The sequence below is a fragment of the Pseudomonas sp. ABFPK genome (assembly GCF_001586765.1).
Taxonomy (GTDB): Bacteria; Pseudomonadota; Gammaproteobacteria; order Pseudomonadales; family Pseudomonadaceae; genus Aquipseudomonas; species Aquipseudomonas asiatica.
In genome coordinates, this window is record NZ_LQXW01000004.1 from 114954 (window position 1) to 166214 (window position 51261).

Annotated in this window: 66 protein-coding genes, 1 tRNA gene and 1 pseudogene (1 of these 68 cut by a window edge); 11 read left to right on the forward strand and 57 right to left on the reverse strand. The window is 62.2% G+C overall.

The features are described from left to right. Window positions 1-114: 114 nt before the first annotated feature. From WM94_RS04355 to WM94_RS04365, 3 genes are read left to right on the forward strand one after another with little or no spacing between them, the layout of a single operon-like run. On the forward strand, window positions 115-2364 hold the full coding sequence (locus WM94_RS04355; RefSeq protein ID WP_061550529.1) for an ATP-binding protein: 2250 nt from the start codon (window positions 115-117) through the stop codon (window positions 2362-2364). Between the two features lie 15 nt (window positions 2365-2379). Continuing rightward, the gene (locus WM94_RS04360) at window positions 2380-2841 is read left to right on the forward strand and encodes a response regulator (protein ID WP_015269730.1); all 462 of its coding nucleotides are present in this window, start codon (window positions 2380-2382) and stop codon (window positions 2839-2841) included. A 13-nt stretch (window positions 2842-2854) separates the two neighbouring features. Next, the gene (locus WM94_RS04365; RefSeq protein WP_061550530.1) at window positions 2855-5242 is read left to right on the forward strand and encodes a response regulator; all 2388 of its coding nucleotides are present in this window, start codon (window positions 2855-2857) and stop codon (window positions 5240-5242) included. Window positions 5243-5335: 93 nt separating this feature from the next. Here WM94_RS04365 and WM94_RS04370 read toward each other — a convergent pair. Further along, window positions 5336-5410: transfer RNA gene (locus tag WM94_RS04370), tRNA-Gln, on the reverse strand. Window positions 5411-5670: 260 nt separating this feature from the next. Here WM94_RS04370 and WM94_RS04375 point away from each other — a divergent pair. After that, window positions 5671-5913 (forward strand): DUF465 domain-containing protein, encoded by a 243-nt coding sequence (locus tag WM94_RS04375; RefSeq protein WP_013971925.1) that lies wholly within the window; start codon window positions 5671-5673, stop codon window positions 5911-5913. 1 nt (window position 5914) lies between these two features. Here the strand turns inward: WM94_RS04375 and WM94_RS04380 are convergent, their stop codons facing one another. Next, on the reverse strand, window positions 5915-6340 hold the full coding sequence (locus WM94_RS04380; RefSeq protein WP_003256418.1) for a DUF1810 domain-containing protein: 426 nt from the start codon (window positions 6338-6340) through the stop codon (window positions 5915-5917). Between the two features lie 158 nt (window positions 6341-6498). On the opposite strand from WM94_RS04380, the gene zapE reads away from it, so the two are divergent. Then, window positions 6499-7569 carry a cell division protein ZapE gene (gene zapE, locus WM94_RS04385; RefSeq protein ID WP_061550531.1) on the forward strand — a complete coding sequence of 357 codons (1071 nt, stop codon included), beginning with the start codon at window positions 6499-6501 and terminating at the stop codon, window positions 7567-7569. Between the two features lie 112 nt (window positions 7570-7681). Here the strand turns inward: zapE and WM94_RS04390 are convergent, their stop codons facing one another. Further along, window positions 7682-9571 carry a propionyl-CoA synthetase gene (locus WM94_RS04390; protein WP_061550532.1) on the reverse strand — a complete coding sequence of 630 codons (1890 nt, stop codon included), beginning with the start codon at window positions 9569-9571 and terminating at the stop codon, window positions 7682-7684. Window positions 9572-9751: 180 nt separating this feature from the next. Here WM94_RS04390 and WM94_RS04395 point away from each other — a divergent pair, with 180 nt between their 5' ends. Next, on the forward strand, window positions 9752-10618 hold the full coding sequence (locus WM94_RS04395) for a LysR family transcriptional regulator (protein ID WP_047932629.1): 867 nt from the start codon (window positions 9752-9754) through the stop codon (window positions 10616-10618). On the opposite strand, the gene WM94_RS04400 is transcribed toward WM94_RS04395, so the two are convergent. From WM94_RS04400 to WM94_RS04420, 5 genes are all read right to left on the reverse strand, one after another. Continuing rightward, window positions 10592-11746, reverse strand: a complete 1155-nt coding sequence (locus tag WM94_RS04400) for an HPP family protein (RefSeq protein ID WP_061550533.1) — start codon at window positions 11744-11746, stop codon at window positions 10592-10594. The two genes, WM94_RS04395 and WM94_RS04400, sit on opposite strands and share 27 nt — an antisense overlap. 619 nt (window positions 11747-12365) lie before the next feature. Next, the gene (locus WM94_RS04405; RefSeq protein ID WP_013971920.1) at window positions 12366-13685 is read right to left on the reverse strand and encodes a sensor histidine kinase; all 1320 of its coding nucleotides are present in this window, start codon (window positions 13683-13685) and stop codon (window positions 12366-12368) included. After that, a complete protein-coding gene (locus WM94_RS04410; protein WP_013971919.1) occupies window positions 13682-14350 on the reverse strand; it encodes a response regulator transcription factor in 669 nt (222 codons plus the stop codon). The genes WM94_RS04405 and WM94_RS04410 overlap by 4 nt, the downstream gene beginning before the upstream one ends. Next, the gene (locus tag WM94_RS04415) at window positions 14351-14665 is read right to left on the reverse strand and encodes a PepSY domain-containing protein (protein WP_061550534.1); all 315 of its coding nucleotides are present in this window, start codon (window positions 14663-14665) and stop codon (window positions 14351-14353) included. After that, entirely contained in the window at window positions 14665-14976 is a 312-nt protein-coding gene (locus tag WM94_RS04420; RefSeq protein ID WP_003256549.1) for a PepSY domain-containing protein, read from the reverse strand. Before WM94_RS04420 ends, WM94_RS04415 begins: the two co-directional genes overlap by 1 nt. 278 nt (window positions 14977-15254) lie before the next feature. Here WM94_RS04420 and WM94_RS04425 point away from each other — a divergent pair, with 278 nt between their 5' ends. Together WM94_RS04425 and WM94_RS04430 are read left to right on the forward strand one after the other, a co-directional pair. Continuing rightward, window positions 15255-16334: a patatin-like phospholipase family protein gene (locus WM94_RS04425; RefSeq protein ID WP_015269721.1), complete on the forward strand. Its 1080-nt coding sequence runs from the start codon at window positions 15255-15257 to the stop codon at window positions 16332-16334. A gap of 236 nt (window positions 16335-16570) precedes the next feature. Next, window positions 16571-17749: a tyrosine-type recombinase/integrase gene (locus WM94_RS04430; protein WP_061550535.1), complete on the forward strand. Its 1179-nt coding sequence runs from the start codon at window positions 16571-16573 to the stop codon at window positions 17747-17749. 26 nt (window positions 17750-17775) lie between these two features. On the opposite strand, the pseudogene WM94_RS04435 reads toward WM94_RS04430, so the two are convergent. The 4 genes and pseudogenes from WM94_RS04435 to WM94_RS04450 form a co-directional block, all read right to left on the reverse strand. Further along, window positions 17776-17964 (reverse strand): annotated as a pseudogene (locus tag WM94_RS04435) (hypothetical protein); the annotation flags it as partial. Further along, the gene (locus WM94_RS04440; RefSeq protein ID WP_061550537.1) at window positions 17954-18262 is read right to left on the reverse strand and encodes a hypothetical protein; all 309 of its coding nucleotides are present in this window, start codon (window positions 18260-18262) and stop codon (window positions 17954-17956) included. The pseudogene WM94_RS04435 and the gene WM94_RS04440, both read right to left, overlap by 11 nt. A gap of 66 nt (window positions 18263-18328) precedes the next feature. After that, complete coding sequence (locus WM94_RS04445; RefSeq protein WP_061550538.1) at window positions 18329-18865, reverse strand: DUF2514 family protein; 537 nt, start codon at window positions 18863-18865, stop codon at window positions 18329-18331. Further along, window positions 18862-19305, reverse strand: coding sequence for a structural protein P5 (locus WM94_RS04450; protein ID WP_061550539.1), 444 nt, complete (start codon window positions 19303-19305; stop codon window positions 18862-18864). Before WM94_RS04450 ends, WM94_RS04445 begins: the two co-directional genes overlap by 4 nt. A 195-nt stretch (window positions 19306-19500) precedes the next feature. Between WM94_RS04450 and WM94_RS04455 the strand changes: the two genes are divergently transcribed. Beyond that, the gene (locus WM94_RS04455; RefSeq protein ID WP_061550540.1) at window positions 19501-20361 is read left to right on the forward strand and encodes a D-glucuronyl C5-epimerase family protein; all 861 of its coding nucleotides are present in this window, start codon (window positions 19501-19503) and stop codon (window positions 20359-20361) included. A 378-nt stretch (window positions 20362-20739) separates the two neighbouring features. Here WM94_RS04455 and WM94_RS04465 read toward each other — a convergent pair whose 3' ends face one another. The 26 genes from WM94_RS04465 to WM94_RS04580 form a co-directional block, all read right to left on the reverse strand. After that, window positions 20740-22686, reverse strand: a complete 1947-nt coding sequence (locus tag WM94_RS04465) for an SGNH/GDSL hydrolase family protein (protein ID WP_061550542.1) — start codon at window positions 22684-22686, stop codon at window positions 20740-20742. Window positions 22687-22746: 60 nt separating this feature from the next. Then, complete coding sequence (locus WM94_RS04470) at window positions 22747-25797, reverse strand: host specificity factor TipJ family phage tail protein (RefSeq protein WP_061550543.1); 3051 nt, start codon at window positions 25795-25797, stop codon at window positions 22747-22749. Beyond that, window positions 25766-26170, reverse strand: a complete 405-nt coding sequence (locus WM94_RS04475) for a hypothetical protein (protein ID WP_061550544.1) — start codon at window positions 26168-26170, stop codon at window positions 25766-25768. Before WM94_RS04475 ends, WM94_RS04470 begins: the two co-directional genes overlap by 32 nt. 2 nt (window positions 26171-26172) lie before the next feature. Continuing rightward, window positions 26173-26652 carry a DUF1833 family protein gene (locus WM94_RS04480; protein WP_061550545.1) on the reverse strand — a complete coding sequence of 160 codons (480 nt, stop codon included), beginning with the start codon at window positions 26650-26652 and terminating at the stop codon, window positions 26173-26175. Beyond that, the gene (locus WM94_RS04485) at window positions 26649-27101 is read right to left on the reverse strand and encodes a hypothetical protein (RefSeq protein ID WP_061550546.1); all 453 of its coding nucleotides are present in this window, start codon (window positions 27099-27101) and stop codon (window positions 26649-26651) included. Before WM94_RS04485 ends, WM94_RS04480 begins: the two co-directional genes overlap by 4 nt. A gap of 27 nt (window positions 27102-27128) precedes the next feature. Beyond that, window positions 27129-27272, reverse strand: a complete 144-nt coding sequence (locus WM94_RS30380; protein ID WP_177342347.1) for a hypothetical protein — start codon at window positions 27270-27272, stop codon at window positions 27129-27131. Between the two features lie 9 nt (window positions 27273-27281). Further along, window positions 27282-30311 (reverse strand): phage tail length tape measure family protein, encoded by a 3030-nt coding sequence (locus WM94_RS04490; RefSeq protein ID WP_061550547.1) that lies wholly within the window; start codon window positions 30309-30311, stop codon window positions 27282-27284. A 14-nt stretch (window positions 30312-30325) separates the two neighbouring features. Then, window positions 30326-30607, reverse strand: coding sequence for a hypothetical protein (locus tag WM94_RS04495; protein WP_256206994.1), 282 nt, complete (start codon window positions 30605-30607; stop codon window positions 30326-30328). A gap of 80 nt (window positions 30608-30687) precedes the next feature. After that, window positions 30688-31131: a hypothetical protein gene (locus WM94_RS04500; RefSeq protein ID WP_061550548.1), complete on the reverse strand. Its 444-nt coding sequence runs from the start codon at window positions 31129-31131 to the stop codon at window positions 30688-30690. Between the two features lie 57 nt (window positions 31132-31188). After that, window positions 31189-32358, reverse strand: coding sequence for a phage tail tube protein (locus WM94_RS04505; RefSeq protein ID WP_061550549.1), 1170 nt, complete (start codon window positions 32356-32358; stop codon window positions 31189-31191). Between the two features lie 63 nt (window positions 32359-32421). After that, the gene (locus WM94_RS04510; RefSeq protein WP_061550550.1) at window positions 32422-32829 is read right to left on the reverse strand and encodes a phage tail terminator-like protein; all 408 of its coding nucleotides are present in this window, start codon (window positions 32827-32829) and stop codon (window positions 32422-32424) included. Beyond that, window positions 32826-33215 (reverse strand): HK97 gp10 family phage protein, encoded by a 390-nt coding sequence (locus WM94_RS04515; RefSeq protein WP_061550551.1) that lies wholly within the window; start codon window positions 33213-33215, stop codon window positions 32826-32828. Before WM94_RS04515 ends, WM94_RS04510 begins: the two co-directional genes overlap by 4 nt. Window positions 33216-33217: 2 nt before the next feature. Beyond that, window positions 33218-33598 carry a hypothetical protein gene (locus tag WM94_RS04520; RefSeq protein WP_061550552.1) on the reverse strand — a complete coding sequence of 127 codons (381 nt, stop codon included), beginning with the start codon at window positions 33596-33598 and terminating at the stop codon, window positions 33218-33220. Window positions 33599-33600: 2 nt separating this feature from the next. Next, complete coding sequence (locus WM94_RS04525; protein WP_061550553.1) at window positions 33601-33993, reverse strand: hypothetical protein; 393 nt, start codon at window positions 33991-33993, stop codon at window positions 33601-33603. Window positions 33994-34032: 39 nt separating this feature from the next. Further along, window positions 34033-34635, reverse strand: a complete 603-nt coding sequence (locus tag WM94_RS04530) for a hypothetical protein (RefSeq protein ID WP_061550593.1) — start codon at window positions 34633-34635, stop codon at window positions 34033-34035. Between the two features lie 48 nt (window positions 34636-34683). Then, window positions 34684-35652: a major capsid protein gene (locus WM94_RS04535; protein ID WP_061550554.1), complete on the reverse strand. Its 969-nt coding sequence runs from the start codon at window positions 35650-35652 to the stop codon at window positions 34684-34686. Between the two features lie 12 nt (window positions 35653-35664). Beyond that, window positions 35665-36375, reverse strand: coding sequence for a hypothetical protein (locus WM94_RS04540; protein ID WP_015269849.1), 711 nt, complete (start codon window positions 36373-36375; stop codon window positions 35665-35667). An 86-nt stretch (window positions 36376-36461) separates the two neighbouring features. Beyond that, complete coding sequence (locus WM94_RS04545; protein WP_061550555.1) at window positions 36462-36830, reverse strand: Gp49 family protein; 369 nt, start codon at window positions 36828-36830, stop codon at window positions 36462-36464. Between the two features lie 57 nt (window positions 36831-36887). Further along, entirely contained in the window at window positions 36888-37934 is a 1047-nt protein-coding gene (locus WM94_RS04550) for a minor capsid protein (RefSeq protein ID WP_061550556.1), read from the reverse strand. Then, a complete protein-coding gene (locus WM94_RS04555; protein ID WP_061550557.1) occupies window positions 37924-39348 on the reverse strand; it encodes a DUF4055 domain-containing protein in 1425 nt (474 codons plus the stop codon). The genes WM94_RS04550 and WM94_RS04555 overlap by 11 nt, the downstream gene beginning before the upstream one ends. 8 nt (window positions 39349-39356) lie before the next feature. Next, window positions 39357-40844, reverse strand: a complete 1488-nt coding sequence (locus WM94_RS04560) for a hypothetical protein (protein ID WP_061550558.1) — start codon at window positions 40842-40844, stop codon at window positions 39357-39359. 2 nt (window positions 40845-40846) lie between these two features. Next, window positions 40847-41464, reverse strand: a complete 618-nt coding sequence (locus WM94_RS04565) for a hypothetical protein (RefSeq protein ID WP_023661588.1) — start codon at window positions 41462-41464, stop codon at window positions 40847-40849. A gap of 9 nt (window positions 41465-41473) precedes the next feature. After that, window positions 41474-41908: a proteasome subunit beta gene (locus WM94_RS04570; RefSeq protein WP_023661589.1), complete on the reverse strand. Its 435-nt coding sequence runs from the start codon at window positions 41906-41908 to the stop codon at window positions 41474-41476. Continuing rightward, complete coding sequence (locus WM94_RS30385; protein WP_175406167.1) at window positions 41905-42069, reverse strand: hypothetical protein; 165 nt, start codon at window positions 42067-42069, stop codon at window positions 41905-41907. The genes WM94_RS04570 and WM94_RS30385 overlap by 4 nt, the downstream gene beginning before the upstream one ends. 48 nt (window positions 42070-42117) lie before the next feature. Next, a complete protein-coding gene (locus WM94_RS04575; RefSeq protein WP_054572370.1) occupies window positions 42118-42387 on the reverse strand; it encodes a hypothetical protein in 270 nt (89 codons plus the stop codon). After that, a complete protein-coding gene (locus tag WM94_RS04580; RefSeq protein ID WP_061550559.1) occupies window positions 42387-42698 on the reverse strand; it encodes a hypothetical protein in 312 nt (103 codons plus the stop codon). The genes WM94_RS04575 and WM94_RS04580 overlap by 1 nt, the downstream gene beginning before the upstream one ends. Before the next feature lie 124 nt (window positions 42699-42822). On the opposite strand from WM94_RS04580, the gene WM94_RS04585 reads away from it, so the two are divergent. Beyond that, on the forward strand, window positions 42823-43122 hold the full coding sequence (locus WM94_RS04585; protein ID WP_061550560.1) for a hypothetical protein: 300 nt from the start codon (window positions 42823-42825) through the stop codon (window positions 43120-43122). Here WM94_RS04585 and WM94_RS04590 read toward each other — a convergent pair. The 19 genes from WM94_RS04590 to WM94_RS04670 all read right to left on the reverse strand — a co-directional run bounded on the left by WM94_RS04590 (window position 43111) and on the right by WM94_RS04670 (window position 51053). Beyond that, window positions 43111-43326: a hypothetical protein gene (locus tag WM94_RS04590; RefSeq protein WP_061550561.1), complete on the reverse strand. Its 216-nt coding sequence runs from the start codon at window positions 43324-43326 to the stop codon at window positions 43111-43113. The genes WM94_RS04585 and WM94_RS04590 overlap by 12 nt on opposite strands. A gap of 412 nt (window positions 43327-43738) precedes the next feature. After that, on the reverse strand, window positions 43739-44428 hold the full coding sequence (locus tag WM94_RS04595; protein ID WP_061550562.1) for a hypothetical protein: 690 nt from the start codon (window positions 44426-44428) through the stop codon (window positions 43739-43741). Then, window positions 44425-44571 (reverse strand): hypothetical protein, encoded by a 147-nt coding sequence (locus WM94_RS30390; RefSeq protein WP_177342349.1) that lies wholly within the window; start codon window positions 44569-44571, stop codon window positions 44425-44427. Before WM94_RS30390 ends, WM94_RS04595 begins: the two co-directional genes overlap by 4 nt. Next, window positions 44568-45173, reverse strand: coding sequence for a recombination protein NinG (locus WM94_RS04600; RefSeq protein WP_061550563.1), 606 nt, complete (start codon window positions 45171-45173; stop codon window positions 44568-44570). Before WM94_RS04600 ends, WM94_RS30390 begins: the two co-directional genes overlap by 4 nt. Continuing rightward, window positions 45173-45421 (reverse strand): hypothetical protein, encoded by a 249-nt coding sequence (locus WM94_RS04605; protein ID WP_039615284.1) that lies wholly within the window; start codon window positions 45419-45421, stop codon window positions 45173-45175. Before WM94_RS04605 ends, WM94_RS04600 begins: the two co-directional genes overlap by 1 nt. Next, the gene (locus tag WM94_RS04610; RefSeq protein WP_061550564.1) at window positions 45418-45888 is read right to left on the reverse strand and encodes a hypothetical protein; all 471 of its coding nucleotides are present in this window, start codon (window positions 45886-45888) and stop codon (window positions 45418-45420) included. The genes WM94_RS04605 and WM94_RS04610 overlap by 4 nt, the downstream gene beginning before the upstream one ends. After that, window positions 45885-46358, reverse strand: coding sequence for a hypothetical protein (locus WM94_RS04615; protein ID WP_061550565.1), 474 nt, complete (start codon window positions 46356-46358; stop codon window positions 45885-45887). Before WM94_RS04615 ends, WM94_RS04610 begins: the two co-directional genes overlap by 4 nt. Continuing rightward, window positions 46355-46636 carry a hypothetical protein gene (locus WM94_RS04620; protein WP_060498320.1) on the reverse strand — a complete coding sequence of 94 codons (282 nt, stop codon included), beginning with the start codon at window positions 46634-46636 and terminating at the stop codon, window positions 46355-46357. Before WM94_RS04620 ends, WM94_RS04615 begins: the two co-directional genes overlap by 4 nt. Further along, window positions 46636-46995, reverse strand: a complete 360-nt coding sequence (locus WM94_RS04625) for a hypothetical protein (protein WP_061550566.1) — start codon at window positions 46993-46995, stop codon at window positions 46636-46638. The genes WM94_RS04620 and WM94_RS04625 overlap by 1 nt, the downstream gene beginning before the upstream one ends. Further along, window positions 46995-47204 (reverse strand): hypothetical protein, encoded by a 210-nt coding sequence (locus tag WM94_RS04630; protein ID WP_054881785.1) that lies wholly within the window; start codon window positions 47202-47204, stop codon window positions 46995-46997. The genes WM94_RS04625 and WM94_RS04630 overlap by 1 nt, the downstream gene beginning before the upstream one ends. Beyond that, window positions 47204-47395, reverse strand: a complete 192-nt coding sequence (locus WM94_RS04635) for a hypothetical protein (RefSeq protein ID WP_061550567.1) — start codon at window positions 47393-47395, stop codon at window positions 47204-47206. Before WM94_RS04635 ends, WM94_RS04630 begins: the two co-directional genes overlap by 1 nt. Continuing rightward, window positions 47392-47553 carry a hypothetical protein gene (locus WM94_RS30030; RefSeq protein ID WP_156342104.1) on the reverse strand — a complete coding sequence of 54 codons (162 nt, stop codon included), beginning with the start codon at window positions 47551-47553 and terminating at the stop codon, window positions 47392-47394. The genes WM94_RS04635 and WM94_RS30030 overlap by 4 nt, the downstream gene beginning before the upstream one ends. Then, on the reverse strand, window positions 47553-48359 hold the full coding sequence (locus tag WM94_RS04640) for an ATP-binding protein (protein WP_061550568.1): 807 nt from the start codon (window positions 48357-48359) through the stop codon (window positions 47553-47555). Before WM94_RS04640 ends, WM94_RS30030 begins: the two co-directional genes overlap by 1 nt. After that, on the reverse strand, window positions 48349-49158 hold the full coding sequence (locus WM94_RS04645) for a hypothetical protein (protein WP_371264015.1): 810 nt from the start codon (window positions 49156-49158) through the stop codon (window positions 48349-48351). The genes WM94_RS04640 and WM94_RS04645 overlap by 11 nt, the downstream gene beginning before the upstream one ends. Continuing rightward, window positions 49155-49523, reverse strand: a complete 369-nt coding sequence (locus WM94_RS04650; protein WP_150060268.1) for a hypothetical protein — start codon at window positions 49521-49523, stop codon at window positions 49155-49157. The genes WM94_RS04645 and WM94_RS04650 overlap by 4 nt, the downstream gene beginning before the upstream one ends. After that, the gene (locus WM94_RS04655; RefSeq protein WP_177342350.1) at window positions 49520-50332 is read right to left on the reverse strand and encodes a Rha family transcriptional regulator; all 813 of its coding nucleotides are present in this window, start codon (window positions 50330-50332) and stop codon (window positions 49520-49522) included. The genes WM94_RS04650 and WM94_RS04655 overlap by 4 nt, the downstream gene beginning before the upstream one ends. A 92-nt stretch (window positions 50333-50424) precedes the next feature. After that, window positions 50425-50604, reverse strand: coding sequence for a hypothetical protein (locus WM94_RS04660; RefSeq protein WP_044047010.1), 180 nt, complete (start codon window positions 50602-50604; stop codon window positions 50425-50427). An 18-nt stretch (window positions 50605-50622) separates the two neighbouring features. After that, window positions 50623-50811 carry a hypothetical protein gene (locus WM94_RS04665; protein WP_013972395.1) on the reverse strand — a complete coding sequence of 63 codons (189 nt, stop codon included), beginning with the start codon at window positions 50809-50811 and terminating at the stop codon, window positions 50623-50625. 65 nt (window positions 50812-50876) lie between these two features. After that, window positions 50877-51053, reverse strand: coding sequence for a Cro/CI family transcriptional regulator (locus tag WM94_RS04670; protein WP_013972394.1), 177 nt, complete (start codon window positions 51051-51053; stop codon window positions 50877-50879). An 87-nt stretch (window positions 51054-51140) separates the two neighbouring features. On the opposite strand from WM94_RS04670, the gene WM94_RS04675 reads away from it, so the two are divergent. Beyond that, window positions 51141-51261 carry the 5' portion of an XRE family transcriptional regulator gene (locus tag WM94_RS04675; RefSeq protein WP_047595586.1) on the forward strand. It continues 734 nt past the right edge of the window, so the window shows 121 of its 855 coding nt (coding positions 1-121); its start codon is at window positions 51141-51143; its stop codon lies off the right edge, out of view.

Sequence of the window (51261 nt, forward strand, 5' to 3'; positions counted from 1 at the left end):
CTCAAATGGCCAAGGGCCGTTATCCCGGCGGGTATTCTGTTAAGGTGTATTCCCTTCATCCTGCCTAGACTCATGCGGCATGCATGGACGGACACGACAGGAGCGTTTTCATAGATGATTGCAGACAGCACGCTCACCCAAGCCCTCGAGCGCTGCGCCCAGGAGCCGATCCAGCTGCCTGGCAGCATCCAGCCCCACGGCTTCCTTCTAGTGCTGGACGAAACCGACATGCGGGTACTCCAGGCCAGTGAAAATGTCGAGCATTGGCTGGGCATACCGGCCAGTGAACTGATAGGTCGCGAGTTCGCCGAACTGGTCAGCGGTGCCTTCGACTTGCGCCTGCACCTGGCCCGCCTGCCGCAGGACGAGGTCTTTCCGTTCCACATCAGCGATGTGCACCTGCGCCAGGACGCTCCATATCGTGGCAACCTGCACCTGCTGGTCCATCGTCACGACCAAGTGCTGATCGCCGAATTCGAACCCCCTCGCCTGCCGGCCGATCTTGTCGGGCAAGGCGACTACTACCCGCTGGTGCGCAGCTTCGTAGGCCGCCTGCACCAGGCCGGCAGCCTCGAGGAACTGCTGCAGCAAGCAGTGCTGCAGCTCAAGCGCATCACCGGCTTTGGCCGGGTCAAGGCCTATCGCTTCGATGCCGAAGGCAACGGCCAGGTGCTGGCCGAGGTGGCCGACCCGGGCTACCCGAGCTACCTGGGCCTGTGTTTCCCCGCTTCGGACATACCGCGCCAGGCGCGCGAGCTGTACCGAATCAACCGCATCCGCGTGATCGAGGATGCCAACTACCAGGCCTCGCCGTTGCTGCCCGCTGCCAACCCACGCACCGGCAAGCCGCTGGACCTGAGCTTTGCCGCGCTGCGCAGCGTGTCGCCAGTGCACCTGCAGTACATGCGCAACATGGGTACCCTGGCATCGATGTCGCTGTCGATCGTGGTCGACGGGCAACTCTGGGGGCTGGTGTCCTGTCACCACGAACAGCCACGCCCGGTGGACCTGCGCACCCGTACCGCCTGCGAACTGCTGGCCAGTGTGCTGTCGCTGCAGATCGAGTCGCGCGAGTCCCACGCCAACACTCGCCAGTTGCTGGAGCTGCGCCAGCACATCGTGCGCATGATCTCGTCCATGGCCGACCATGACAGTGTCGGCGACGGCCTGCGCGACTTGCCCGAAGTACTGCTGGCCTTCGCCGGCGCCCAAGGTGCCGCGGTCATATCCGCCGAACGTTGCGACCTGATCGGCAAGACCCCTCCGGCCGCGCAGGTAAACGCCCTGGTGCACTGGCTCTCCCAGCGTGGCGAAGACAGCGTGTTCCACAGCGACAACCTGTGCCGCGACATCGATGAACTGCCCGAGCTCGCGGCCCATGCAGGCGGTGTGCTGGCAGTGGCCATTTCGCAGATCCACTCGCACTACCTGCTGTGGTTCCGTCCCGAGCAGGTGCGCACGGTGAACTGGGCCGGGCAGCCGAACAAACAGGTCGGGCCGCAGGGCAACCTCGACCCGCGGCACAGTTTCGAAAGCTGGCAGGAAAAACTGCGCGGCTACTGCGAACCCTGGCACCCGCTGGTCATCGAAGGCGTGCAGGAGCTGCGCACGGCAGTGCTGGGGATTGTCCTGCGCAAGGCCGAGGAACTGGCGCAGCTGGCTGGCGAACTGCGTCGCTCGAACAAGGAGCTCGAAGCGTTTTCCTACAGCGTGTCCCATGACCTGCGCGCACCCCTGCGCCATATTGCCGGCTACTCCGAACTGCTCGGCGAAATCGAAGGCCAGGGCCTCAGCGAGCGCGGCAGGCGCTTTCTGCAGCACATCGAGGAAGCCGCGCATTTTGCCGGAAGCCTGGTCGACAACCTGCTCAACTTCTCGCAAATGGGCCGCTCTGCCCTGCGCCTGTCCGAGGTCGACCTCAACGCCCTGGTCGAGGCCATTCGCAGCGAACTGGCGCCCGACTACCAAAACCGCGAAATTGTCTGGGACATCGCCCAGTTGCCCAAGGTGGTCGGTGACCCGGCGTTCATCAACATGGCCTTGCACAACCTGCTGGCCAACGCCATCAAATACACACGTGGGCGCACCCCGGCGCGCATCGGCATCAGCGCCGTGCAACACCCGGGCGAAACCGAGATCTGCATTCGCGACAACGGCGTGGGCTTCGACATGGCCTACGCCAGCAAACTGTTCGGCGTATTTCAGCGCCTGCACCGCATGGAAGACTTCGAAGGCACAGGGATCGGCCTGGCCAGTGTTCGTCGCATCATCGAACGCCATGACGGTCGGGTCTGGGCCCATGGCAAGGTTGGCCAGGGTGCAACCTTCCACTTCACCCTCCCGCGCCACCCCGCGACTACCTGAGGCACCGCTACCATCATGCTCAAACCCATCCTGCTGGTCGAAGACAACCCACGGGACCTGGAGCTGACGCTCCTGGCGCTGGAGCGCAGCCAGTTGGCCAACGAGGTCATCGTGCTGCGTGACGGTGCCGAGGCACTTGACTACCTGCTACGGCGCAATGCCTATGCCGAACGTGACGATGGCAACCCCGCCGTGCTGCTGCTGGACCTGAAACTGCCAAAGGTCGACGGCCTGGAGGTGCTGAAGGAAGTGCGCGCCACCGCCGAGCTGCGCAGTATCCCGACGGTGATGCTGACGTCCTCGCGCGAGGAGCCCGACCTGCTGCGCGCGTACGAGCTGGGGGTGAACGCGTACGTGGTCAAGCCGGTGGAGTTCAAGGAATTCGTCGCCGCCATTTCCGACCTGGGGGTGTTCTGGGCGGTACTCAACGAACCGCCACCCGGCTCGCTGCGCCTGAACCGGCGTGGCAGCATCTGAGGTGGCCGCGACGATGCAGCCAACGCCGCTGAAACTGCTGATGGTCGAAGACAACTCGATGGACGCCGAGCTGACCCTGATGCGCCTGGAACGTAGCGGGTTGCAGGTGCAGGCGCAGCTGGTGTTCGACCATGCCGGTGTCGAGCAAGCCCTGAGCGAGGCCCACTACGACCTGATCTTGTGCGACTGCGTGCTGCCGGGCTCGTCCGGCACCGATGTGCTGGCCATCGCCCAGCGCCTGGCACCCGACATTCCGTTCATTTTCCTGTCTGGTATCTATGGCGAAGAACATGCGGTGGAAATGATCCGCCTGGGCGCCACCGACTATGTGCTGAAGAAGAACCTGCCGCTACTGCCCAAGGCCGTGCGCCGGGCCCTGACCGAAGTGCAGGAGCGCCAGCGCCGGCGCCGCGCCGAAGAGGCCCTGGCAGACGTCGAGGCACGTGCACGCATTGCCATCGACGCTGCCGGCATGGGCACATGGGACATGCGCCCGCAGGAAGGCCTGTTGTTGTGGGATGACCGCTGCAAAACCCTGTTCGGTCTACCCACCGATACTGAAATGAGCCTCGAGGTGTTTTACGCCGGCATCTACCCCGACGACCTGCCGCAGGTGCGCGAGGCGGTGGAACAGGCCATGTGCCCGGAAGGTGGCGGCCTGTATCGGGTCGAATTCCGCATCGCCCAACCCGACGGCCTGGAACCGCGCTGGTTGCTCAGCAGCGGCCAGAGCCGGTTCGTCAACAACCAGTGCGTGCGCTTTTCCGGGGTGTTGCAGGACATCCACACCCAACGCCTGGCCACCCAGGCACTGCGCCAGCTCAACGAAATGCTGGGGGAAAGGGTCGAGCGCCGCACCCGCGAACGCGACCGTGCCTGGGAGCTGTCGCAAGACTTGCTGGCCGTGCTCAACAAGGACCTGACCCCAGTCGCGCTGAACCCCGCCTGGGAAGCCAGCCTGGGCTTGTCCCGCGAACGCCTGAGCCAGTCGTCCTTGCTGCACCTGCTGCCCGAGCCCGACCAGGAACTGCTGCTCACCGAACTGGCTGCCCTCGCCCATGGTCGCACCAGCGCCCGCTTTGTCGGGCGTATCCTGGATGCCGGTGGTCAGCAGCGCTGGTTATCGTGGGTGGTGGTGCCGGAAGACACCCTGCTGTACGTGGTGGCACGCGACATCACCAGCGAGCGCGAAGCCGCCCTGGGCCTGGCCGAAGCCAACGCCCGCCTGCGCGAGCAGATCGCCGAACGCGAACGCATCGAGGCCGCGCTGCAGCAGATGCAGCGCCTGGAAGCGGTCGGCCAGTTGACCGCCGGTGTGGCTCACGACTTCAACAACCTGCTGACGGTAATCCTCACCGGCGCCAGCTTCCTTGAGCGCGACCTGGCCAAAGCCGACCTGGAAAAGGCCAGTGCGCGGCTCAAGCACATCCGCGAAGCCGGCGAGCGCGGCGCCAAGCTGACCTCGCAGTTGCTGGCTTTCTCCCGCCGCCAGCGCCTGGAGCCGGTAGCGCTGAACCTCAACCGCACCCTGGCGGGGCTGGAAGAGTTGCTGCGCCGCACCTTGGGCGGCAATGTCTCGGTGCGCCTGGACCTGGAACCAACCTTGTGGCAGGCCCTGACCGACCCGACCCAGACCGAAATGATCATTCTCAACCTGGCGATCAATGCCCGCGATGCCATGCCCGACGGTGGCCAGCTGACGCTGTCGACCCGCAACACCCGGATCGACGCACGTCCACAGCGCCCGGAAGACCCGGACCCTGGCGAGTACGTGATGCTGAGTATCCGCGATACCGGCTGCGGCATGAGCGAAGAGGTGTTGGCCAAGGTGTTCGAACCGTTCTTCACCACCAAGGATATCGGCAAGGGTTCGGGCCTGGGCCTGGCCCAGGTATTCGGCTTCGCCAAACAGTCCGGGGGTGGCGTGCGCATCGACACCACGCCGGGGCGTGGTACGCAGGTGGCCGTGTATCTGCCGGCAGTCAAGGGTGAAGCCGTCAACGAACCGATGCCGTCGCTGCTCAGCCACTCGACTAGCGAAAGCGGTTGTAATCGCACCGTGCTGCTGGTGGATGACGACCATCTGGTACGCGACATGCTTGGTGATGTGTTGCGCCAGTACGGCTACCAGGTACGCCAGGCGCACAGTGGCGAACAGGCTTTGGCCTTGCTGGATGAGCAGATCGACCTGCTACTGAGCGATTTCGCCATGCCCGAGTTCAACGGTGCGCAACTGGCCCTGGCGGCGCGCGAGCGCTACCCGCACCTGCCGGTGGTGCTTCTTACCGGTTATGCAGAGTTGCAGGGACTGGAGTTGCCGGGCAGCCTGGTGATCCAGAAGCCGGTACAGGCCGATGAACTGGCCCGCTTGCTGAACGAGATGCTTGGAACGGCCAGGTGACCGAACAGAGCCTTCGGCAAAACCTGCGGAAACGACAAAGCCCAGCGCTTGTCTTTCCAAGCACCGGACCGAGATACGTTTGAAGCAAGAAAATGGCAGGGGCGGCTGGATTCGAACCAACGCATGGCAGGATCAAAACCTGCTGCCTTACCGCTTGGCGACGCCCCTGTATCGGATGCAGCATCTGCTGCTCTGACAATTCCAACTGAGTGACAACTGGGTTGTTGTCTTGGAATGCGCGGCACTTTAACAACAAACTTTCGGTCTGTGAACCCCCTGATGAAAAAAAATTACCAAAAAACAGCGAGTTAGTCATTTTCGTGGTTGGCGAGGCGACCATCCGTCGCTTTCCGCCCGCTTGGCTTCAACACAATCGCATTCCTCCCTTCCAATCAGATGAGCCATCTGCATTGACCAAGGAGGACCCCATGCCTGTCTCCCACGATCTTTACCAGGACTTGCACTACCCGCGCGAAATCGTCCAGCAGCGCCGACAGCAGGACAAGGCACTGGACCGTCTGCTGGACGAATACATGGACATCGACAACCAGGTACTGGCCGCCGAGTCGATTTCGGCGGGCAACTTCGAGGATGAAGACCTGCGCCGCCTGAAAGAACGTCGGCTGGCAGTGAAGTACATGATCGAGCGCCAACTGGAGCAAAAGGCCTGAACTAACCCTGCAACATGGCCAGCGTCAGGGCGTCCGGCTCACCGTCGTAGAACTGCACCAGCGCCAGCTGGAACAACGGGTTGCCGGGCGCGGCCTGGGCGAACAGGGTCAGGCACGAGCGCAGCTTGAGGTAGTCAGGGCTGCCGAGCATTTCACGGGCACTCTTGTCATGGTGCTGCAGCAGCGCAGTCACGCACGCTTGCAGGCGCGGGCCGAGCAGCGGATGAGCCAGGTAGGCACGGGCTTCGTCGATACCGGCCAGCGCATAGCGTTCGGCCATGGCGCTGTGGCCCAGGCCATCGAGCTGGGGAAACACGTACCACATCCAGTGGCTGCGCTTGCGCCCGGCCTGCAGCTCCTGCATCACCTGGTCATACACAGGGTTCTGCGCCTCTACGAAGCGCTGCAGATCAAAGTCGGCGTGCATGCTCGCCCCTCCTCGCACCGGTTCCAGCCTTTACTGTACGCCTGCATGGCGAACCTATCTCGTCAGGCGATGATTGCCGCGCACTTTCTGTATTAGTCAAAATGGCTGCCCTCGGGCAAGCTGCACCCTGCCCTGCCATCGCCCAAGGAGCTTTGCTTTTGCCTGCCTGGATCCCTACCCCGCTACGCCAGCTTGGCCAACGCCTGCGCGGCGCCGCCGCCAACCAGAGCGAACTGCTCGGCTGGTTCGAGGACAAGGCGCACAGCCGCGGTTACCAACTCAGCGACGGCCAACGCCGGGTAATCCACTGCATGGCCGAACAGCTGGCGCAGCTCGAACAGGGCCAGCCACGCAGCCTGTACCTGTACGGTTCGGTGGGCCGTGGCAAGAGTTGGCTGCTCGACGGTTTTTTCCAGGCCGTGCCGGTGCAGGCCAAGCTGCGCCTGCACTTCCATGACTTCTTTGCCCGCCTGCACCAAGGCATGCACCGCCACCGGGCGCTGGATGATGCACTGGCCGCGACCCTCGACGAGCTGGTGGGTGATTGCCAGGTGCTGTGCTTCGACGAATTCCATGTGCACGACATTGGCGATGCCATGCTGCTCACGCGGCTGTTCAATGCGTTGTTCAGTCGTGGCGTATTCCTGCTGGTGACGTCCAATTATGCACCCGAAGGGCTGCTGCCCAACCCGCTGTACCACGAGCGCTTCCTGCCGGTGATCCGCCTGATCAACAGCGCGATGGAAGTGCTGGAAGTGGGGGGCGATACCGATTTCCGCAGCCTGCCGGCCAACCGCGAACATCAGCGCTTTACCCGGGGCCACTATGTCTGGCCGGGCAATGCAGCGCAGCGCCAGGCGCTGAATGTGCCCGAGCCGCAGCCGGTGATGCTGGAAGTGAACAAACGCCCGCTGCGCGCACTGGCGGTGGATGGCCGGCGGGTGGTGCTGGGCTTTGACGACCTGTGCGAAAAGGCCACGGCAGTGATCGACTACCTGGTGCTGGCCGGGCAATACGATGAGTGGATAATCGATGGGCTGGATGACTTGTCGGAATGTTCCCTGGCGGCGCAGCAGCGCTTCGTCAACCTGGTGGATGTGCTGTATGACCAGGACCGGCAGGTGCTGGTGATCGGCAAGCGGCCACTGGAAGAAAGCCTGGGCGGGCCGCTTGCCGACCTGATGCGTACGCGCAGCCGGCTGGGACAGCTGCATCAGGTAGGACCCTAGAACTGTATTGACCAGGCCGGCCTCTCTCCCACAGGTATTGCACAGTTCTCAAGGCCTGTGACATCCCTGTAGGAGCGGATTTACCCGCGAAGAGGCCAGCAAGGTCAAACCCTCAGCCAGCCCTGGGCAAATCCGCCAGCACCGCCTCGATCTCCCCCAGCACCGCCGGGTCATCCAGGGTCGAAGGCGGCACATAGTCCTGCCCGTCGGCAATCTTGCGCAGCACCGCCCGCAGAATCTTCCCGGAGCGGGTCTTGGGCAGTCGCTTCACCAACCGCACCCGGTTGAAACATGCCAACGCGCCAATCTCCTCGCGCACGCTGCCCACCAGGTCCACCAGCAACTGCGCCTCGGCAATGCCCTCGCCGTCCTTGAGCACCACCAGCGCCAACGGCACCTGCCCCTTGATCTCGTCATGCACGCCAATCACCGCGCACTCGGCCACTGCCGGGTGGCGTGCCACCAGGTCTTCCATCTCGCCGGTGGACAGCCGGTGCCCGGACACGTTGATCACGTCATCGGTGCGCCCCATGATGTAGACGAAGCCGTCATCGTCCAGGTAGCCACCGTCACCCGTGTGGTAATACCCCGGGTAAGTCCGCAGGTAAGCCTGCAGGTAACGCTCGTGGTCGCCCCAAAGCGTCTGGCTGCACCCGGGCGGCAATGGCAGGGCGATGACGATCGAACCCTGGTGGTTGGGCCCCAGCAGGTGGCCCTCGTCATCCAGCACGCGCACGTGGTAGCCCGGCACCGCCCGGTTGCTCGATCCCGGCTTCGCTGCGCTGCCCTCCAGCCCTACGCAGGGCGCGGTGACCGGCCAGCCGGTCTCGGTCTGCCACCAATGGTCATGCACCGGCTTGCCACTGACCCGTTCCAGCCATTCGTGGGTGCTGGAATCCAGCTTCTCGCCAGCCAGGAACAACTGGCGCAGCGAGCTCAGGTCGTGCTTGCGGATCAGCTCGCCCTCAGGGTCTTCCTTGCGGATGGCGCGCATGGCCGTAGGGGCGCAGAACAATGCGTTAACCTTGTATTGCTCCACCACCCGCCAGTAGGCCGAGGCATCCGGGGTGCGGATCGGCTTGCCTTCGTAGAACACCGTGGTGCAGCCGCTCATCAGCGGCCCATAGACGATCAGCGAATGGCCAACCACCCAGCCCACGTCGGATATGCCCCACCACACATCGCCGGCCTGCATGCCGTAGATATGGGGCATGGCGTAACACAGCGCGACGGCATTGCCGCCGTTTTCACGCACGATGCCCTTGGGTTTGCCGGTGGTGCCAGAGGTGTACATGATGTACAGCGGATCACCCGCATCCAGTTCTACCGGTGGCACCGGCTCGGCTTTGGCCAATGCCGCCTGCCAGTCCAGGTCGCGGCCTGGCTGCAGCTGGGCACGCGCCTGCGGGCGCTGCAGCACCAGCACGTTGCGCGGCTGGTGGCGGGCCAGTTGCAGGGCACGATCGACCAGCGGCTTGTATTCGATTACCCGGTCGAACTCCAGCCCGCAGGAGGCCGTCAGCAGCAGCGTGGGCCGGGCATCGTCGATGCGCAAGGCCAGCTCGTTGGCGGCAAAGCCACCGAACACCACCGAGTGCACTGCGCCAATCCGCGCGCAGGCCAGCATGGCCATGGCCGCCTGCGGCACCATGGGCATGTAGATGATCACGCCATCGCCCTTGTTCACCCCCAACTGGCGTAACAAACCGGCCAGGCGCGCCACCTCGTCACGCAGTTGGTGGTAGGTGTAGGCCTGTTGCACACCGGTCACCGGCGAGTCGTAAATCAGCGCCAGCTGCTCGCCACGGCCCTGCTCGATCTGGTGATCGAGGGCCAGGTAGCAGCTGTTCAGGCGGCCATCGGCAAACCAGCGGTGGGTACCGTCGGCATTTTCTTGCAGCGTGAGGGCCGGCTTGCGGTGCCAGGCCAGGTGCGCGGCCTGCTCCGCCCAGAAAGCGGCAGGGTCGGAAATGGAATGGGCGTAGCTGTGCTGGTAGCTCATATCGAAAGAAACCCGGTACTTGTTGTTATTGAAGGGCGAAACTTGAGTATGGACCGCTACACCCGCGCCGCCATGGGACTAAAGTCACAACCGACCTGCAAATTTGCAGATAACGCAGAAACGCCCCATAACGGTGCAAAGCCTCTAGAATAGGCCACCCTTTCAGCCACCGAGCAGCTCATGGACATCGATCAGGCCCGTACCTTTCTGGAAATCGTGCGTTGCGGCAGCCTGGTCGCCGCCGCCGAACGCCTGTTCGTGTCACAGACGGCGATCACCGCGCGGGTGCAGCGCCTGGAGCAGCAACTGGGCTGCCAGCTGTTCGTGCGCAGCCGCAACGGCGCCAGCCTGACCAGCGACGGCGAGGCATTCGTCAGTTATGCCAACCAGATGGTGCAAACCTGGGAAGCGGCGCGCCGCGACCTCCCGCTGCCCCAAGGCTGCCAGCAAGTGCTGCACGTGGGCGCTGAGGTGAGCCTGGGCAACCCGATGCTGCTCGACTGGGTCAGTGCCCTGCACCGCGAACTGCCCAGCCATGCCATCCGCAGCGAGGTGAGCGACGGCGAATCGCTGCTGCGCAAGGTCGAGATGGGCCTGCTGGATGCCGCGCTGGTCTACCAGCCGACCTACGGCCCGGGCCTGCAGGTGGAGCAACTGATGGAGGAAAAGCTGATACGTGTGCGCCGGGTCGACCAGCCAGACCCGTACATCTATATCGACTGGGGAGAAGCCTTCCGTCGCCAGCACGATGCCGCCCTGCCCGACTGCGCGCGCCCGGCGCTGAGCTTCAACCTGGGCCCGCTGGCCTTGCAGTTCATACTCGACCAGGGCGGCAGTGGTTACTTCCGCACGCGGGTAGTGCAGGCCTATCTGGACAGCGGGGTGTTCGAGCGGGTACCGCAGGCGCCGGAATTCACCTACCCGACCTTCCTGGTGTACCCGCGCAAACGCGACAGCGAAGCCCTGCAACAGGCCTTCGCCATCCTGCGCCGGCTGGTGGCCGCCGGCGCCAGCGACTGGTCACAACGCTGGGACCCGCTTATCTGAAGCCTCGGCCTCGCTAAGCAACTGGCGCTTGAGGCCGGCGATCAGGTCGGTCTGGGTGATCACCCCCACCAACTGGTCGGCATCGAGCACCGGCAGGCAATGCAGGCCCTGTTCGCACAGCAGTGGCAGCAAGCGCTCCAGCGGGTGCTGGCTGCTGACGCTGATTACCCGGCGGCTCATCACCTGCTCCATGCGCACCGTCTTGCGGCCGAACAACCCACGCCAGCTGAAGCGGCCACGCTGCATGGCCGGGCCGACCAGATCGCTGAGGCTGACTACTCCCACCAGCTTGCCCTGCTGCAGCACCGGCAGGGTTTTCAGGTGGTGGCTGGCCAGCAGTTTCCAGGCCTGCTCCAGGGTGGTGTCGGGCGTGGCGAACTGCACGTCGCGGGACATCACCGAGGCCGCGGTGATGCCGCCGAGGCTGCGCTGCAGGGCGTGTTGCTCGGTGGCCAGGATGATGCGTTCCAGTTCGTCACGGGTGACGTCGACGAACTCGCCCAGTTCTTCCAGGGCCTGGTCCAGATCCTCTCCACGGATGCCAACCCGCTCGCTGGGCAGCGGGTCATGGGTGTGGTGCAGGTCCTTGCGCGGCACCGCGCCTTTCGGGTAGCGCACGCCGGTAAGGCGGTTGTAGAGGATCGCCACCGCTACCAGGATCAACGCGTTGAGCAGCACCGGCTCCAGCAGGTGGTCGCCCATGGCGGTAAGCCCGGGGTCGGCCAGCACCGCGCTCACCGCCACCCCGCCGCCTGGCGGGTGCAGGCAGCGCAGCAGGCACATCACCAGAATCGAGATACCCAGGGCTGCAGCGGCAACCCACAGCTGCGGGCCGAAGCCCTGGCGCATGGCCAGGCCGACCGCACCGGCCAGGGCGTAGCTGCCCAGCACAGGCCAGGGCTGGGCCAACGGGCCGGAGTGCACGGCGAACACCAGCACGGCCGAAGCCGCCAGCGGGCCGAGCAGGTGCAAGGCAATGCTGGGGCCGTAGGCCATGCTGGTCAGCCAGCCGGCGAGGAACAGGCCGAACAACGCGCCGATACCGGCACGCAACCATTCTTTGGGGGGAATATTCAGGGGCGCTGGCAACAGCCGCTGCAAACGACTTTCGAAACGCGAGGCAGGCATGTAGGTAATCGGAATCTGTAGTTTTTTCTGGTTAAAAAGAAAGCCCAGCCGAGGTGGCCTGGGCCTCGTATTGCGGTCGCAATAGCACAAGGGGCTCCGTCCGTGGAGAGATGGAAACCGCAAGGTTTCGTGGGGGAATTTTGCCGGGTGGGGTGAGATTGGGCTAATTCAAAAAAATGCGGCTGTACTGCAATTTTTTTGCAGTGGTGATATGGCCCATGGGGTCATGCTTGTCGGCTCCCACAATGGGGCTGCTTTGCAGCCCATCGCCGGCAAGCCAGCTCCCACAGGGTCCTGCACATGGCTTGAGGTCGATGCGGGTGGCGCGGGAGCAACTGTCTTGCTCAAATTCTAAAAGTTGGCGCGATCCCTGTGGGAGATTACCCAGCCCTTTTGGGCTGCGCTGTCGCGCAGAGAACAAGTATCGCTCGTCTGACGCGTCCTTTGTAGGAGCAGCCTTGTGCTGCGAAGAGGCCGGTACAAGCAAAAGACAGGCTTTGTCAGTACCGGCCTCTTCGCAGCACAAGGCTGCTCCTACAGAACCTCGCCGAACCAATGAGTCATGTGTTGTTCTATGAGAGCTGGCTTGCCGGCGATGGGCTGCAAAGCGACCCCGGTATTACCGAGCCTTGCGCGGCAAGTCTATGCTCACCCGCAGCCCGCCCAACGGGCTATCCAGCAGCGCCAGGCGCCCGCCCCAGGCCTCGACGATATCGCGCACGATGCCCAACCCCAGCCCGTGCCCGTCTACCTGCTCGTCCAGCCGCGAGCCGCGCTCCAGCACCTGCTGCCGCTGGCCCTCGGGGATACCGGGGCCATCATCATCGACCCACACCTGGTAGCCATCGGCACTCGGCGCGATACCCAGCCGCACCTCGCTGTCGGCCCACTTGCAGGCGTTGTCCAGCAGGTTGCCGAGCAGTTCCAGGAAGTCCTCGCGGTCCCACGGCAGCAGCAGCCCGGGCGGCACATCCCTGGCCAGCAGCAGGCCCTCGCCATGGATCATGCCCAGTGTCCCCAGCAGCCCCGGCAGCTCGACGTCGCAGTCGAACTGCGCACCAGGCAGCGCATCCCCCGCCAGCCGCGCACGGTTCAGCTCACGCGCCAGGCGCTGCTGAATCTGCTCCAGTTGCTCGCGCATCTGCGCGCGAACATCCGGCAGGTCTTTCAGGCGCTCGCTGGAGGCCAGGCTCAGCAAAACCGCCAGCGGCGTCTTCAATGCATGGCCCAGGTTGCCCAAGGCATTGCGCGAGCGGCGCAGGCTGTCTTCGGTATGGCTCAGCAGGTGGTTGATCTGCCCCACCAGCGGCGCCAGTTCGCTGGGCACTTCGGCATCCAGCTGCGAGCGCTGGCCCTGCTGCAACTGGGCGATCTGCTGGCGTGCCCGCTCCAGCGGCCGCAGCGAGCGGGTCACGGTGATGCGCTGCAACACCAGCACCAGGATCAGCGCCACCAGGCCCATGCCCAGGCCGATCTGCTGCAGGCGCCGGAAACCTTCGCGTACCGGTGAATAATCCTGTGCCACGCTGATCGAGATGTCCTGGCCCAGGCGCCGGTAGTCGGCACGCAGGGCAAGCAGTTGCTGGCCTTCCGGGCCGAGTTCGTGGCTGTCGGAAAGGCCCGGCGCGGCGGGTTTGGGCATGTCCAGATCCCACAGCGACCGGGAACGCCAGGTGCCTTTATCGAAATCGATGCGGAAGTAATAGCCGGAAAACGGCCGCTGGTAGGCGGCCGAGATACGCCGCTCATCCAGCTGCAGACCCGAAGGCCCGCGCACCAGGGCCACCAGCAGGTTTTCGCTTTCCTTGCGCAGGCCATTCTCCAGGTAGCGCTGCAGGCCGACCTCGAACAACCAAAGGGTCAGCTGCGCCAGCACCAGGCCGACCACCACCAGCACCGCCACCAGGCCCAGGCTCAGGCGCGCCTGGATCGACTTCACGCGGCGCTCCCGGCGTAGATGTAGCCCTGCCCGCGGCGGGTCTCGATGACGCTGCGGCCCAGCTTGCGTCGCAAGTGGTTGACGTGCACTTCCAGCACGTTGGAGTCGCGCTCGGTTTCACCGTCGTAGAGGTGCTCGGCCAGGTGGCTCTTGGACAGGATCTGCTGCGGATGCAGCATGAAGTAGCGCAGCAGGCGGAACTCGGCGGCGGTCAGCTGGATATCCACGCCGTCACGGTTCACGCACTGCCGGCTTTCGTCCAGGTGCAGGCCGGCCGCTTCCAGCGTTGGCTGGTTGGCCAAGCCACGGGCACGGCGCAACAACGCCTGGATGCGCAGCTGCAGTTCTTCGGGGTGGAAGGGTTTGCTCAGGTAGTCATCGGCCCCGGCCTTCAGCCCTTCGATACGCTCGGCCCACGAGCCACGGGCAGTAAGGATCAACACCGGCGTGGCCAGGCCGGCGGCACGCCACTGGGCCAGCACTTCCAGGCCCGGCAGGCCCGGCAGGCCAAGGTCCAGGATGATCAGGTCGTAGGGTTCGCTCTGGCCCTGGTACACCGCGTCGCGGCCATCGGCCAGCCAATCCACGGCGTAGCCCTGGCGCTGCAGGCCTGCGGTAAGTTCATCGGCCAACGGTACATTGTCCTCGACAAGCAACAGGCGCATTCAGTCGTCTTCCTCGTCTTTTAGCAGGGCACCGCTGCTGGCATCGAGTTTGATCTCGCGCACCACGCCTTCAGCTGTCAGCAACTCGACTTCGTATTCGTAGCGATTGTCGTCTTCTTCCAGCTCGGCCTCCAGCAGGCGCGCCCCGGGGTGACGCCCCAGGGCGGTCTCCAACAGATGCTCGAGCGGCAGGATGATCCCCTTCTGGCGCAGTTCCAGGGCTTCGTCCTGGTCAAGGTCACGGGCAACGGCCAGGGAACAGACGGCCAGCAGCGCCAGCGCGAAGTAGCGCGCCGGCCGCAGTAGGTGGAACATCAGTTGTCCCGCTCGTCCTTCAGCACTTCACCGGTCTTGGCGTCCAGCGCCACGTCCCATTCGACGTTCTGCGTGTCGCGCAGCTCGACCTTGTAGACGTAGCGACCGTACTCATCTTCAAGTTCGGAGTCGGTGACGGTGGCTCCTGGGTGCTTGGCCACGGCGGCGGCCTTGAGTTCATCCAGCGACTTGACGGTCTTGGCATTTACCAGCTTGACCACTTCGTCGGGCTGCACATCCTTGGCGATGGCGGAATGGGCGCCCAGGGCAAGGGCGGCGGCTACGGTGAACAGGGCAGTCATGCGTTTCATCGTTCTTCTCTCCTGAGAACTGTGCAAGTTGTCTACGGGGTTAAGATTAACCACCGGTCCTTAATTCAACCTGAAAACAACTGGCGCCATGATAGCGCAGGTCAGGCTGCTGTCTCGCCATCACTGAATCCTGCGCGGTCACTGTGGGAGCGGGCTGGCCCGCGAACACCGGTGCAGCCGGTGCCATACACCACGTTGCATGCTTCGCGGGTGAACCCGCTCCACAGGGTATTCGCATGAAGCCTTATAATGACCGCCTGCTGCCCAAGAGATCCGCCATGAGCGCCATTCACATCAAATACCCCGCCCTCACCTTCAAGGCCGGCCAACGTGCCCTGCGGCAGGTCCGCGAGCGCGGCTTGCAGGCGGCCGATGTCGGTGTGCTACCGGGTGCGGCTGGCGGGCCGAAGCCGCTGGGCATCCAGGGCCTGGACCTGGCGCTGTTCGGTGAGTGGCTGCCGTCGGCGCCACGCCAACGTGCGCTGATCGGCGCCTCGATCGGCGCCTGGCGCTTTGCCAGTGCCTGCCTCGACGACCCGGTCGCAGGCATCCGTCGCCTGGGCGAACTGTACACCGAGCAGGATTTCGCCAAGGGCGTCACCCCGGCCGAAATCAGCCGCAGCTGCCAACACATGCTCGATGACCTGCTGCAAGGCCGCGACAGCCAGCTGCTGGCCAACCCGCACTATCGCCTGAACATCCTGGTGGTGAAGAGCCATGGCCAGCTCGCCCACGACCATCGGGGCCGCCTGGGCCTCGGCCTGGGTTCGGTGATTGCCAGCAACCTGCTCGGCCGCTCGCGCCTGGCACGGCACTTCGAGCGCGTCATCCTGCACGACGGCCGCGCCACGCCGCCGCTCGACGCACTGACCGACTTCCCCTCGCGCTGCCTGCCGCTGGACCTGGCCAACCTGCGCCATGCCCTGCTTGCCTCGGGCTCCATCCCCATGGTCATGGAAGGCGTGAAAGACATCCCTGGTGCAGGTGCAGGCACCTACCGCGACGGCGGCCTGCTCGACTACCACCTCGACCTGCCCTACCGCGGCGACGACCTGGTGCTGTACCCGCACTTCACCGACAAGGTCGTACCCGGCTGGTTCGACAAGGCCCTGCCCTGGCGCAAGGGCGATGCCACCCGCCTGCAGAACGTGCTGCTGATGACGCCCTCGCCGCAGTACCTGGCTGCCCTGCCCTACGGCAAGCTGCCCGACCGCAATGACTTCAAGCGTTTCATGGGCGATGCGCCTGGCCGCAAGCGCTACTGGTACAAGGCCATTGCCGAGAGCCAGCGGCTGGGCGACGAGCTGCTGGAGCTGATTGCCACCGGGCGGTTGCATGAACGCCTGCAAGCCTTGTAGCGGCCATGCTGGTAGACTGCGCGCATTCTTGATTCACATAGAGTTATGACAGCGTGGAAATCTTCAAGGATTCCACAGTGGATTCCCGCCGAAAACCGAGCGATACCATAGACAGCCATGGCGCCCTGAATGCGGCGTCATTGGCGTATCGCCTCGTACCACGCTGTACCTTCCCAATCCCAAAAACGTAGTACATCATCCAGTACATCCAACACACAGCGAGAGGCAATGTACTAGTGGCGCTCACGGACACCGCGGCCAGGCAGGCCAAGCCCCGGGAAAAGGGCTACACCCTTGCGGACTCGCTAGGGCTCACGCTGTACATCGCCGAAACCGGCGTAAAGAGCTGGCATTTCAGGTTCACCTGGCTCGGCAAGCAGGCCAGGATTTCCCTTGGGACGTACCCAGAGATCGGTTTGAAGGAGGCACGTGCGCGAAGGGACGAGGCGCGCGAAGAGGTTGCGCAGGGAATAGACCCACGCGAATCAAGGAGGATGAAGAAGACAGAGCGCCTTGGCGCCCAGGAGAGGACATTCCGCCGCGTCTACGACGAGTGGCTGGAATTCAGGAAGGGAAGCCTGACCGAATCGACGGTCAAGATCATTTCGAATGCGATGGAGCTGGATGTGCTGCCGGCGTTCGGCCTGCGTCAGATCGATTCGATCAAGCGGTCCGATGTGATCACGCTGATTCGCCGCATTGAGCGCCGAGGTTCGGTGACCACGGCCGTAAAGACCAGGCAGTGGATTGGCCAGATTTTTCGGTATGCGATCGCCACCGGAATGATCGAGAACAACCCCACGGCGGAAATGCACACTGTCACCGAGAGGATGGCCCCGCACAAAAACAGGCCGTTCCTCGCCTTCTCGGAAATGCCGACCATCATCAAGGCCATCGAGGAAAGCCAGTCAGGGCTGCAACTGCAGTGGGCCACCAAACTGCTGATCCTCACAGCCTGCCGGCCGGCTGAGGTTCGCAAAGCTGAATGGGCGGAGATCGACCTGGACACAGCGACCTGGTCGATACCGGCCGCCAAGATGAAGATGCGCCGCGACCATGTGGTACCGCTGTCGCGCCAGGCCCTGGAAATCCTACGCTCCATGCTGCCGATCTCCGGCGGGATGAAGTATGTGTTCCCAAACCGGTCTGACGCGGTACGGCCGATCGGCATCAACTACGCGGTAAACCTGCTGGATCGTTGCGGCTATACCGGCCGGCAGTCGCCCCACGGGTTCAGGCACTTATTTTCCACGGAGATGAACAGCCGTGGCTACAACAAGGACTGGATCGAGCGTCAACTTGCCCACGCCGACAGCAGCGCCATCCGTGATGTGTACAACCACGCCACATATATAGAGCAGCGCCGCGACATGATGCAGACCTGGGCCGATATGGTGCTGCCACCAAAGGATTGATTGGTGGTCTATCACTCATTCCCTTGGAGCGCCCATAGCCTTGCCGACTCGACGATCTCCAGCATGTCGACCAGGTCGCCGTCATCGACCTCTCGCCGCCGGCGCGCGGCATAGGCCATCTCATCAAGCACGGCGGCGCGCCCCTCGGGATCGGTAATCAGCGCGAATTGGTCGTTCAGCTCATCAAGCCAGGCCTGCGGCAGGTCAGTTGCCATAATCGCCCACCGCCCGGCACCACCACGACTGGGCATACAGAACGCCATCGATTTCCTCGACACCGTTGATGTTGATCCCGAGCTGGGCCATGCCATTGAGCTTGGCGTCGTGCAGCCGGGGGATGATGTCGGGCCCGGGGGACGGGTTGAACACCCATGCCTGGGTCGAAACCCGGCCCAGCGGCTCACTGTGGTGGTCACCGATGTGGATGTCGGCCCGCATGGGCTGGATCTTCCTGAGCTGATCGGAAGGGATGGCCACGCCATTCACGCGGCGGCGAACGAGGAGGAAGTACATGCTGCACCAATACTGTATATCGATACAGTATCGTATCCACCATAGCGGCTCATGGGCAACTGCCGGTCAGCGGGTCAACTTCATCCTGTCGACCACCGCCTCACAGGCCAGCCCAGCTATTCGGCTTCTCTCAAGCGCTGCTGCGAGGTCTCCCGCCATTCGGTCAGACTCTTCAAGCAATCCCCCGAGCACCACGATGGCAGAGGCTCCTGCCTGGCGCTGCTGGGCAGCGATGGTATCGCAGGTGGCTCGGTGGCCATTCCGCAATCGGGCGATTTCCCCGCGCAGCCCGTCAGCAGCAGACTCAGCGCCAGCGGCACGGCCTTGGGCCAGCTCCAGTTGTTGTCTTGCACTCTCACCCTCCTCGTCCGCCACGGCCTGGCGGCGCTGTTCTTCGGTCCTGGCCTTGGCCGCGGCCCGCCGGTCACGCTCCGCAACCTCCAGGCGGTAGTCGGAGAGGGCCTTGTCGGACTTGGCAGTTTCAGCCCTGGCATCAGCCGCAGCGCCATCGGCAATCACAACCCGATACTGCTGACCGCCGGCCACCAGCACCAGGGCGATCAGCCACCAGCACCAGGCCGGCACCGCGCCGAGCCAAGTCATGCCAGGGCCCTCCGCACGCCTTCGTCGATCACTTGGTCCTTGTACGGGTTGCCACCGTTCTCGTGCACGATGATGCCGAGCACCATGCCGCGCAGCGTGGCCGGGTCCTTGATGTTGATCGGATCAGTGGTGCGCACGCCTAGGCGCTTGGCCACGGCGCCGGCATAGGCCTGGGTGTCGTTCTCGTTGCTCGGCGCCCAGCGGTTGATGGTTTCAAGCACCGTGTCGATGCCCTTCCCGCCCACACCGGGCATGCCGTCCTTGCCCCGGTAGTTGATCAGCAACTTGCCCAGGGCGCGGATACCGTTCTCGGGCGTGTCGAAGATGGCGAAGCGGCCACCAGGTTCCTTGCCGATCTGGCCCTGCCAGTCGTTGCGCGGGTTGAAGTCGATGTTGCCGGGGTTGCGGTTGCGCACGCCCCGGGGTTGGGATTGGGTCATGGGTTTTCTCCAGGCAAAAAAATGCCCGCTACTGGGCGGGCCTTGGGCAGGATTTGATGCAACTACTGCTTGATGATGCGCATTTGATTCTCGTTTAAAATTGGCCTACTTGCCTGATCTGAAATTCAATCACAGTGCATGCAAAGTGCCAGCTCATGTAGAATTCGAGCTTTAGATACCAGCAAAGGAATGGACATGTTTAAGGCAAGAGCCCTTGTGCTAGCTGCACTTTTGGCGTTAGGGGCGTGTGAGAAGCAGGACAATTTCAATACCCTCCCTCCTGGCGAGATGCTAAAGCCCCTTTCATTGCAGGCTCACAGCAACCCTACGTGGGCAGCATCTGCCAATCTGTACGAGCAGGCGCAAAACCCATCACGGTGGTCGCCCTATGTGTGGGCGTCGAACGCTGGGGCGCTCCAGAGCATTGCCAGCGATAAGCCGAGGCTTCAGGCAACCATAAAAGCATTGATGGACGAGATGCATGCAAACTCGATCGTCGATGACGAAGGGAATTATCGTGTCATCTATCGATACCAATACATCTTCGACAAGTATCCGATTTCTGCGCCGTGGTACTCTGCATTCGGAAACGCGGCCATCGCAGTCGGCCTGATGCACATCAGGAATGTGACTGGTGATACATCTAACGATTGGTTGATCAACGACTACCTCGACACGATTGTAAATAATTATTCTTTCAAGACCAAAGAAGGGAATACCTGGTTCGCAGAATATGTGTCTAAAGACCTTCCTGACGGGCATGTTAGCGTAATAAATGGTCACTTCTTCGTTGTAGCGACAATGTACGAATGGAAAGGCATCAGCAAAACAAACAAGTATGACAAGCCTATATCACAAGGGCTTGACACTATGCGTGACGAGCTTCCCAAGTTTATTCAGAACGGGTATTTCTCATACGCTGATGGCTTCCCACACATAAAAGACTACGGGCAACAGCGCGCAGTCAACTTTGCTGTTGCGGCATGCGAACTACGCGATGAGATTTGCCCCATTGCTGTTCGCTACCAGAAACTTTTCAGCTCCTGGAAAAAATGACCAATAGCCATCGAGCAAGCCATACCGTTCAGATACGAAGGGGATCTGATTTTCCCGCGAGTGGAGCGGTGGTGATGCAAATCGTAGACGGTCAATATGTAACAAAAAAACCGCTATAAGCGGTTTTTTTGTATCTGTCAATCTGCTTTACCAGATGGCAGAGCACGGGACCTGCGACTCAACGCACGTCGCGAACTCTTGAGACGACGCAAAACGAGCCTCTGGCTCTCCCGCCAAAAGCGCCACCACTACCACCACCGCGGTTGCCGCGTAGATGAATGGCACTGCGAATGCTTTGATTCCTTTCATGATCGATACTCGCCAGGAGAAAGCCTGCAATCCTGCCACCATATCGCCGCAATTTCAATCATGATCAGCTCAGGCGGACTCCAGCGCGTTTATGATGTTCCTTGCTATCAGTGAGTGTCCGAGTATGTTTGGATGAAGCCCATCACTGGCTACGATTGACGGGTCGAGAGCCGACATTGCAGCGTAGTTATCGATCATGTCCAGCCCACGCTCCTTTGCAACCCTGGTAATCACCCCGCGAACATCCTGCATGTTGAACGAGTAGACGGTAGGGTCCTCGTTGACCGCTGGGTTTGCGCACATCAGAATCTTGGTTGTTGCGGCTGGCGCCGTATCCAGGAATTCTTTCAGGTCATAAACAAACTGATTCATCCCCCCAGGCGCATTGCTCTGGAATATCCGATCGTTGGTACCGAGCTGGCAGATCGCATAGTCACAAGTGCTACCGTACTGATCCGTGAACGCGCCCATGTTGAAGTTGATATACCAGCGCGTAGCCACGCCGATGATCCCCTGATTGATCAGGTTGATGACCTTGTTAAATTTGATGCTCTGCAGATAAATCTCTCGCAGACCTGTCTCGCCGTTCCTGCGCGTTTTGATCTCGATGTCCGCATTTACTACTTTTGCGAAGGTGTGGGTGCGGTAGTTGTTACGCGTGTTGTTTACAAACCCATCGACTCCGGCGTGAGTGCTGAATACACCTTGCGAAACGCCGTTGATCAGGAGTTCATAGTAGCTTGCTGTAGATTCTTGACAGGTGAACCCAAGAACGAACGAGAACCCAGTGAACTTGAACTTGATAGAGTGCGATGACTCAACCCCTGCGTTTCCGTTGCCGAGGATCATTACTGCACGCGTACCCTCGATGCTCGTCGAGTACTGCTCGGTTATCGACATGCTGCCACCAGCTGCCTGCGTTACGGTGAAATCTCCACGGCGGGGAAAAACAAATCGATTATAGGAGAACTGGGCAATGGCCTGCCCGCTCGGGGACCCAGCCCAATTGCTGTTTACCTGCACGGCGCCGAAGGCATATCGCTCGCCGATGTACTTTTTTAGGATGTTGACCCAGCTGTACGACCCTGCATCATCTCGCGCGGCAGTGAGCAGCGCAGTATTCGGCGAAGACGTCGACTCCTCACCGGTACCAACCCCCCAGGTAATCGAATCCCCGATGAATGCAACGCTGGTAATCTGCTCCAGCGGGTTGGAAAGCGAGACCTTTAGCTTAGACAGCTGCCCGCCGAACCGGTGAACGAACGGGGGCTGATACGAAAACGCAGATATGTTCGACGAATTACGGGTGAATCCAGCAATTTTGAATCTGCCGTTGATGTATGCGTTCTTTTTCGGCGCAGAATTGACCAGGTGGGTCCTTCCAGAAAGATCAACGACTCGCCCGGTGACAACAGCCTCGAATGCTGTAAAAGCAGCCGAGTCGTTTGCTACGCCATCACCGACTGCAGAATACGGCTGGTCCCTAGGGCTAGGATTGTCTCTTAGCTTTGCTTCTACTGTCCGACCGGCGAACTCCACCATCTCCGCACCGGATCCGGTGTTGCCCGAGGCCAACTCTTGGCGCAAGGCAGCATCCCCAACGGGAATGAACTTGGAAGATTCCGAGGCCCAGGTACCGGTGGTCGTGTACGGCAATGCCGTGCTTGGGCTGGCACGGTAGAATTGCCCATCTTTCTGGAAAATCTGGTTATATTCACTAACCACCAGTCCCGATGCGTACTCGCCGATGAACTGGTAGGCAGAAGACACGAGAAAGTCATTGAACCGATCTTCCTTGTCTTGTTGAGAGGCATCGAACTCTGCCGCTCGCTCGGCCTGGGCGCTGTCGAACTCACTCTCCATTCCAGAAATCGACTTACGGAGTTGACCGAGTCGATCTGGATAAGCTGGCTCGTCACCGTTGGCAAAGAGGTCAATATTGGCAGAGTTGTCGTGGAGGTCGAACGGACTGCTCGACCCATCGGTTCCAACCGGGTTGCCAGTGTTGTATCGCATAGATTCTCCGGGCATAAAAAAGCCCGCTCGGTGGCGGGCATGCTCGATTAAGGGTTCCGGTCAGGCCGGCTGGAATTGGTCGTCGTAGGTGTAAACGCGGGCGTCGTAGGGCATGCCCTTCATGGCGACGTTGCCGTTGGCTGGGTCGGAACTGGTGATCAGGGTTGGGTATGCCCAGCGCGAGGCCGGGCCGAACAGGATGTGTGGCGGCTCCAGTGGGCCGTCGACCTCCGGCGTGAAGTCGAGGGCATCGACACGCACCGTGTACGGATCCACCCGCACGGCGGTCCATGGGCCTGAAAGCGTGCCGCCCAACCTGCGCAACCCGATCAGGTGCTCGCCACCGGCGCTGAAATCCAATGGCTCTGACGAGATCAGCAGCGTGCCCGCCCCCGTCACCTCGAACGCCAGCAGAATCGCGCTCTGGCACCCCCTCGGCCTGTCGTCGGCAACCGCGGCGAAGCTCAGATAGCCGCTGTTGCTTCCGTCCATCTCCGTTTCCCAGGTGTAAACGTCGGTCCGGAACTTCTGGTGGCCGCGCCGGCGCATGCCGATGCGCCAGGCCCTGGTCCTGTCGCTAATGCCGGGCATCTTGATCTTCTCGACCTTGTTGCCCAGGTCTCCAGGCCAGCGGCACTCGACCGTTTCCCACGCCCAGGTGGTGCGGGAGAAGAACTCTACATCCACGCCGTCGAAGTCGTTGATCGATGGCATGGCGCCGCTGATCTTCAACATCTTGGTCATGTTCTGTGGTGAGTAGGTCTGCGTCTTCGGACCGTAGGTGACATCGAACGCTGCCCGGGCGCTGTCCCGTACCGGACGTAGCAGGCCCCGGAACGTCACCAGTTCGCCGAACCCGCACGCCAGGGCGTTGTTCACCATGTCCTTCACAGTGATCGTCGCGTCCAGCGTCTCGTCGTAGGTATCGCCCCGGGCCACGCAGATCTCGTGGAAAGCCTGCCACTCAGGCAGGTCCAGGTCATCGTCAGTGTATCCGCGCTGCTTCAGCTGGTGGATGCAGTACGGAACGATGTCACGTGTTGGCCCGGTACCGCCCTCCATCAGCGGCAGAATACGGGTAGCCTCGACGCTTACCTGGCTCTCCGATTGCGCTGACAACCGGTCGCCGCCGCGGATGCTGCAGGTGATGACCGTCATCGGATAGCTCGTTGGCGAGTTCTGCATCTTCCCGCGCAGGTCCGTCCAGGTTGCGTCGTCCCGGGCCTCGTCGTTGATTCGCCCCGGGCGGTCCTTGTACAGCTTGCGGACCCTGGCCTCTGCCCGCATTGGGTATGGCAGTATCACCCGGTCGGTGAAGCCCTGGGCATCCAGCGAGCCACCCGTCTTCATCAGCTCAATGACGGTCCAGGCGCCAGCCACATCCATGTCCCTATACTCGAAGGCGTAGTAGGTCGGGATCTCGTAGATCTGCCCTTCCCGTCCGATGCCGCACAGGCCATTGGCGTAGGTGACCGACCACTCGATCATGGTGACCTTCTCGCTCTCCGGACAGCAGGCGAACGGGCCGCGGTAGCCGCCCTGCAGGTTCGATGCGTCCAGGGTGATCAGTCCGTTGACCGTCTGCATGGCGTTGAAGCCTGGCCAGTCGGTGTCGGTAGAGCCGGATGCAGTCAGGCGCTCCACCTCGAGCAGGCTCGTACTGAAGGCCGTGATCCGGTACCGCAGGCCGCGCGGGCCGATGGTTGCCAGGCCCTGACCCAGTGCCAGGCCGACCACCGGCGAGCCGCCGTCATAGTCCAGGGTCATCTCGGCCGGCTGCTCGGGGATAGCGCTGGTGGTGGCGGTGCCGGTGACACCTACCGGCGACGCCCCCAGGATGGTGGAGGCACCGGTAGCGGTGATGGCCTGGCCGGCGAACGGCGTCAGCTCGACGATACGCAGCACACTGCCGCTCACTTGCGCCTGGAACGGCTTGCCGCTGAACTGCGTATTGAGCGCCGATACCAGGCCGGACAGGTTGGTGGTCGCAGTGTTCAGCGTGATCGGGTAGCTGGTCGCGCCACGGAAAAGGGTGAAGCTCAGCGGGGTGACGTTGAAGTCGTACCGGGTTGGCGCCGCCGACCCGGTGAGCGTCGAAGCCGTGCCAGGGTTGGCCGGCACGGCTGGGCTGTATGGCGTGTAGCTGTGCACGACGTACAGGCCAGCATTCGCCCCGGCAACCTCGATGAGCATGCCAGGGGTCGGGTTCAGCATCTCCAGCGGCCCGCGCACGATGTCGCGCCCGGCCCCGCCGTCAATGACGGTGTAGGTGTACGGGGCGAGCACGCGGATGATGATCCCGTTCGACCAGTCGGCCGGGAACTGGCCGGAGCCTGCAGGCACGCTGATCGTGTCGCCATCAAACTGGTACGCCGAAGCGGTGGCCGACCTGGTCAGTTCGGTAGCCATGGTCAGTTCAAGGCCGGCCGAACCGCTGGAACTGGCTCCAACCTCTGGAGCGTTAAACCAGTTGATGTGGGCCGGATCGCCGGACAGGTCGGCGCCAGGCGGGTAGATGGTGAACGTAGCATCCGCGCCCAGCGAGATCAGCGGGGTCTCCCCCACCTTGACCTTGGCCAGCGGCACGTCGTACTCGCCTTCGCCGATGTACAGCAGCATCTCCACGCGCTGGTCCCGCGGCGCCAGGAATGCCCGGCGCGGCTGGGCCAGGTACGACGGATAGACCCGCTGGTGGCCGGCAATCTGCCGAACAGGGTCACCGAGTTTGACCTTGTTGCCCTTGGCGCTGGCGTCCATCAGGGGGTCGCCCTGCTGCGTACCTGCACTGGACGGCATGCCCGGCATCTTGGGCATGATCGCCTTCAGCACCGCCTTGGCGCCCTTGAACAGCGCGAACGTGATGGAAAACGGGTCAGTGCCCTTTGGCTCTCGGTAGATCTGGAGCAGATCGGACGGCTTGAACTTCACCTTGTGCCACAGGTGCTGCTCGATCACCTCATCATTGAGGACAACGCTGATTGGTGGGCTCTCCCGGCGCTCATACGATGGAGCCTGGCTTTTCAACCACGACTCGATGGACATGCGGCGGTCTGTATTCCAGGTGCCGAGCGGCGCAGTATCACTCAGCTTGTTCGGGTAGAACTCGATCACGGTAATACACCACCCTTGGATGCGCGGCTTCGAACTCGCCAGTTGTCCGGAGGCAGGCGCCGCCGGGGTTTGTATCCAGCACCTTCAGGCGCCCTTCGCTTTCCACCACCACGCCGACATGCAGGCACAGCGCGCCGCGGAACACGGCGGCAATGGCCCCCGGCTCCGGGGGGCACTCCTCCATGCCTTGGCGAAGGTCGTGATAAGCGGCGGTATTGGCCCTGAGCTTGTCCTTGCCCACGGCGCCCAGGCTGGGCAGCAACGGCAGGCCAAAAACCTCGTGGCGCACGGCGATACACAGCCCCCAGCAATCGAAGGCAAAAGGCCCCCGCGCACCCTCGCGATACGGGGCGCGTTTGAATTTTTCGATCATGGTCAGATGTACTTCAGGCCGGGTGCCAGGGATGCTGTCAGGATGGTGCGGAGGCCGTTGGTGTTGAGCAGGTCGAAGAAGCCGGCGGTGAGCTTCGCCACGTTGTCCTCATACTCCCGGCTGAGCAGCGTCATGCGGTACCGCTCTTGCGGGAACGACAGGTCTTCGGCCAGGTAGCGGCGGAAGGTGATGATGAAGCGGTCGCCGGCCGCCTTGGCCTCCTCTACGACTTCCTGCACCTCGCCGGTCACGTTGTCCAGGCCGAGCACCAGGTTCTGGAACGCGCTGTTGTCATTCTTGGGAAGGGCAAGGTCCATGGCCATCGCGATGAAGGTCAGCGTGCGGCCGTCCTCGGTGGTGCACACCCGGTCTTCCCAGCCCGAGCAGTACAGGTGGGAGACGGCGCCTCCCTCCTTCCTGGCTTCAATGGTGTCGACCAGCTCGCCCCTGCCCGAGGCGTAACACTCCTCGATAAGGCTCATGCTTCAGGCCACTCCCTGTTCGCCGAAACGTCGATGACGTTCTTGTTGAACCAGTACTCTGGGAACTGCTCCCAGCCTTCGGGAATCAGCGGACGCTGCTTCAATTCGGCGTTGATGGAGTACCGCCAGCGCTTCACCTGGGTCAGTTCAACTTTCCCGTAGATGCCGATGAAGTGGACCTGGTAGGTGGTGAAGCCGGCCGGCAGCTGGAGCGGCATTTCGAACCACTCCAGCCCATCATTCAGCGTTCGCGAATACCACGCCTCGAAGAATGCCGCCTCATCCTCTTCAAACACGAAGTTGAACGTCAGTTCAGACGGAACATAGCTGCGCACCTTCCGGTACCGGCGGCGGCCGGTGACCATCGGCGTAGCGCGCATTGGGTCAACTGTCGTGTAGCCATAGCCATCCTGCAGCGGAAGTGGCAATTCTGCCGGGTATTGAATCATTGCCATTCCTCAGCTGAGGTTTGCGTTTTAGGTGAGCGGGCTGAGGCCCAGCGCTTCCTCGATGCGGGCGAGCCGCCTTTGCAGCAGGAGTTCTTTCTCATCAGCCGGGACAACGGGCTCGGGCACGGCTGCGCCCGCCCCGCTGTCGGCCTCGTCAGTTTCGGTAATCATGGGATCTACCTACGTTGGGTTGCGCGAAAGCCCGTAGGCCGCTTCGATGGCCTGGGCCCGCTCGCCCCCACCCCAGATGTCAGCCACGAAGGCGTCGATCTGCAGTTGGCCGTCGTCACCGGTGCGCTGATCAACAGTGCCGGCACGGGACCGGTCTTCGATCAGGTTCACGGTGACGCTTGGCTGGGCTGCCTGCTGCTGGATCTGGCCGTTTGCCTGCACCTTGTTGAGCGAGATGTTTTCGCCGGCGAAGGAGACCCTCTCGTTCGAGTTGATCGCCTCCAGCAGCTCGCGATTGCGCGCGGTTGCCTTGGCGTTCACTACGAACTCGCCGTTACTCAGACGCGCCGGGATGCTGTCGGAGGTGCCTGAGCCTGGACCTGAGACATAGCCACCCGTGGCGAAGCCCTTGATGAGCGCGAACGCAGCCAGGAGCGCGGTACCACCAACGACAGCTGCAGCACCGAAGGAGCCGATGGAGGCAACGAGTGCCGCTGGCAACCAGGCGCTAGCAGTTGTGGCCGCCGCCGCCGTCTGAGCAGTGGTAGTTGCGGTTGTCGCGGCAATGCTGGATGCAGTGGCCACGCCATCCGCAGCGACCTTGGCAGTGGCCACTGCCGCAGCACCTGATGTCTCTGCGGCTGTTACGGCGCCAACCTGGGCGATCTGCTGCGCGGCGACTGCCGCCGAGGTCTGCCCGAATGCCACCTGCATAGCTTGATTGACCGCCCATTGCGCAGCCATCTGCCCGAGCGAGTTGACCACGCTGCCGACCAGGCTGCGAGTAACATTCGTGACGGATTCGCCGAAAGTTTGACCTTCCAGCGTCATGGCCTGGAACGCGCCGCCGACACTGGACTGGATGCTGCTGAAGGCACCGCTGAAAAGGGCCTGGCTCTGTCCGGCGACGTTAGCCGCGGTTGTCTGGAAGTTGGCCAGCGCCGCGTTCCAGCCGTTGATAGGGCTGGAGATGGCCGCATCGTACTGAGCGAACCCAGACTGCAGCGCCTCCAGCCGCTTGGGCAGATACTCCTGCTCGAGGTCGATCTGGGCCTGCAGTTCCTGCCGCTGCTTCTCCGTCGTGGCGTTGGCCAGTTCGGTGCGCAGCTGCAGAATTCGGTCGTTGGCCTGCTGCTCAAGCTGCACGCGCTGCTGCATGCGCTGGGCTTGCTGATCACCCATGCCCACGCCGGCGGCCGCAATGCTGTACTCTCTGCGCTGCGTGGACAGCTGCTTCTCCAGTTGGGCGCGGTATTGCTCGGCCTGGGTCAGCCCCTGCGCGCCCTTGATGGCTGCTGCGTAGTTCAGCGAGGCCTGGGCCAGCGCCTTACCGTACTCGTCTTGGCTGATCTTGCCCTTGTCCAGAGCCAGCTGGAGTTGGGTTTGCTCCTTGGTGAGAGTGCGTGCAGCCTGGGCTGCAGGGTCGTATTGGTTGTACAGTCGGGAGAAAGTGGTCTCCGCCTCCGATACACCCTTGTTGACTCCCTTCGGCGCGTTCTTCTTCGCTTCGCGAGCTTTGATGTCCGCGATTTCCTGCTCGATGTTCTTGCGGGACTTCGCGTACTTCTCTTCCTCAGCAGCACTAAAGCCGCCAGCGGCAATGGCATCCTTGCGCGCCTTGTCCAGGTCCGTCAGCTCCTTTTGAAGCTTCTGGGTCTGGGTCAAAGACGACTTGTAGGTCGAGTTGATCAGGTCGATGCCTTTCTTGCCGGCATCCTGTGTGGCCTTGTTGCTGGCATCCTGCGCAGCCTTGGCGGCATTGTTTGCCAGGGCCGTTTGCAGCTGCTTGAGTCTTGTTTCGAGCCCGCGCAGGGTCTGGTCGTCATCGCCCGCGAAGAACCCGATGATGCCCCCTTTGCGCTGGGCGATCAGTTTCTCGGTGTTGGCGATTTGGTCCTCGATCGTCTGATCGCGGCCAACGTCGAGCATCGCATCCCAGGCCTTCTTGGCCGCCCCGGTGATGGACTGCCACGCGGACTCCAGCGTGCCCAGGTTGCGCTCGATCTCCCCTGCCCGGCTGTTAATGGCCTCGGCGTACAGGCCGGCCGCCATAGCCGCAGCATCCATCGTCTTGCCCTGCTCCTGCAGGGACTGGATGTTGGCGTACTGTGACGCCGTGAGGATATTCAGCTCGCCGTCGAGCTTTTTGATGGCCTCGACAGGGTTCTTGCCGATCTCGTTGAAGGTCTGGACGACCTCTGTGATATCCCGGCCGGTCTGCTTCGACCAGGCCAGCGAGGCCTGGGTGATCTCCACATACATGGTGCGCAGCGGATTGCCGGCGGCGGCCAGTTGGGTCAGGACGCCAGCAGCCGCACCAACGGTACCGCTCGATGCCGCCACCTGGTTGGCCATATCAGCGAGCTGATTGGCTGAGAGCCCAGCAGCGTTGCCGTTCTCGATCAGCGCATTAGCGAAGCGCTCGGTCTCTTCAGAACCCTGGTAGTAGGCCACCGCCAGCACGCCAGCGGCGGCTGCCGCGGCGGTGAACGGGTTGACCAGGCCAGCGACGTAGCCACCTAAGGCCCTGGCCGCCGGACCTACGCCACCGAACATATCTTTCAGCTGGCCGCCCTGCTGAAGCAGCACCTGCAGAGGTGGCTGCCCGGCCTGTAGGCTGACTACGATGTCGGTAAACTGCGCTGGGATGCCTCGCAGGGACGCCTGGTAGGCTTTGGCCGACATCCCTGCCTTGTTCATACTCGTGGCGGATTCGCCAAGGGCATCGCGCATGGTGTTGATGCGATGGCTGTATTCGTCGAAGGTATCGCTATCGAGGAAATTGTTCCCTTTGAACTTGGCCAGCTTCTCCTGCATATCATCCAATCGGCCAAGTGCTGCCACCGTCGGATTGATCTGGCCTAGCAGTTGAGATAGCTCTCTTCTCTGCTCATCAAGACTCGAGGACAGGCCCTCAGTGCTGGTAGTGGCGCCCTCGCCTGCTCGCTCAACATCCTTCAGGGATTCTGCCAGGTCATCGGCGTTTCGCTTTGCTCCGCGCGAGTCGATCGTTACCGCAAGGCGTGATTCCTGCGCCATGTGATCCTCCGGCGTCAACGCCTATTGGGTTTGTTTTTGGCCTCAGCTGCGGCCTGGGCTTTCTCGTTCTGCTCCTCCCAGTGCTTGCGGAACTGGTCATCGAGGGCAAATACGGCTGCGTCGAACTCTTCGCGGCATATCGCAGATGGGTAGCGGTCGAGGTATTCGGCGATGGCCGAAGGCGGAATTGGCGCCGGCGCGCCAACCATGCCGACGTACTGCCGTGACCTGCTGATGTAGGCGTAGGCCTCAAGGATCTCGGCAGTTACGCCGTCAATCTCGGGCGCATCGGGCACTCCAGAACCCAACCGCTCATGCTTCCAGCGCTTCTTCTCGTTGGCTTCTCCAGCCCAATCGCGCCCCCATAGGTATGCCGCTACTGCTTTTCCGCAGTGGCTGCGGCCTTCTCCTCGACGCGACGGGCGATATCGGTAGCGGTGCGCAGGGCCAGGAAGTAAACGCTTGGCATCTGGTTGATCAGCGCGATGCACAGTTCAGCGCTGTAGGTGGCCGGCTCGCCTGGCTTTTCTTCGACATCGACGCCCTTCCAGTCCTTGATCAGGTGCTTGGCTGCCAGTTCGACGAACAGATCATCGTCGGTCTCAAGCTCAACGTCAGGGATATCCGAAAGGCTGAACTCGGCGGTGCCGACTCGAACCTGCTGGTTGATTGCGGCCAAGTGCCGGTTGATCAGCGCCTGGTGCGACTTGTAGAGCGGGTTGGCGATCGAGCCGACCAGAATCTGGGCGCCCGGGGCGAACTCAACCCAGCGCTCGCCGCTGATGTCCAACTCAGGCTTCTTTGCAATGGTGATGCCCATGGTATTCCTCTGCGGTAAAAGGCCCGACGCGCACCGCAGGGCGCGCCGGGCAAAGGGTTAAGCGGTGACGGTGACAGCGCAGGTGTCGGTCTTGGTGCCGTCTGCGGCGCTGGTCGCGGTGATGGTGGCGGTACCAGCAGCCAGGCCGGTTACCAGGCCGGTGGCGGTTACACTGGCGATCGATGGTGCCGACGAGGTCCAGGTGACCAGCTGGCTGGCACCTACCGGAGTTACCACGGCTTCGAGGTCTGCGGTTTCGTCCACCGCCAGGCTCAGGGTAGCCGGGGTTACTTCCACCGCAGCAACGACAACTGGAGCCGGCAGGCGGGTGATGGTCGGCGGCACGCGGCGGGCGGTGTAGTTCAGTTCCACCTGGACAATGTCGGTGGCTCCGCCGTCCGGCCAGGAGCCGCTGATTTCCATCTCCGGGATTAGGATGTCGTAGGCGCCGTCGGCATTGCCCAGAGTGAATTCGAAGCTGATCGCATCGCCGGTCTGCTGCTTCTTCCACAGCTCGTAGGCCGTCTTCGACCAGCTCAGCGTGATGCTGCCCGACGGCGTGAAGGTGGTCGGGATGATATTGCCGGCAAAGGGGTTTCCGTTGCCGATACAGCGCTGGGTCTGGACGGCATTGTCGAACTGCAGGTTGAAGGTGTCGACGCAAACGTTGTTGTCGCCGACCTGGACCCCGTTGAGCTTGAGGCCGGAGACGTCCTTGAAGCCATAGCGGCGCTGGAATGCTTCGGCCACCGGCGTGAGGATGAAGTTGGTGTTGTCGCCCTTGTCCTGCCAGCCGGTCGCAGCAAAGCTGGTGGTCACCTCGATCTCGCCGTCATTCGGCACTTGGATGTTCATTGTGGCGACCTGGGCGCCGGTGGCCTTGCCGGCGATGCCGACGTCCGCGGCATAGTAGCCCAGGCTAAAGCTGATCCGGTCGTTACCCATGGTCAGGACGTTGTTGTCCCAGTCCTTACCGAAGCAGGAGGCCATGAACTCGTCCAGCGCGCCGAAGCGCATCTTGGTACCGATATCGCCGGCCACATCCACGGTCGTCTGGGAGGTGCCCTGCGACATGCGGTCTTCGCCGATCTCGTTGTTCTCGGCGGTGTTGTAGGTGGGCCCGACCCCGAAGCTGGTCCGCGTCAGCACGCTCCATGGGCCCGGCGGTGTCACGCCAGGCGTGACCTCTCGGATATACGCTGTTGCAACCTTGGCACCACTCGACATGGCGTGTTTCTCCTATCAATAGGCGTAAAAAAACCGCCATGTGGCGGTGCAAGTAGGGGGGGCTCAGTAGGCCCGGTATGGCACGCTGACGTTTACCTGGTACCAGCCGTGGCCGTCATCGCCGATCGTGCTGGCCGAGGCCGCGTAGCACTCAAACGGCCCAGTCGGGTCGCTGTAGAACTCGAAGTGCTGGACCAGCGTGTCGGCGGCCTTGGTGATGGCCAGGGTGCCCTTGTTACTGAGCACGAACAGCTGAACCATGATGATGCCGGTCCGCCGAACGCATGGGCCGATGCCGACCTCTGGCGCGCTGGACAGGCCTGGAACGTCCGCCAGCCTGGCCCAGATGGGTTTGCCGGACGGGTCGAACGGCCCCTGCGGGTTGTTCGGGTAGTCGACAGCTGATGCGGGGATGCCCGCCCACTGCGTCATGCGGCCAGTGACGATGGCCCGGATCTGTTCGAAGGTCATGTCCTGTAGGCCTCGGCGACACCGTTGAATGACACCGCGTAGATGCCGGCGGGCGCCTGCTTGGAATGGCCATCCTCAAGCGGTCCTGCATACGGCAAATTGTTCTGGATGAAGACCTGCGTGTAGGGCTCCAGGCCGGTGACTGCTCGAACACCGGCCTGGATGGTTTCAGCGCCAGTTGGATCGACGTTCACGGTGCTGGTGTACACCGGCGCCCCGACGCTGACGATGTTGTTGCCACGGAAGCGCCCGGTATCAACCGGCGACCGCAGAACGATCTCGTTGAGCATGGCCATGGCGATAACCCTAACGCGCTGGCTCAACTGCTCCTCCACCACCCCAGTGAACATGCTGGGCGGCGTGCTCCAGCCTCTGTTCTTGGCCATGGTCACTTCCTCAGCTGGATTTCGTAGTGCGCCTGGGCTGGATCGATACCCGGGCTGACGATGCGGTATGTCACCGGCAGGCCGGTAATCAGGTCGGCGGCCGTGATCTGGTGCCCAACTGCGGGCTTGTCGGTGACCTCGCTGGCCAAGCAGATCAGCAGCACATCGCCCACCAGGATGTTCAGGCCGTCGATGCGCCGGCTGTCGTAGCTGTCGAGCACCCCGCGCCCGGTGTAGGTCACTGGCTGCGCCGTGGTGGTCTCGTTTACCGGGTCCCAGACGCCGGGCCCCATGTAGGTACCGGTGAACGTCGATACCGCGTCGGCCAGGTCTTCGTCGAAGGCCTCGGCCAGGCCTGCCTGGATTTCGTCGCGGAGCCCCATGGCTATCCTCTTTTCACAGCAAAGGCGAACGGATTGCTGCGCCAGGGCGTCAGCAGGGCCAGTGCCAGCTGCACACAGGCTGGCTGGGCGACAGAGCTGGTCTTGTCTATCGAGCCGAAGGTCTTGCTGGTGGATACCGATCCGGCCTTGACCGTCTTCGCCTCGAGCGAGCCCTCGGTCTGCTGCTGGTAAAGCTTTCCTTGGGAGGCGCACTTGGCCAGCCGCGCGCCTGCCTGCTTCACATCGTCAGGAATGTTGTCCATGTCGATGCCGACCAGGTTGAGCGCAGTCAGGTAGGCATTCGCCTCGAAGACCGCCTCGTCCTTCAGCTCTGGAGCTGCCCACTCAGGCCCAAGAATGGCATCTACGTCGGCCACAGTGATGTAGGTAGCCATCCGGCCTCCGTTTGAATGATTGGGGCCGCAGCCCCGGTGTTACTGCTGGTTGAGCTCGGCGACCTGCTTCTGCAGCGACTCTTTCGAGGCGTTGGAGCGGTAGGAGACGTTCGCGGCGTCGAGCTTGGCCTTGAGCGCTTCGATCTCAGGGTCAGCGTTCGCTGCCTTGAGGGCCTCGACCTGTTTGAGCAGTTCGGCGTTCTGCTTCAGAAGCTCTGCCTTCTCCTGCTCCAGGCCTACTACCTTCTGCACTTCGCCGTCGCGCTCACGCTGCAGGCTGGAAATGCCGGCATTCACTGCTTCCAGCACTTCGAACAGGCGCGATGCGGTTTCGCCCAGGTTACCCGCCGGGCGCTCCAGACTCTGTGCCGCGAACGAATCGACGATCACCCCGATGGAGCTGAGCTCAGCAGTCAAGCGATCGACAACGTCCTGGCTCAAGCTGCCGGCCTCGACGACCACTGCCAGGGCCTGCAGCTCGGGGCGAATGGTTACGTCGGGAACGTCCTTGGCAGCGCCTTTGCGACCCTCCGCCACGTTGGCGTCGACAATGACCAGCCCGTGTTCCCGGGCGAGTTCCTTGACGTTCTCCTGGTACTGGTGGAACGGCCCAGCCAGATACCAGATGTTGTTTTTGCTCATGCGCTTGTCCTCAGCAGGCCAGGCCATCGGCCCAGCCCGCCATCAGGTTTACTTGGAAGCATCACCGATCAAAGCAACACCGGCGGTGTGCTTGATGCTGGTGGCGGTCTTGTCCCAGTTGGTGCCGGTGGCGATCTCGGCATCGGTCGGGGATTTGCCGCCGTTGGCTTGATCCCAGGTGTAGCCCTTGAGGCCCAGGCCGAAGCTGTAGTCAACCTGAATGGTGGTCTCGATGCGCAGGCCGCCGTTGTTGGTCTGGACGTTGCTGATCATGTCCCGACCGTCGTGCACCAGTGCAGCGCCCTGAACCAGGGACAGGATGATTTCCTTGTTCGGGGTTCCGGCCTGCATCAGCGCCGGGGCATCGGTGACCACCGAGACCTTGCCCAGGATGTCGACAACGCGGACGTTGCCAGCCTGGAACAGCTGCTCGGAGTTGGTCAGAGCCTGGCCGATCAGCTTGTGGTAGGTGGTGCCCTGCATCACCTGGGTCACCAGGTTCTGGCTGGCGTCACCGAACTTGGCGTGGGCGTTGTTCAGACCGACCTGAGTGATGCCGGCGGTTGCCGAGACATCGTTGACAGCGGCGGCCTGGGCAGTGATCGCTGCAACCAACGCGGCGATTGCGGTGTTCAGCTGGTCCTTCAGCAGGATCTCAGCGAACGCCCGGGATGCCACCTCGACGCCTTGGGCGGTGGGGCGCTCCAGCCAGGTCATCTGCGACGGCTCGTAGCGAACAGGGCCGAAGCCGCCGGCGACCTTCACCGAGGTGTTTTTCAGCTCGGTCAGGTCGGTGATCGGGGCGGCGCCGTTGGCGGCGTAGCGATCGACGCGGCGCTGGGCAGCAGCCAGGGTCTGGAAGAACGACTCTTGGAGGAAGTCCCCGGTGAAGCCGTCCGGGGACAGCACGATGGCGCCGCGGCTGGCGGCGTTGAACGCAACGAGCATCTGATCCAGCGTCTCGATGGTCGCCGGCATGATGTACTCGTTGAAAACCTGCATTTGCGACAGGGACATAGGTGTTTTTCCTTACGATTGAGGGAGGTCTGGGAACCGGCTGGCGATTGCCGCCGTGCGTTCCGCTTTGTTACCGCCGAAATTGCCTTTTGCGGCCCCGCCGCCCTTTCCAGCACCCCCGGCCCCGCCGCCAGATGCCTTGCTACCAGCGATCAGCGGGCCGAAGGCCGGATCGTTGGTGAATTCTGCTTTCAGCTCATCCAGCGTTGCCGCCGAGAGCTTGCCGGCAGCGTCCAGCACGACAACGGTTGGTTTACCGTCGCGCTGCTCGACGCTCAGCCGGCGTTCGATGTGGGGAAGCAATGCCTTGGCGCTGCCTGGCACGGCCAGAGCAGTCGCGATCTCAGTGGCGGTGCGGCCTACGGTCAGATCCCGAATCTGGCCTTGCAGGGTGGCGCGCTCGCTTTCGAGGGTGCCGGTCAGCTCAGCTTCGCGGCGGTTGTACTTCTCGGACCAGGACTTTTCGAGCTCCTCGACGTTGCCAGACTTGCGGGCGGCCTCCTCGGCCTCGGCGCGCGCCTTTTCTTCGGCCTCGCGGCGGGCTTTCTCTGCGGCCTTCTTCTCGCCCAGGAGCTCCTCCACCTTGGCCTTCAGGCCGGTGACATCCTCCTGCTGCGGCAGACCATCGATGCCAAGGACGAACTTGCCGTCCTTCTCGACGTACAGGGCTGCTACCGATTCTTCGACGCCTTCGAGGCTGTCCAGTTGGAATTTCAAGGTCATTGCTGTCTCCCAGAGACGTTGAGCAGGCCCTGCCTGCGGGTACAAAAAAGCCCCGGCTCAGCCAGGGCTTGGAAATCGTGCTGCTGTCAGTTGGCGTCGCGCAGGCGCTGCTTCAGTTCGTAGCCCATCAAGGGCCAGATCTTCTGCTCAGCGTTCTGCCGAGCAATCTTGCGACCGATCTCTTCGTCGAAATTCTCAGGGCTGGCACATGCCGACTCGCCAGTGACGGTGAACCCGTTCTTGAGCACCAGAACGCAGAAGGTGAGCAGAGCCAACTCGCCGTGCGCACCGGTGAGGCGCGTCAGTTCATCCTGCTTATGCAGAGCAGCCTGCACGCCTTCAGATGCGGTGAAGTAGTACTCGCCGACGATGTTCGCCTGTACGTCAGCAGGTGTGACCCTCGCAGCGGTCTTGCCCTTCGCAAGGATTTCTTGCTCGATATCTTTGTCGCTCATGGTGCTCTCCAATAATGGCGCGCCACGAAAGCGCGATGATGTGTTTTGTGGCGCGGATCAGTTCAGGCCGGCCCGCTCGAATGCCATCGGCTCACGCTCGCGCAGCTGCTTGAGGGTCAGGGTGCGGCCGTCATCGTCGACAAACCGGTCGATGGTGAGCTCGCCCTTGCTGAACAGCTTGTAGCGAGCTGGGCCGAGCACATCCTCTTGGAACGCTGCCGACTGGCGTGCAAGCCATTCGCCGTAGGTGGTCTTGCTGCTGACCTGCTCGGCACCGTCCGGGCCTACCGCTGGGCGAGTTGAGCCAGGGATATCTCGGGCAAACTCATCCTTGAGGACTGGGATCTCGGTGGTCCGGCAGTTCCAGTGGAACGGCGGCGACGGCGCTGTCATGCGCACCACCGTGCCATCCAGCGCACGGCAGAGCGGCGTGGTCCTGCCGTCCAGCGTGGCGACCCGGCGCTTACCCTTCAGGATGTCGTCGTTGTCGGCCATGACCTGCGACCTCGCCGAACTGGCGATGTGGTTGGTCATGGTCCGCACCAGTGCTCCGGCCTGGTCGCGCTGCTGCACGCCGAGCGAGGTGAGCCTGCGGCTGATCTGGTCGGTCGTCTCGCCAAGCGCCGAGCCCATGCGAATCTCGCTGATGATCTCGGCGCTTTTCTTGGTGCCGTATTGGTCGAGCGCACCTGCGATGCTTATGCGCTGCCGGCCCTTGCCGACCTCCAGGTCGAGCGGATCGGCCAGCGCTGCGGCGGCGACCTGCTCAATGCTCGGCTTGTTCAGCTGCACGACCGTCTTCACGACCTTGCCAAACAGGGTCATGTTGAACTCAGCCTCGTACCCGGCGAACTCCGTCAGGTCGAGCACGGCCTGCTGCTTCATCTCGCCGTATACGCCCGCCAACTCGCCCTGTAGCTCCTGAATCTGCTTCTCGTACCGTTGGGTGCCATAACGGCTCAATCCCTCTGATACGCGGGATTTCGCGGTGCTGATGGCCTTGGTGATGAACTTGGCCAGGCGCTTTAGGCTTCCGCCGGCGTAGCGCTGCACGTGCACCTGGTGGCGAGTAGCTGCGTCCGAAAGGTAGCCGTCACTGCTCATCCTCGCCGCCTCCGGTGTCGTTGCCGGTCACCGGCGGCTGCTGGGCCAGTTCATCGTCAATCAACTCGTCGGTGCGGTCAGCCTCAAGCACGCCGCCCTGGCGCAGATTGGTGCGCAGGTCGGACTTGGCGATGATGCCTTGCTGCCAAAGCTGGACCTGGGCCAGGATGTCCTGGGCGGTCATCGTCTCGTCGAAGAATGACTGGTTGAGCCAGAAGACCGTACCGTCCTCGTCCGGCTCGCCCATCATGAAGCGCTCGGCGTCGAGGATGGCCCGCTTCAAGGCCTCTGACACGTTGCCGGCGATGGTGCCCAGCACGCTGTTGTCCGAGCTGTAGCGGATGCGCACCGCCTCGGCCGTCTCGGCGCCGCCCGCTTTCTGCACGATGCGGGCGCCGATCATCAGCATCTGCTCTTCCTTGTCCTTCAGCAGCGTGCGAGCCAGCTGGCTTTCGGCTGCCTGGACGAGTGTCGCGGTACCGCTCTTGCCGAGGTTGTAGCCGCGGGTCGAGCCGATGTGCATGCCGTTCGGGTTCACCTTGGCGAATTCGTCGGCACTGATGTCGGTCGTGATGAAAAGCGTGGGCTGGCTGCTGATGAAGCCGCTCTCCTCCACCGTAGCGCTGTTGCCGTAGTGCAGGATGTTCACGTCGGCCAGGTCTTCCAGAGGCGACTTGTCGACGCTGGCGTCGTTGTTCTGGGCGCCGTAAAAGCTGAACAGGATGTGATCGAACGGGCGGCCATTCTTGTCGACCGGCGCGACCTCGGTGTAGGTGTTGCCGTCTTCGGCGTAGACGCGCTGGACGTATCGGCCATTCACCAGCAGCAACACACGGTATTGGGTGCTCGTTGTGCGCTCCAGGCTGTCCGGGCTGAACACGGAGACGCACTCCAGCAGGCAGACATAGACCAGGCGCTTCACGCCATCGACCACCTGCTCGTCCCAGTCGATGATCGACTCGGCGCCGTAGTGATGGATCAGGGCACGCCGACCCTGCATGTCCGCCATCGAGGACACACCCTCAACCGCAGGGAAGTCCACGAGGAAGCCGCCCCGGCCAGCGTCCAGGCATTCGCCCACGCCGTCCTTGGACAGCTGCTCCAGGCTCGTACCGTCGCCGCTGGCGTTCTCCTTGAGGTACTCGACCCCGGCGGGCAACTCCAGCTCCGCAGTCTTGCGGAACACGGCGCCCAGCAGGCCGGTGCGCGTGCGCCCAGTGATGTTCAGGAACATCGCCCGCTTCTTGTACTGCTTGTACCGCGCCTGGTTCTCGGGAGACTTGTTCTCCGGGTCCGGCATCGGCAGGTAGATATCGTGCTTGCGCACCTCGCGGGCGCCCGCCACGCAGCGCTTGACCAGCTGCCAGCCGGGCAAGGCCTCCGAGTACTCTGCCCGGGGTTGGAAGTTCGGCATGTGAGGCCTCAGAAAGTGAACGATATTGGAACGTGCTTGACCACGGAGCGCTTGGTCTTGGCCACGGCGAAGTAGCGGAAGGCATCGGCCGGGTGGGATGACCAGTCATGGAGCGGCTTGTCCTTCCAGCAGCCGCGCTTGTCGTCCCACTCCTTGCGGTAGCTCTCCAGGGCGGTGATGCCCTCCTCGCACTTAGCCTCGTCGAAGGCGCAGTTCGGGAGGATTTCCCGGGCCTGCTCAATGCCTTCGTCCACGCCGAGCTTTGGCACCACCTGGAATGTCAGCGAATAACACTGGCCGTCGATCTCGTAGCCCTCTCGCGCGAGTTCGCGCCGAGTCTTGCCGTCGCTACCAAATTCCCGGTTGTCGATGTCGTGTGGCCCCCAGTGCTCGCCGTACTCGTAGCCGCGATCCTTGAGCAACTTCATGTAGTGCCTCAGGCCTTCGCCGCTGTTCTGGTAGAAGTCGATGACGTGGAATTCCTCGCCCACGATCCGTACGAACCAGATGGCCGTGGAGTCGCCCACGCCGATGTCCCAGAAGGTGTGCACCGGCAGGTGGCTGTTATCGGGCAGCTTGCCGATGCGCTGGGCGGCGTAGAGCTTGGTGAACTGCTTGGCGTAGTAAGCGCCCTCGATCGTCTGCTGGAATGCCTCGGCAGGGATCGACGGGTATTCCCGCTTCATGTCGTCGCCGAGGGTCTTTTCCTTGGCGGTGTACCAGGCGCGTTGGCCGGGGTTGGTGACGATGCCGTGCTTGGCGGCCAGGTCGTCGAAGTACTTGGTCAAGCGGTCCGAGATCAGGACGTCGGTCGGGTCAAGCCAGTAGAGCGGGTTCCGCCACCAGCTGAAGAAGAAGAACTTCCAGTCCAGCAGGCCCAGGGGCACACCAGCCAGCTGCTGCTTCTCTGCGCTCTGCGAGTAATCGAAGAAATAGCCAGCCCGCCCCTCCGCCGTCGACTCGATCGTAACGAAACACTCTGCGGCGACAGCCTCAAAGGCGCCGGTGACGATCTCTCGGGCTTTGTGCGGAAACTTGGCACAGATCTTCCCGAACTCGGATACGTGCAGATACCGTAGAGTCCCGCCCCGAAAGGATGTGGACACGTAGAGCGATCCGCCTTTGCTGAACACAAGCTCGCCAGCAGCATCGTTGCGAGCAGGGTTAGCAGCGCGTATCTCCTTGGGAAGGTTGTCATACGCATACTTGACCTTCTCTCGGAATAGCCGCTTGGCGTCGTTCAGTGTGTGGGCGATCAGGGCGCACTTGGCAGCCTCAAACAGCGCGGCATCCAGCTGGACGATGCAGACCAGGGTCGTGAAGCCCAGCTGCCTGGCCTTGAGGATGATGTTACGGGTGTGCATCCCCTGGAAGTAATCGATCTGCTCCTGCGTCATGCGGAAGCGGACCTTCTTGCCCTGCTTGTCCGTGATGAAATACAGGTTGTTCAGCCGCCAGAACCGGTCCCGGAGCAGTTTCAGGTGCTCGGGCTTCATGGTCAGGCGTCCTTCGATAGTTCATCCATCAGCTTGGATAGAGTGTCTTCCTCGCTACCACCCTGTTTGACGTCGAGGTCATAAGCCTGGCGCTCCAGGGCAACAAGCGTCTTCAGCGTCTCGGCCAATTCCTTCATGGTCTTGGTCCGGGCAGGCAGCGCGCTCATCTTCTTGGCCAGAGCAAGCACATCGGCCATCGCCTCGCCGTCTTCGTGGTCGCCATCCTTCAGCTGATCGATCAGTTCCTTGATGGTGCCCTGCTCATCCGTCAGCGATTCCAGCTCATCCAGCAGCTTGTTTGTCAGCCGGCGGCTCCGGGAAATATCACCCCGGTGCGCCATCCTGATGTTGGCGATGACCTCAGCATTGAGCTCGATGATCTCCCTTTCGGTTTCCGCCTGTTTGCTGGAAACCTCTGTGGAAACCTCTCGCCTGGAAACCAGTGCATCGGCCTTGGCCTTGATCTTCGCCTTCAGGTCTCGGTCCCAGCCATCGCGCTTGGCGCGCTTGTTGATGGCGGTATGGGAAACCTCGTGGGCGGCTGCGATCTCTCGCACGGAAAGCACGCCGGCCCGGTAGGCTCGTTCGATCGCCTCCCAGTCGGGTTGCTTGGTACTCATGTCGAATCCTTATTGATCTCGGTCGATACGAAGCGTGCGGACCTTGCCACCAGTGCTTGTATCGCGCCTTGCCGCCATCTCGACGGCCTTCTCGGCAGATGCGCCCATGTCCATCGCAGCGAATGCGTATGGCGTTCCGCTGCCAATGGCGTACGGCCGGTCTGCCTTGAGTGGCGACTTCCACAGGCCGGTATCGTCGTCTACGGCAACCATCATCAGATTGCCGTCGTGAAGGACGATTGCAGAAGCGTCGACCTTCCCCGATGGGGATGTGCCGAAATAGGCCCCCACCAGAGCGTCATAGTCACAGACGGCGCCTGTCAGGAAGAACTTCACGCCATCGCGCTCAATGCACTTGTCGCAATCATCGTCGGTGATGAGGTCGCCTCGGGTGACTCGGGAGTCGTAGGCGATTACGCCGTCCTTGTAGGCGATGGTGGTCATTCAGGGTGAACCTCGATCTCGATGCCGCGCCCCACCCAGTAGCTGAAACGCTCAGGGCATGGCTCTCGGCCAGTCAGCCTGGCCATGACGAGGACGCCGGCCAGGTAGTACTTGAGCCACCACTTATGGCGGCAAGCGATGCGCACGGTTACCGATGCCATTTGCCTGTCCTCGCGCCACGAACCGGCGCATCTCGAATTTGTGGCGCCCTACCCCGGCTGGAACACATGGCCGCGCCGGGCGACCGCATACAGGACGATCCCCAGCTTGAGGATCACGCCATACAGGGTGGGCACATGGCCGTTCATGGCCAAAACAAAGGCGCCGAACGCGCCGATGGCCACCAGGTAGAACGCGACGGCCAGCAGTGGCGCATCCATTGGCCTGATCCGGCGCAGGTAGTCGCACGCGGCGATCACCACCAGCACGCTCAGGAAGGCATTGGCGCCGATCAGGACTGAAATCAGGGTCGAGCTCATCAGGTAGCTCCCTTGGCTCCGAACTGACCCAAGAGCGACTTCAGCACCGGGATGATGTTCATTGCCAGAAGGCCTATCAGAAAGGCCACGCCGTATTGGGTTTCTCCGCTTGTGCCAAGGCTGAAGTAGCTGATGGCGAGCGGGGTGCAGAAGACTGCCGATGCGAAGCCGGTGAAGAAGGCGGCGACCGCCTGGCCCCGGGTGAGGCCGCGCAGGAAGGTCAGCGAGAGGATCGCCCCCGCGAAGCCGCCAATGATCACGCCGTACTTCACCAGCAGGACGCCGGCAGTCGTGCTTGCTGGTTCGGCCATGAGTGGTTCCTAGAAGAAAAGGCCCGGTGAGCCCCTATTGAGGGACCGGGCAAGCGCGAGGAGAAGAAAAAGATGGCTCCGTGCTATCGTCGCAATCCCTACAACCGCGACACAGGATGGAACCATGTCAAATTTCATCATCACCTTTGAGTTCAAGTCCGACGAAACCCGAAAGGCTCGATATGACTCATTCGTGAAGAAAATAAACGAGCTAACTGAGTACAGGCACTGGGACGAGACCACATCCTTCTACTGCGTCCAACTGGACACAACAGCAGATGATCTGTGCTCATCTCTGTACTACGGCAGCGAGTTCAATGCCAACAAAGACAAGATGGTGGTGATAGATGTAAGCAATAGGGTGAAAGCGGTGAAGGGGCCGCTAGAGTACCCTGGCCTGCTGGATAAATACCTAGGCTTCTGATTTTGTGAGGTGGCCTGTAGCCATCTGCGACTCAATCTCAGAAACCCGGCCTTCATATCGAGCCAGCGTTTCCTGATTGAGCCGAAGCGCATCTGCAAGCTGCTTCTCGCGTGCAGCAGCTTCAGAGTGGAGCTTAGCCACCTCAGCCAGCTTGGCCTCTTGGGCGATAACCGATTCAACGGCTTGGCGGTACAAGCTTTTCATGCTGATCTCCGAAGACAACAAAGCCCAGGCCCATGCCTGGGCCCTAGAATGATTTGCGTGTCTTCCCACGCCGCCCGCCGAAGACCATCGCAGCGCTGGCACCCCAATGCACCAGTCTCGCCGATCCGGTCACGCGCCACCCACAGCACAGTGAGGGATGGGTGCGCGGGCTGCCGGTGTTTTTCCGTACACCACACTACCGGCTAGCAGTGTCCAGGCTGTCCCGTTAGGGCCTGCCCTGGCTGCAGTTGCGTTTCTTGCTGGAACAAAAAACCCGGCGCTTGGCCGGGACTCTTGAGGCCCTCTTCGGGCAATAAAAAACCCGGCTCTTTGGCCGGGTTTCTTTTCGTCACTCCTCAACACGCGCAGGAATGACAGGATGCAAGAATTTTGTTGCACCGTTGCACGGATGTCAAGCGGCATCTGCCATCAAAACGCCTTCTTCCTGAAGTATCTTGCCAGACGCGACCAGAGCCTCTGCCACCATATCGTCCAGCACCTTCTCGATTCCCTTCTTCCAGCGCCAGTACGTGGTCCGGTTCAGGCCCTGCCCGTCCCAGGTGTTGATGTCGTAGAACTCGGCAGGCAGAACGATCATGTCTGTGGAGCGCTTCACGTACTGCTCGCGGCGAGCCTGGCCGGCGTCCTCCGGCATTACACCGCCAGCGAGGTGCTTGCCCACGCCAGCGGTGAGCGAATCGAACTCTGCGCGCTCGCGCGCTGCCCGGCTGGCCACCTCATGCCCCGACTGGGCTTGCGCGCCCTTCACCGGCGGAATGGCCCAGGCGGTGACCGCCTTGTACCGGAACAGGTTCGGCGCCTGGGTCGCAATCAGCGGTACCAGCTTGCCGATCGCATCCACCTTCTTGGCCTTGTGGGTCGAGAACCTGGCCGTCAGCGCATTCCAGTGCCGTGGGATCAGCTTGCTGTGCAGGCGGGCGTGTACCCAGCAGTCCACCAGCATCGCCGCATCCTTTCCGGTGATCTCCCCCTTCAGCTTCGAGGCCTGGACCTTCGGCTCGAAGTCGCCGCCGCCAACGCCGCTCATGGTCTCTGCCGCGAGGGCACGCACTACCGCTGCCAAAACGCTCTGATACTTCATTGCTTGCCCCCTGCCCGCTTGGCCTTGCTCAAAATGAATTCTTCGTAGTACCGCTTGCGGCGCACCGCCCCAGCCCAGGACAACGCCACACCACCCACCACCATGAGGGTGGCCAAAATCAGGAATCCCCGTGCTGGTGTCATGCTGCCGCCCTCCTCAGGTCTTTGAGCTTCTGCCTGTACAGGGCCTTGATGGCCTGCAGGTCTTCGATGGTCAGGCGCTGGGGCTTATGAGGCCCTTCGAGGAACTCCACTGCTTCGGCACCGATGCGCTTCACCAGTCGGATGCGGTACTCGACCGCGTTCCCCGACAGGTTCCGGTTGCACTTAACGCACTGGCGGTGGACGTTCAGCGGCTCGAAGCGCAGCTCCGGGCAGGCGCCAACCGACCGGTAATGTCCGGCGTCCCAGCGACTGCCAGTGATGAGGTCGTGGTCGCTTGGCAGCGAGTCGCAGCTGATGCACGGCAGGCCGGCGTCACGCTCGCGGATGTATGCGTTGAACGCGACCTGCGCCTCGGCCATGTGCTCGCGGCGGGTCTTCAGCTTCTCCCGGCGCTCCTGCAGGTCCTGACGGGCCTGCCTGGTGATGGCCTTCGCCGCGATCTTCTGCAGCTTCGGGTCCTTGGCCATGGCCTTGGCGCAGGCGATGCTGCATACCTTCTGCGTGGTCATGGACGGTTTGAAGTACTTGCCGCAACCTGGCGCCTTGCACTTTTTCGGCTTGATCTCCTTGATCTCAGTCATCAGCGATCCTCCCGCTTCTGCCGCTGGTAGAAGCTCGTGACTACCTCGGCCAGGAACCGGCAGCCCATCTCACTAAGCCCGCTGGCAAAGTCCGCCGCGGCACCGGCACGCCCGGCGTACTCTTGATCCAGTCGCTGAGCCACTGCGGAACAGAAGGAGCCAATATCCTCGGCGTCCATCTCTTTCACGACCTTCTCGGCCGAGAGGAACACTGTGGTTTGCGTTGTGATTCCAAGTCCGTCGCTCATGCCGCCTCCTCGCTCAGCAGATCACTGAACACCACACCCTGCGGGGCGAACTCGGCCACGATACGGTCCGTGTACTGGCAGCCCTGGGCCCGATCGAACAGCCGGGTCACAGGGAAGCCATCCGGCCCGAACATGGCGCACGGCCCCATCAGTCGCAGCTTCACCTCATACGGCAGGTGGATGAACGACTCCGCCCAACCGGAGCGGAACTCATCGCAGCCGGCCCGCATGATCGGCACGCCGAAGTGCAGCTTGCAGTGCCGGCGAACATCCTCGATGTCGCCCATCTCTGTGCTTTTGGCGATACGGTCGTACATGGCGAACCACAGCGCGTTTTGATCCAGAGTGCGGTCCTTGCCCGGGCGCATGGTGACCACGACGAACTTCTTGTCCCGGAACATGCGGGTGAGCATGGTCACGGCCTCGGACAGCTTGGCCTGGCTGTTGACGCTGATCTTCTCTGTCATGCCGCCTCTCCCTTGCCCAGCTTGAATGCGTAACGCTCCAGCAGGTATGCGCGGTCAACAAATGCGTCAATGACGAAGCCGTTCAGCTTTACCTCACTGACTGCCCCCTCTCGAACAGCTGCCACGTAGTACTTGCAGCCAGGCCGCCCCATGGCCGGGTCGTGCACAACCATCATTCCGTCGAGGCATTCGACGATGATCTGGTGCATGCCACCCTCCCAGTTCAGTGAAGGCACGCCGACCAAGTAAGCGCCATCGCGGTCAAACGCGGGCAAGTCAGCAGTGTCGAAGGACTCGAATGGAATCGCCTGCTGTTCCAGCGCCTCACGGGTGCTCATATCCCCGGCGAAGTAGCGCTCGTGCAGCTGAGCAACCACTACGCCAGCTGGCTCGGCTTTGATCATCGCCAGGCAGGTCGAGAAACAGGTGTTGTGCGTCGGCTGGGTTTGATGAGAGATCAGGTAGCTCATGGCGCCACCTTCAGGCCTTGAGCCTTGATTGCGGCGACAACCTGCGAAGCGAACATTTCTGGCGCTTCATCTCCTTCAAACTCGTAGTGAGGCTTTGGCAGCTCAACCACAACTGTTTCGCGGGAGGCCTGCCACACCTCCCACCGATCCTGGATTTTGTCGAGACCGTAGGTGTTCGACCCCGCGTCGTAAATGAGCCACATTGGGTCGGTCTGCGGGCCCTGGGGAGCATCACACTCCCACTGCTCGAACTGCTCGCGCATCTTGTTGGTGCCCATCAGTGCTTCTCCTGCATGGCTTTGCCGATCTTTGCGGCGGCTACAGTGATTGCTCGCCGAAGCGATCCAGACCTTCCACGCTCATCAACCCATCCGATAATCTCGCCAATCCCGAACCGGCAGGCCTGAACAAACTTCTGCCCAGGGAACCATTCGATGCTTATGCAGAGATCCGCAGCGAGGCGCAGCGCATCGCCGTCGTTTTCAAGAGGGCTCCAAGGCTCGAACCCGGATGGGTTGCCGGGCTCCACCTCAATCCCGAAGGTCGGACCGTAAGCCAGGCTGTCGTCATACCAGCGCACAACGTAGCCAGCAGCCTTTGCGGCCAGTTCCAGCATTTCTCGATCTGTCATGGTCATCACTTGCGCCCCTCAATCCGGTTCAGCACCCAGGTGACCGGGATCGCCGCAAGCAGCACCACTGGCGTGATGTAGATCCCGAAGCGCACAGGCTTTGGCAGGTCCAGCGATATGGCGAACTCGCACCACAGATAGGCCATTACGGAACCCAGAACGATCACCGACGGAGCCAGGACGATCATCAGCACCGCTTTCAGATAGGTGCGCATCACACCCCCTCCCCGGCCGGCTGCCCGGCGCGCTCAAACTCAACGTGATACCCGCGCTTCTGGCTGCCATCAGCCATCACGACGCGGCGGTCAGCACCCTTGGTCATGCGGACGATCTCCCGGCCTTCCACGACCTGGGCGAAGCCCTGGCTCTTGAGCTGGGCGACTGTGATTTCTTGTGCAGGGGTCATTTGCACTCCTCCAGCGCCGCTTCCAGTCCGCGCTGCTCGCCAACGATCCGCACGCAGACCAGGGCAAAGGTTCGGCCCATATCCGTTGCGAACCAGTAGCCAGCCAGAAGAGCCGAGACCATGGCCGCCGCCCAGATGAACTCCTTGAGAGCGCGCATCAGATAGCCTCCTTGCCACGGTGCGATTCCCACTCGAACGGCACGACGATCATTCCGCCCTCGCGCAACCGGTCCACGCAGCGCTCGCCCATGGCCACCGGCAGCTGCTCGGGGCCAAGGTTCGAGATCACCACCGTGGGCTTCACCTGCTCGTACCGGCCGTTGATGATCGCGAACAGGGTCGTCAGCTCGAAGTCGCTCGGCTGCTCCTTGCTCACACCCACCTCGTCCAGCACCAACAGTGACGGCTCGATCAGGCTGGCCAGAATGCTCGCCTCGGTCGCCTCGCTGGAGCGGTCGTAGGTGGCGCGGATGGCCTGCAGGATCGAACCTACCGTGCGGTACACGGCCGAATGCGAGGTGGTGCGCATCAGGTCGTTGGCCATGCCCGCGCCCAGGTGGGTCTTGCCGGTGCCAGGCTTGCCCAGCAGCACCATGCAGCGCCCGTTCTCGGCGATCTGGTCGAAGGTCTTCACATAGTAGCGGCAGAAGCGCAGGGCCTCAGCCTGGCCCTTGTGCTCGGCCTTGTAGTTCGCCAGCGAGCGATCAGCGAACCGCTTCGGGATCAGCGAGTCGCCCAGCTTGCGGGAGATCGCCAGGCGCACGTTCAGGGCCTGCTCGGCCTCTGCGCGGGCTTCGCGCTCCTCCTTGGCGATTCGGGCGCACTCAGGGCAGTGGCTTCGCAGTGCCTTGCCCAGCAGCATGGTGACCTTCTGCTCGAAGGCGCCGTGCTTCTCGCACTCGGCTGGCTGGATGCGATCAACAAGGGATGACTGGTTGATCGGGGTGACTTTCTCAGAGCGCATAGCTGCCGTCCTCCCGCTTCTTCAGGCCTGCCGTGTAGTCGCGCTCAGCAAAGCCGTGGTGACGGCTGGTGGGCAGGTGGTGCACGTTGTCAGCAGGAAGCTCGACCTCATCCTCCCAGCGTTTCCCGTTGAGCCAGGTGGCCGCGTGCGGGATGAACTGGCCGTTGTCCTTGATCCAGCCTGGCAACTGGCGATGCCTGGCCAAGGCGGTGACGATGGTTTCGAACAGGTCGGCGGTCAGCTTGAGCTTTGCCCATGCCTTCTCGGCTTTGTCCTTCCCGACCTTGCGCGGATACAGCTTCCAGAACCGCGCGAACAGCTCGGCGGAATCCACCGGCGCGGGCGACGGGTTGAGGGAATCAGGAATCAGGAATCCGGAATCAAGAGAGAGGGAATCAGCCGGGAAAGAACTGTGCGAGTCTGGTGCTTGCACGGTGCTTTCCTCATGCTTTCCCCGGCGGGCCTCTACTACGGGCATTTCAGGGATGGTGCTCTTGGCTTCCTTGACGTGTGGGTTCTGGTGCTTCGACCAGTTGATTACCTGAATGGCCTTCACATCGCCCACGGTGTAGCGCTTGATGAACCCCAAATGATCCAGGTCATCGAGCATGCGATCGATGTCGACATTGTCAGCCGGGAACAGGGCCATTTTCAGGCGGCGCGGGCGATCTTCCAGGCGCCCTTCCCTGTCAGCTTCGGTCCAGAGGCCGATAAACAGGAGGCGAGTGGCAAAGTCCAGCTCTGCCAGGTGCTCATTCGAGAAGAACCCTGGCTTGATGTTTCTTGAACGGGCCATCATTGGGCCTCCTTGGTGTTCATTGCGGCATCCCAGTACGACTCGAAGGCATCCTTCAGCCGACCGCTCAGCTCCAAGGCGGCTTCGTGATGAGCCTCGGAAACGCAAGCGTCGACATCCTCGATCTCGTCCTGTAAATAACCTTCGACGTAGGCCTTGGCCTTGTCGCGAAGCTCGCGCAGAGCCAGAAGCTCTCGGTAGAAACCAGCCGGAATGCGCGCCTTCTGCAGCCACTCGTTCTCGGCCTTGAGCTGGTCGAAGTCCACGAGCAGCGCCTGCGCCCTGGCATGGAATTGCGCCCGGCTGAGGCTGCTGGCCATGGCCAGGTCTAGCGGCATGCCGATGACGCCTCGGGTTATTTCGCTCATGCTGCACCCCGCACGGCCTTGTCGTGGGTGTGCAGGCCGTCCCAGTTCTTCTTCATGGGCAGCTCGCCCGCCAGGTACAGCTCGTACAGGCGCACGGCGCCCTTGCGCAGAAGGATGGGCGTGTAGCTGATGAACGCCTCTTTGCCGTGCGGAGTGATCTCCTGCTGGTGCTCGGTCATGTACTTGTCGCGGGCGTAGGAGGCCACGCGGTAGCGGGTACCGGACTTGCTCTCGTTGTAAAGCCAGTTACGACGCTCAAGGAAATGGCCAACCTGCATCACGTTGACCCCATTGAGGCCCTTGCAGAACTGGACGTGGCTCATGCCTTCCTTGAACAGGCTCTCCAGGTGGTCGATCTTCTTGGCCTGGTCCTGGACTTCGACGGTCAGCAGCAAGCGCGCTTGTTCGGCAGCCTGCTTCTGCTCGACCTGGTCGGCCCAGGCTCGCGCGGCAGCGGCCGGATTGGTGAAGTCGGGCAGCGCTACGGCTACCTGGCCTTCCAATTCCTGCCACCGGTCGATGACCTTGGCCCGGTGTTCGTCGCTGTAGCCAGCCACAACCAGGTGGGTGTCACGCTCAATCAGGTCGTAGACATCGACTGGACGGCCGCCAGTAGCCTCGCGGCGGCTTTTACGACTTGATCGTAAAAGGTTTTTGGCGAAGAGCCGCTCGATGGTGGCGACCACATCGTTGTGGCGAGCCTCCACAAGCTCGGCGATCTCGCGCGAAGTCATGGTCCGCGCCACGAAATCGTGGTTCTCATTTTGTGGCGCGGGCCGGATGAGGGCCTGTACACTTTGGGTCTGCATATGCATAATTCCATTCAGAGTTTTGTGTTGCAGAGAGCCGGGCCGCTATCCCGGCTTTTTTGTGCCCGCAATTCGGGCTTATCAGGGCCTGTTCAGGCCTTTCGATGAAACGGGGTCACGACTCCTCGCGGGTTGCGAGGCTTGGTTCGGTTGGCCAGTTCTCGACGGATCAGCTCAGCTGCCAGCGCCTCAGGGCTTACGCCCCTTCTCATCGCCTCTTTCTCCAGCTGCTCCATCTGCCCCTGGTCCAATCCGATTTCTTCAATCGGCATGGGGCCTCCTACGGGCCTTCAGGCCACGTTCTGATCGCCGGTATTCTCCGAAGCCAGGGCGGCCAATTGAGCTTCGAGCAGCTCACGGCAGAGCACAGCGCGCTGGGTGCGGTGAAACTTGGCCAGCGCCTGAATCAGTTCGAACGTGTCCTCATCGACCCGGACCTTGATCTCACGGTCGTGCAGGTGCTTGGGGTTGGCGTACATGCGGGCACTGCTCCTTGCGGCTATTGAAGTTTCTGAAGGCGTTTGTGTGGATCGGAGCGGCATGACTAAGCGGCTTGAGTTTTTTGCTCAGCCTTAAGCGCTCCCTGGGTGATCCGCTCGATTTGGTACTGGCGAAGCTCAGGCACTCCATCCCACTGGCGCACAGCCTCGTAGGTGACGCTGAGGGCTTTCGCCAGCGCCGAAACGGAGCCGAAATGCTGGATTGCTTGTGTCTTGGTCATGGCGACCTCCTTTACTTACCCGATATTCAAGCATGCTTGTGATTCCAAGGCAAGCATGCTTGTCAAGCTTCCTTGTAGATTGCTCGCATGAAAATCACTGACCGAATCTCAAAACTCGTCCTGACACGAAAGCCTGCGGTAGGTGCTCGTGGGCTTAAGCGTGATATCGCTACCTCCTGCGGCATCAGTTATGAGGCTGTACGCCAGT

What these genes read in the sequence shown, in the direction of transcription:
- WM94_RS04485 (WP_061550546.1), bottom strand. Translation starts at nt 27,101, where the DNA reads ATGATTCAATACCCGGCAGAATTGCCACTTCCGCTGCAGGATGGCTAT.
- WM94_RS04660 (WP_044047010.1), bottom strand. Translation starts at nt 50,604, where the DNA reads ATGCCGATTGAAGAAATCGGATTGGACCAGGGGCAGATGGAGCAGCTG.
- WM94_RS04580 (WP_061550559.1), bottom strand. Translation starts at nt 42,698, where the DNA reads ATGGCCGAACCAGCAAGCACGACTGCCGGCGTCCTGCTGGTGAAGTAC.
- WM94_RS04605 (WP_039615284.1), bottom strand. Translation starts at nt 45,421, where the DNA reads ATGAGCGACGGACTTGGAATCACAACGCAAACCACAGTGTTCCTCTCG.
- WM94_RS04525 (WP_061550553.1), bottom strand. Translation starts at nt 33,993, where the DNA reads ATGGCTACCTACATCACTGTGGCCGACGTAGATGCCATTCTTGGGCCT.
- WM94_RS04475 (WP_061550544.1), bottom strand. Translation starts at nt 26,170, where the DNA reads ATGATCGAAAAATTCAAACGCGCCCCGTATCGCGAGGGTGCGCGGGGG.
- WM94_RS04645 (WP_371264015.1), bottom strand. Translation starts at nt 49,158, where the DNA reads ATGATGGCCCGTTCAAGAAACATCAAGCCAGGGTTCTTCTCGAATGAG.
- WM94_RS04570 (WP_023661589.1), bottom strand. Translation starts at nt 41,908, where the DNA reads ATGACCACCATCGCCTACAAGGACGGCGTAATCGCCTACGACTCCCGA.
- WM94_RS04395 (WP_047932629.1), top strand. Translation starts at nt 9,752, where the DNA reads ATGGACATCGATCAGGCCCGTACCTTTCTGGAAATCGTGCGTTGCGGC.
- WM94_RS30385 (WP_175406167.1), bottom strand. Translation starts at nt 42,069, where the DNA reads ATGGCATCGGTAACCGTGCGCATCGCTTGCCGCCATAAGTGGTGGCTC.
- WM94_RS04540 (WP_015269849.1), bottom strand. Translation starts at nt 36,375, where the DNA reads ATGACCTTGAAATTCCAACTGGACAGCCTCGAAGGCGTCGAAGAATCG.
- WM94_RS04410 (WP_013971919.1), bottom strand. Translation starts at nt 14,350, where the DNA reads ATGCGCCTGTTGCTTGTCGAGGACAATGTACCGTTGGCCGATGAACTT.
- WM94_RS04595 (WP_061550562.1), bottom strand. Translation starts at nt 44,428, where the DNA reads ATGAAGTATCAGAGCGTTTTGGCAGCGGTAGTGCGTGCCCTCGCGGCA.
- WM94_RS04515 (WP_061550551.1), bottom strand. Translation starts at nt 33,215, where the DNA reads ATGGCCAAGAACAGAGGCTGGAGCACGCCGCCCAGCATGTTCACTGGG.
- WM94_RS30380 (WP_177342347.1), bottom strand. Translation starts at nt 27,272, where the DNA reads ATGATTACCGAAACTGACGAGGCCGACAGCGGGGCGGGCGCAGCCGTG.
- WM94_RS04500 (WP_061550548.1), bottom strand. Translation starts at nt 31,131, where the DNA reads ATGGGCATCACCATTGCAAAGAAGCCTGAGTTGGACATCAGCGGCGAG.
- WM94_RS04505 (WP_061550549.1), bottom strand. Translation starts at nt 32,358, where the DNA reads ATGTCGAGTGGTGCCAAGGTTGCAACAGCGTATATCCGAGAGGTCACG.
- WM94_RS04615 (WP_061550565.1), bottom strand. Translation starts at nt 46,358, where the DNA reads ATGAGCTACCTGATCTCTCATCAAACCCAGCCGACGCACAACACCTGT.
- WM94_RS04575 (WP_054572370.1), bottom strand. Translation starts at nt 42,387, where the DNA reads ATGAGCTCGACCCTGATTTCAGTCCTGATCGGCGCCAATGCCTTCCTG.
- WM94_RS04535 (WP_061550554.1), bottom strand. Translation starts at nt 35,652, where the DNA reads ATGTCCCTGTCGCAAATGCAGGTTTTCAACGAGTACATCATGCCGGCG.
- WM94_RS04510 (WP_061550550.1), bottom strand. Translation starts at nt 32,829, where the DNA reads ATGACCTTCGAACAGATCCGGGCCATCGTCACTGGCCGCATGACGCAG.
- WM94_RS04625 (WP_061550566.1), bottom strand. Translation starts at nt 46,995, where the DNA reads ATGACCATGACAGATCGAGAAATGCTGGAACTGGCCGCAAAGGCTGCT.
- WM94_RS04565 (WP_023661588.1), bottom strand. Translation starts at nt 41,464, where the DNA reads ATGAGTACCAAGCAACCCGACTGGGAGGCGATCGAACGAGCCTACCGG.
- WM94_RS04620 (WP_060498320.1), bottom strand. Translation starts at nt 46,636, where the DNA reads ATGGGCACCAACAAGATGCGCGAGCAGTTCGAGCAGTGGGAGTGTGAT.
- WM94_RS04640 (WP_061550568.1), bottom strand. Translation starts at nt 48,359, where the DNA reads ATGCGCTCTGAGAAAGTCACCCCGATCAACCAGTCATCCCTTGTTGAT.
- WM94_RS04450 (WP_061550539.1), bottom strand. Translation starts at nt 19,305, where the DNA reads ATGACCCAATCCCAACCCCGGGGCGTGCGCAACCGCAACCCCGGCAAC.
- WM94_RS04440 (WP_061550537.1), bottom strand. Translation starts at nt 18,262, where the DNA reads ATGTACTTCCTCCTCGTTCGCCGCCGCGTGAATGGCGTGGCCATCCCT.
- WM94_RS04670 (WP_013972394.1), bottom strand. Translation starts at nt 51,053, where the DNA reads ATGACCAAGACACAAGCAATCCAGCATTTCGGCTCCGTTTCGGCGCTG.
- WM94_RS04585 (WP_061550560.1), top strand. Translation starts at nt 42,823, where the DNA reads ATGTCAAATTTCATCATCACCTTTGAGTTCAAGTCCGACGAAACCCGA.
- WM94_RS04375 (WP_013971925.1), top strand. Translation starts at nt 5,671, where the DNA reads ATGCCTGTCTCCCACGATCTTTACCAGGACTTGCACTACCCGCGCGAA.
- WM94_RS04380 (WP_003256418.1), bottom strand. Translation starts at nt 6,340, where the DNA reads ATGCACGCCGACTTTGATCTGCAGCGCTTCGTAGAGGCGCAGAACCCT.
- WM94_RS04555 (WP_061550557.1), bottom strand. Translation starts at nt 39,348, where the DNA reads ATGCCGAACTTCCAACCCCGGGCAGAGTACTCGGAGGCCTTGCCCGGC.
- WM94_RS04600 (WP_061550563.1), bottom strand. Translation starts at nt 45,173, where the DNA reads ATGACTGAGATCAAGGAGATCAAGCCGAAAAAGTGCAAGGCGCCAGGT.
- WM94_RS04420 (WP_003256549.1), bottom strand. Translation starts at nt 14,976, where the DNA reads ATGAAACGCATGACTGCCCTGTTCACCGTAGCCGCCGCCCTTGCCCTG.
- WM94_RS04455 (WP_061550540.1), top strand. Translation starts at nt 19,501, where the DNA reads ATGTTTAAGGCAAGAGCCCTTGTGCTAGCTGCACTTTTGGCGTTAGGG.
- WM94_RS04520 (WP_061550552.1), bottom strand. Translation starts at nt 33,598, where the DNA reads ATGGGGCTCCGCGACGAAATCCAGGCAGGCCTGGCCGAGGCCTTCGAC.
- WM94_RS04390 (WP_061550532.1), bottom strand. Translation starts at nt 9,571, where the DNA reads ATGAGCTACCAGCACAGCTACGCCCATTCCATTTCCGACCCTGCCGCT.
- WM94_RS30390 (WP_177342349.1), bottom strand. Translation starts at nt 44,571, where the DNA reads ATGACACCAGCACGGGGATTCCTGATTTTGGCCACCCTCATGGTGGTG.
- WM94_RS04545 (WP_061550555.1), bottom strand. Translation starts at nt 36,830, where the DNA reads ATGAGCGACAAAGATATCGAGCAAGAAATCCTTGCGAAGGGCAAGACC.
- WM94_RS04655 (WP_177342350.1), bottom strand. Translation starts at nt 50,332, where the DNA reads ATGCAGACCCAAAGTGTACAGGCCCTCATCCGGCCCGCGCCACAAAAT.
- WM94_RS04635 (WP_061550567.1), bottom strand. Translation starts at nt 47,395, where the DNA reads ATGACCCCTGCACAAGAAATCACAGTCGCCCAGCTCAAGAGCCAGGGC.
- WM94_RS04445 (WP_061550538.1), bottom strand. Translation starts at nt 18,865, where the DNA reads ATGACTTGGCTCGGCGCGGTGCCGGCCTGGTGCTGGTGGCTGATCGCC.
- WM94_RS04665 (WP_013972395.1), bottom strand. Translation starts at nt 50,811, where the DNA reads ATGTACGCCAACCCCAAGCACCTGCACGACCGTGAGATCAAGGTCCGG.
- WM94_RS04630 (WP_054881785.1), bottom strand. Translation starts at nt 47,204, where the DNA reads ATGCGCACCTATCTGAAAGCGGTGCTGATGATCGTCCTGGCTCCGTCG.
- WM94_RS04650 (WP_150060268.1), bottom strand. Translation starts at nt 49,523, where the DNA reads ATGAGCGAAATAACCCGAGGCGTCATCGGCATGCCGCTAGACCTGGCC.
- WM94_RS04425 (WP_015269721.1), top strand. Translation starts at nt 15,255, where the DNA reads ATGAGCGCCATTCACATCAAATACCCCGCCCTCACCTTCAAGGCCGGC.
- WM94_RS04590 (WP_061550561.1), bottom strand. Translation starts at nt 43,326, where the DNA reads ATGAAAAGCTTGTACCGCCAAGCCGTTGAATCGGTTATCGCCCAAGAG.
- WM94_RS04465 (WP_061550542.1), bottom strand. Translation starts at nt 22,686, where the DNA reads ATGCGATACAACACTGGCAACCCGGTTGGAACCGATGGGTCGAGCAGT.
- WM94_RS04400 (WP_061550533.1), bottom strand. Translation starts at nt 11,746, where the DNA reads ATGCCTGCCTCGCGTTTCGAAAGTCGTTTGCAGCGGCTGTTGCCAGCG.
- WM94_RS04360 (WP_015269730.1), top strand. Translation starts at nt 2,380, where the DNA reads ATGCTCAAACCCATCCTGCTGGTCGAAGACAACCCACGGGACCTGGAG.
- WM94_RS30030 (WP_156342104.1), bottom strand. Translation starts at nt 47,553, where the DNA reads ATGCGCGCTCTCAAGGAGTTCATCTGGGCGGCGGCCATGGTCTCGGCT.
- WM94_RS04415 (WP_061550534.1), bottom strand. Translation starts at nt 14,665, where the DNA reads ATGTTCCACCTACTGCGGCCGGCGCGCTACTTCGCGCTGGCGCTGCTG.
- WM94_RS04610 (WP_061550564.1), bottom strand. Translation starts at nt 45,888, where the DNA reads ATGACAGAGAAGATCAGCGTCAACAGCCAGGCCAAGCTGTCCGAGGCC.
- WM94_RS04480 (WP_061550545.1), bottom strand. Translation starts at nt 26,652, where the DNA reads ATGAGCCTTATCGAGGAGTGTTACGCCTCGGGCAGGGGCGAGCTGGTC.
- WM94_RS04530 (WP_061550593.1), bottom strand. Translation starts at nt 34,635, where the DNA reads ATGAGCAAAAACAACATCTGGTATCTGGCTGGGCCGTTCCACCAGTAC.
- WM94_RS04365 (WP_061550530.1), top strand. Translation starts at nt 2,855, where the DNA reads ATGCAGCCAACGCCGCTGAAACTGCTGATGGTCGAAGACAACTCGATG.
- WM94_RS04560 (WP_061550558.1), bottom strand. Translation starts at nt 40,844, where the DNA reads ATGAAGCCCGAGCACCTGAAACTGCTCCGGGACCGGTTCTGGCGGCTG.
- WM94_RS04490 (WP_061550547.1), bottom strand. Translation starts at nt 30,311, where the DNA reads ATGGCGCAGGAATCACGCCTTGCGGTAACGATCGACTCGCGCGGAGCA.
- WM94_RS04355 (WP_061550529.1), top strand. Translation starts at nt 115, where the DNA reads ATGATTGCAGACAGCACGCTCACCCAAGCCCTCGAGCGCTGCGCCCAG.
- WM94_RS04550 (WP_061550556.1), bottom strand. Translation starts at nt 37,934, where the DNA reads ATGAGCAGTGACGGCTACCTTTCGGACGCAGCTACTCGCCACCAGGTG.